Below are 52,550 nucleotides of genomic sequence, written 5' to 3' on the forward strand. Positions count from 1 at the left end.
CGCGCGCGGGCGGGGGCGCGGGCGGGCTCGTGGGGGGCCGTCGGCCGTTGCCCAGCCGTCACCCGGGCCACCGCCCGGGCCCGTTCGTCCGCGTCGGCACCGCCCGTGCCGGCCCGCGGCAGCGGCAGCGGCAGCGGCAGCGGCAGCGGCAGCGGCAGCGGCAGCGGCAGCGGCAGCGGCGCATCGTGGCTGGTGAGGGTGGTGGGACAGGATCCCGCCGCCCTTCGGCGTTTCCCGCGCTCCTTACGATGCCGCTCATGACGACGTACGCGGGAAAGGACTGCTGGGAAGAGCGCACCCAGGTGCCGCTGCTGGTACTGGCCGTGGTCTTCGGCGTCGCCTACGCCGTGCCGATCGTGACGCCGGGCGCCGATGCGTGGGTGCACCGGCTGTGCTCCTACGCCGAGTGGACGGTGTGGGCGGCGTTCGCCCTCGACTACCTCGTACGGCTCGCGCTCGCCCCGGCCCGGTGGGCCTTCGTGCGCGGCCATCCGCTGGACCTGCTCGCGGTGGTCCTCCCGATGGTGCAGCCGCTGCGACTGCTCCGGGTCGTCTCCACTCTCCTCCTGGTGGGCCGGCGGGCCCGCATGGCCCCTCAGATCACCCTCACCACCTATGTGGCGGGCGCGGTGGTCGGACTGATGATGTTCGGCTCGCTGGCCGTGCTCCACGTGGAGCGGAACGCGCCGAACGGCAACATCAAGACGCTCGGCGACGCGGTCTGGTGGTCCTTCACCACGATGACCACCGTCGGCTACGGCGACCACGCCCCGACGACCGGTCTCGGGCGCTTCCTCGCGGTCGGGCTGATGCTGTCCGGGATCGCCCTGCTCGGTGTCGTGACGGCCAACATCGCCACCTGGTTCATCTCCCGCTTCGAGCGGGACGACGAGGTCGAACGCCGGCAGACCGAACTCCTCGAGGAACTGACCCTCGAGGTCCGCGCACTCCGGGCCGAGGTCGCGCGTCTCTCGGCCCCGGCGGAGGACACCCCCGGCGGCCCCGCCGCGCCCGCCATCCCCGATGTGACGGACGCGACGGAGACGGCCGGCCTGACGGACCCGACAGGACCGCCGCCCGGGGCCCCGGGCGCCGAGGGCGGCGCCGGCGCCCCGGCCGTACCCTCCGTCATCTCTCCCAGATCTTGAACGCCCGCACCTGGTACGGCGTCTGGGGCGCCCAGACGCCCTTCCCCGGATACGTCTCGAACTCGCCGGTCTCGGCGCACTCCGCCGACTGGTAGAAGGTCACCGGCCGGCCGGTCCGGTTGGCCAGGGACTGGGCGCTCGTGCCGCCCGGCAGGGCCGTACAGCTGTCGATGTCGACCGCCGACAGCTCGTACGTCTGGGCGCGGCCCTTGAAGTCCGCCTTGGGCCAGAGGCAGAGCTGGCCGGGTCCGCAGGCACCGAGCACGCCGCCCGCCCGCACTCCCGCCGCCGGGCCCGAGGCCGCACCCGAGGCCGAGGCCAAGCTCGCGGCCGGCGCCGCCGCCGAGGGAGCCGCCGAGGGAGCGGCCGAGGCTCCGGTCGACGGGATCGTGAGCAGACAGCACGCGGCCAGTGCGCCGGCGGCGGCCTGGATCGTCTTCTTCTTGTGCGCATACATGCAGGTGAACCCCCGTATCGTTACTCTCTGTAATCAGAGAATGCCGGATGGATCCCGGCAGGGGAAGAGGGGCCGCCCCCGTTCACGCGAACGGGTGACAACCCCTCAAGAAGGACCCTGCGGGCCGGGAGTGCTAGATGTGGGCCGCGCCCGCGCCCGCCTCCGCGTTCTCGCCGCGCTTGGTGAGCGTGGCGACCAGCGCCGCGACGACGGCCACGCCGCCCGCGACGGTGAAGGCGAGCCCCATGCCGTCCATGAAGGTCTCGTGGATGACCTTGCCGATGGCGCCGAACAGGTCGGGCGTCATGCCGGGCGCCTTGGCGAGCTCCGGCGGCACCATGCCGAACTCGGCGGCCTGCTCCAGGCGCGGGTCCGGCGGCACCGGGATGCCGGCGGCCTTCCAGTTCGCGGTGAAGGAGTCGGCCACCTTGGACGACATGACCGCGCCGAGGACGGCGGTGCCGAGCGCGCCGCCGACCTGCATCGCGGCCTGCTGCAGACCGCCGGCCACGCCGGACAGCTCCAGCGGCGCGTTGCCGACGATGACCTCGGTGGCGCCGACCATGACCGGGGCGAGGCCCAGGCCGAGCAGGCCGAACCAGAGGGACATCGGCAGCGTCTCGGTGCCGGGGGTGAGCGACAGCATGCCGAACATCGCGGCGGCCGTGCACACCATGCCGCCGACCAGCGGCACCCGCGGGCCGAACTTGGTGATCAGCGCGCCCGCCAGCGGCGAGGAGACGATCATCATGCCGGTCAGCGGCAGCAGGCGCAGACCGGCGTCGACCGGGCCGAGCCCCTTCACGCCCTGGAGGTAGAAGGTCACGAAGAACAGGCCGCCCATGAAGGCGAAGGCCATGAGGAGCATCAGCACGACACCGGCCGACAGCGGCACGGAGCGGAACATCTGCAGGGGGATGAGCGGTTCCTTGACCTTGGTCTCCCAGACCGCGAAGACCACGAAGAGCAGGATCGCGCCGACGAGGCAGATCCAGGTCTTGCCACCGCCCCAGCCCCACGAGTCGCCGGCCTTGATGAGGCTCCAGACGAGCAGGCCCATCGCGGCGGAGAGCAGCAGGATGCCGGGGATGTCGAAGGAGCGCGGGGCGTTCTCGGCGCGGTGGTCCTTGAGGATCAGCAGGCCGAGGACGAGCGCGACGACGCCGACCGGCACGTTGATGAAGAAGACCGACTGCCAGCTGACGTTCTCGACGAGCAGGCCGCCGACGATCGGGCCGCCGGCGGTGGAGGCGCCGATGACCATGCCCCAGATGCCGATGGCCATGTTCAGCTTCTCGGCGGGGAAGGTGGCGCGCAGCAGGCCGAGCGCGGCCGGCATGAGCAGGGCGCCGAAGATGCCCTGGAGGACACGGAAGGCGACCACGAGCCCGATCGAGCTGGAGAAGCCGATGGCGGCGGAGGCGGCGGCGAAGCCCGCGATGCCTATGAGGAACGTCTGGCGGTGGCCGAAGCGGTCGCCGAGCTTGCCGGCGGTGACGAGGGCGACGGCGAGGGCCAGCAGGTAGCCGTTGGTGATCCACTGGACGTCGGAGAGCGTGGCTCCGAGGTCCTTCTGGATGGCGGGGTTGGCGATGGCCACGATGGTGCCGTCGAGGGCGACCATCATCACGCCGACGGCGACGGAGAACAGGGTCAGCCACGGGTGGCCGCGCAGTCCCTTCCCCGGCGCCGAGGCGGCCGCCGGGTCACCCCCCTGGCCCTGCGGGACCTTGTCCATGGTGATCTGACTAGTCATACGATGAGGCTAGTGTCAGCCGCTGACAATTGACAAAGCATTTCATGCGCCGGTAACTGTCATGTAGCTCACAGCGGTCCCGGCCTGGAACGGCGCGACGAGTCCGTACCGTGGAGATCTTGTCGGCGACCGCACCGGCGACCGGCGGCACTTCACGGACGATTCACCGACGATTCGTCAGCGCCGCCACCGACGGTCTCCCCGCCGACCCCCTCGAAGACCTGACGGATGAAGGGCCCCCGTACGTGACACTCCCGGTTCCCGGCCTGCGCGAGCGCAAGAAGCAACGCACCCGCGACGCGCTGGTGCGCGTGGCACTGGAACTGTTCGCCACCCAGGGGTACGAGCGGACCACGGTCGACGAGATCGCCGACGCCGTCGACGTCTCCCAGCGGACCTTCTTCCGCTACTTCGCCACCAAGGAGGACGTCGCCTTCGCCGTCCAGCAGATGGTCGAGGACTGCTTCGTCCGCGCCCTGGCCGAACGCCCCGCCGAGGAAGGCCCGTTCGACGCCATGCGGCATGCCGCCCTCGAAGTCTGGCAGACGGTCGGCGAGGCCATCCAGGAGATCGTGCCCGTCGACCTCTACCTGCGCAACTTCCAGCTCGTCGAGTCGACTCCGTCCCTCCTCGCCGCCCATCTGCGCCGCTCCACGGAGATGGAGGAGAGCGTCGCCCGGCTGATCGCCGAGCGCGAGGGCCTGGACGTGGACGCGGACCCGCGCCCCCGGATCGCCGTCGCCGCGTTCAGCTCGGTGCTGCGGGTGACCACCCGGCTCTGGGGCCGCGAGGGGGACCCCTCGTTCCAGTCGATCTGCGGGATCACCGAGCGGTATCTGGACCATCTCGGACCGGCGCTCGCCCCGCGCTGGCGTACGTGACCGACGCCACACCGGCACCGGGGTCCGCCCCCTCCTCCCCGCCCCCTCCGCACCCGGCCGATCCGCCCCGCCGCGCGCGACACCTCCGCGACACCCCCGTGCCGGCGCCCGTGACCGGCCGGTCACGGCCCGCACGCGACGCCGTCCGAAAACGGCCGGACACCCCCGTCCGCGCGTACGTGATCTCACCCACCGTCACCCTCGCCTCCCCCGCCCGGTGATACGGGTCACCTGGCGCACGGGCACTCAGGGAAGCCCCCTAGGGTGACCCCCAATGCCTTCCTTCGACTCCTCGCCCACCCTCTCCGTCTGGCGGATGCTGCTCGCGCTCGCCGTGGTGTTCGTCCTCCTCGCAACCACCGGGTGGACCACGATCCGGCCCCAGCCGACGGCCAAGGACGCCCGCTCCCAGGACCTCGTCGCCTGGGCGCACGACCGGATCGGGCGGCGCGCGCTGCCCGACCCGTCGGCCCCGGCCCGTACGGTGGCGGCGTTCTTCGCCTCCCTGCGGCCCGCCCAGCGCCTCCGGCTCGCCGAAGCCCACCCCCTCGTCGTGGGCAACCTCGACGGCGTCCCCGTCTCCCTGCGGTACCGCGCCAACCGGATCTCCCTGGCCCGCGCGCTCGCCGCCGAACGCCCGCGCCTCGACGATCCGCGGCTCACCCCGGACGGCCATCAGGAGGCCCGGCGGCGGGTCGACCGCTTCGCGTCCCTGCTGCGCCCCGGCCGCCAGATCCTCGCCTTCGACCCGGGCGGCGCGGGGCGTACGGCGGAGGTGCTGGGCGACCTGGAGCGGGCCCGGCGGGTGTCGGTGATCGTGCCCGGCGTCGACACCAATCTGCTCACCTTCCAGAAGACCGCGCGCCGTTACTCGGCTCCCGCCGGGATGGCGGACTCGCTGTACGCCGCCGAGCGTGCCGCCGACCCCCGGTCCCGTACCGCCGTCATCGCCTGGGCCGACTACACGGCGCCGGTCGGGGTCGGCATCGACGCGGCCATGGGGCGGCTCGCCGAGAACGGCGCGGTGCGGCTCGTCGGCCTCACCACCGCGCTGCCCGGGGACGCGCGCGTGGTGCTCTTCTGCCACAGTTACGGCTCCGTGCTGTGCGGGGTCGCCGCGCCGCGGCTGCCCGATCGGGTCACCGATGTCGTGGTGGCCGGCAGTCCGGGGATGCGGGCCGACCGGGCCGCCGATCTGGACACCCGGGCCCGGGTGTGGGCGATGCGGGACGCCGACGACTGGATCGCGGACGTGCCGCACCTGGAGCTGGGCGGGGTCGGGCACGGCACCGATCCGGTGGCGCCGGAGTTCGGGGCGCGGCTGCTGTCGGCGGCGGGCGCGAACGGGCACGCCGGGTACTTCGAGCCGGGGACCCGGAGCCTCGCGAACTTCGCGGCGCTCGGAGTCGGCTCGTTTCGTTCGTTGAGCTGCGCGAGCGCCGACAGCGCTTGTCTCCGCGGAATCTTCGGCGCGACAGCGGGCTGACGCGCGTAGATCACGCCATTTTTACGGTACTTACGGAGGGGCGACGTCCGGGCATACGCCGCATACGATGAGGCGCATGGGTGATGAGCTGGCCGGAATTCATGCCACCTGGGAGTTCGAGAGCGACGCCGTCGTCATCCGCTTCGAACGGGGGATTCGTATACCGAAGCTCTTCCAGGCACTGCGCGAGCGGCGCATCCCGCACGAGGCACTGGCGTCGGTGACGCTCGCGCCGGGCGCGCGGGGGACCGTCGTGCTGCACGCCGTGCCGAGAGCGGGGGCCGATCCGCTGATCGAGGCGGCGGCGGGGCAGCTGAAGTGCGGGAACGACCCGTACCGCCTCGTGCTGCCCGCCGACCGGGAGACGCTCGCCGAGTACTACCGCGACGAACTGCTCGCCGCGCTCGCGCCGCTGGACACCGAACGGCCCGCGGACGGCTTCCTGGTGGAGGCGCCGCGCGGGCCGCAGTCCTTCAAGGCGTACGACGGGAAGGCCTACTTCGACGGGGCGTCCGAGGTGGCGTTCCGCTGGTCGTGGTCGGGGGCGTCCTCGGAGAAGTGGAAGGCGGGCGACCAGACCTTCCAGGCGCGTGAGCTGAGCGGCGTCGAGTGGCGTTCGCCGGAGCTGTTCGAGGGCTATCTGCGGCTGCTGCCCCGGGACCGGGAGGCCGTGCCGGACGGTGGGCAGGGGGGGCGGCCGGCGATGCCGCCGGACCACGACCCGGCCGCGCTCGTGTTCGGCGGCGGGCGGGGGCCGGTGCACCAGTCGCTGCCGTTCGCGGCGGCCGTCCTCGCGGCGGTACGGGGCGGTGGCGCGGGCGCGCGGGTGCCGGTCGCGGTGCCGGCGGCGACGCGGCCGAGGGATCCCGCGGGAGTTGCTGAAAGGATTCGGCACTTGAGCGAACTGCATCAGGCGGGGCTCGTCACGGACGAGGAGTTCAGCGTGAAGAAGGCGGAACTGCTCGCCGAGCTGTAGCGCCCGGTATCAGGGGTGCCCCGCGCGGACCGCGGGCCGGCGGCCGGATCTCGTACCCGGGTATGACCTCGCGGTCCGTCCCCGGGTATGACGTCCCGCTCTCCGGCCGCTGCCTACCCTGGGCGGGCCATGAAGGATGACACGGAAGTCCCCGAAGCCCCCGGCGCCGTCCGGGAAGACCCCGATCCCCCGGGCATACGGTCCGCCGGACGCGCGGCGCGCGCCCGGGCCGCCGCCGTACGCGGGGCCGCGGCCGTACGCACCGGTGCCCGCGCGACCGCCCGCGGCGCCTCGGCCGTGAACGCCCTCGCCGGCCGGGCCGGCACCGCGCTCGCGTCCCCGTCCTGGCGCGAGGAGGCGCTGCTCGCCCGCGCCGCGTCGCCGTGGGTGCGCGGGCTGCCGTACGCGGTCGCCTTCGTGCTCGTCGTCGTGCTGCTGCCCGTCACCATCACGCTCCTGATCAACGAGTACGGGGTGAACGGCGCCCTCGCCGGTCTCGTCGGCACCGCCCAGACCGCCCCGCTGCTGCTCGCGGTGACCCGGCCGCGCCAGGCCTGGTGGGTGATCTTCGTGGCGGACCTGGCCGGCGCCGTCTTCATGCGCCTGGCCGGCCCGCCGCTCGACCTGCCCTGGCCGTGGACGCCGACCGTGGTGATCGGCTACCTGGCGCTGATGGTGGCGCTCGGGGCGCGCGAGACGCGGCGCACGCTGCTCGGGGTGTGGCTGATGACCGGGGCGGCCGGGGCGCTGTTCGCGCTCGTCTCGCCCAGCCGGGTGGACGGCATCCCGATCGTCCTGTTCGTGCTCAGCGGTGTGCTGCTGCTGCTCACCATGACCCTGCGCTGGCGCGGCGAGGCGGAGCGGCGGCTGATGGAGCAGGAGACCATCAGCGAGGCGGAGCGGGCCCGTCGCACGCTCCTCGAGGAACGCGCCCGGATCGCCCGCGAGTTGCACGACGTGGTCGCCCACCACATGTCGGTGATCACGGTGCAGGCGGACTCCGCGCCGTACCGCATCCCCGATCTTCCGGAGCAGGCCCGTGAGGAGTTCGCGTCGATCGCGGCCGGGGCGCGCGAGTCGCTGGCGGAGATGCGGCGGCTGCTGGCGCTGCTGCGCAGCGAGGGCGCGGAGGGCGAACGGGCCCCGCAGCCGGGCCTGGACCGGGTGCCGCAGCTGGTGGAGGCGACGGTACGGGCCGGGGTGCCGGCCGCGTTGTCGCTCGCGGCGGCCGGGCTCGACGGGCTGCCGCAGGCGGTGGAGCTGTCGGCGTACCGGATCGTGCAGGAGGCGCTGGCCAATGTGGTCCGGCACGCGCCGGGCGCCACCACGCGGGTGTCGGTACGGGTCGACGACGAGGGGCTGCTGAACGTCCTGGTCGTCAACGGGCCGCCGACCCACACCGGTTCGCCGGTCGAGGGCGGCGACGGGACCGGGCACGGGCTCGTCGGGATGCGGGAGCGCGTACGGTTGACGGGTGGCTCGCTCGACACCGGGCCGCTGCCGGACGGCGGTTTCCGGGTCGCCGCCCGGCTGCCGACCGGTGCCGCCGGGCCGGCCCCTGGACCGGACCCCGCCGATGCGGCCGGGGCGGCCCGTACGGCCGGTGCGCGCCGTACGACCGACACGGCCCGGACAGCCGGCACCGCGACCGCGGACGGCGGCCCGGCCGACGACAGCTGAGGATGCCCGTGCCCGAGACCATTCGCGTGATCATCGTCGACGACCAGGCCATGGTGCGGGCCGGGTTCGCCGCCCTGCTCGCCGCGCAGCCCGACATCGACGTGGTGGGCGAGGCGCCGGACGGCCGGCAGGGCGTGGAGGTGGCGCGCGCCGCGCACCCGGACGTCGTGCTCATGGACGTACGGATGCCGGAGCTCGACGGCCTTTCGGCGGCGCGCGAGATCCTGAACCCGCCCCCCGGGGTGACGCACCGCCCCAAGGTGCTCATGCTGACCACCTTCGACGTGGACGACTACGTGTACGAGGCGCTGCGCGCCGGGGCGTCCGGCTTCCTCCTCAAGGACGCGCCGCCGGCCGATCTCATCGCGGCCGTACGGATCGTGGCGGCCGGCGAGGCGCTGCTGGCGCCGTCCGTGACCCGGCGGCTGATCGCCGATTTCGCCGCGTCCCGGCCCGCGCCGCGCTCCGACCGGGTGGCGCTGCGGCTCAACGGGCTCACGCCGCGCGAGACCGAGGTCCTCGAACTGATCGCGCGGGGCCTGTCGAACCAGGAGATCGCCGGAAAGCTCGTGCTGGCCGAGCAGACGGTGAAGACGCACATCGGACGGGTACTGGCCAAGCTGGACCTGCGCGACCGGGCGCAGGCGGTGATCTTCGCGTACGAGTCGGGGCTCGTGACGCCCGGCACCAGGTAGGCGGGCCGGGGCGGGGTGTTCCCCCGGGGGATATCCCCACCCCCGGTCTGCGGGCCGCCGCTCCTCCACCCCCACCCCCGGTATCGCTTCGCGGTTGGCGCCCCGGTGTGACGTGCCGCCACCCCTCCGCTTCCTACCTTCCTCTCGCCACACCGAGGACGTCAGGAACGGAAAGGGGAGGCCCCCATGCGCCGCTTCACCAGGACTTTGGCCGCCGCCGTGCTCACCGCCACCATGGTGGCCGGGACCGCGGGCTGGGCGTCGGGGAACCCCCAGCGGCCGGTGACCGGTTCGCCGGCCGGGACGGCGGCCTGGGTCGCCGACGGGCTGCCCGATCCGGGCTCCCTGACGCCTGATCAGGTCGCCGCGTACTTCCAGGGGTTGGGCGAGGCCGGGCGCCAACGCCTGCTGCGCGAGCACCCCGACGTCGTCGGCAACCTCGACGGCGCCCCGCTCGCGCTGCGGTACGCCGCCAACGCCCGTACGTCGCGGGGGCGGTTCGCGGGGCAGCAGGTGCTGGCGTACGACCCGCGGGGGCGCGGGCAGGCCGTGCTCGTCCTGGGCGACCTGGCGACGGCCGCGCACGTGGCGGTGATCGTGCCCGGGTCCGACACCGACGCGGACCATCTGACGAAGCTGCGGGACAAGGCCATCGCGCTGTACGAGGCGGCCGGCGGCCGGACGGCTGTCGTCGCCTGGGCCGGTTACACGACCCCGGTCGGCGTCGGCCTGGACGCGGCCACCGGGACACTGGCGGAGGCGGGCGCGGCGCGGCTCGTCCGCTTCACGCGGGGGCTGCGGGCCGTGGGCGCCGCCGAACCGGCGCTGTTCTGCCACAGTTACGGGTCGGTGGTGTGCGGGCTCGCCGCGGGCGGGGTCCGGGCCACGGACCTGGTCGCGATCGCCTCCCCCGGCATGCGCGCCGACGACGTGGCCGGGCTCGGCACCGGTGCGCGGGTGTGGGCGGCGAAGGATCCGGACGACTGGATCGACCGGGTGCCGAACGTCGAGTTCGCGGGGCTCGGGCACGGCACCGACCCGACCGACCCCGCGTTCGGGGCCCGCCGCGTGCCGGCCGCCGACGCCCACGGCCACGACGGCTACTTCACGCCCGGTACGTCCTCGCTGCGCGCGTTCGCCGCGATCGCCGAGGGGGCGGCCCGATGAAGACGCCGCGCGTGCTGACGACGCTCTCCCGCACCGCCTCCACGATCGAGGCCCGCACCCCCGTCCACCGCGACCGGGCGATCGACGGCCTGCGCGCGCTCGCGCTGCTCGCCGTCCCCACCGGGCACTGGCTGCTCGGCGGCTTCACCCTGTCCCCCGCCGACGGCGCGATCCACAACGCGAGCCCGCTGAGCACGTTCGGGGGTCTCGCGCCGGTCAGCTGGGTGCTGCAGATGCTGGGGATCTTCTTCCTGGTCGGCGGCTACGCCTCGGCCCTCTCCTACCGCCGCCACCGGGACCGCCAGGGCACCACCCGCGCCTGGCTGACGGGCCGGATCGCCCGCCTGGGCCGGCCGGTGCTCGGCGTGACCGCCGTGTGGGCGGCGCTCCTCCCGGCGCTGCGATACGGCTTCGACGTGCCCGTCGCCACCCTGCGTACCGCGTCGACGCTCGTCATCCAGCCCCTGTGGTTCGTGGGCGTGTACGTGGTGGTCACCGCGCTCACCCCGTACTGCGTCCGCGCCGCCCGCCGGCTCGGGGCGTGGGCGGCGGCGCCGCTGCTCGGCTCGGTCGCCGTCGTCGACTTCCTGCGTTACGGGCCGTACGCGGACGCCATGCCGTCCTGGCTCGGCGCGCTCACCATCCTGCCGGGCTGGCTGTTCGCCTATCAGCTGGGCGTGTCCTGGGGCGAGGGGCGGCTGACCCGCCGGCACGCGTGGGGGCTGCTCGCGGGCGGGGCCGTGCTGTTCGCCGCGCTGCTGCTGTGGTGCGGCTACCCGGCCTCGATGGTGGGTGTGCCGGGCGCGGACCGCACCAACTCGCATCCGCCGTCGCTGCTCGTCCTCGCCCTCGCGGCCACGCAGAGCGGTGCGGCGATCCTGCTGCGCGGACGGCTGGCGGCGCTGCTGCGGCGGCCGGCGCTGTGGGCGCCGGTCGTCGTGATCAACCTGTCGGCGATGACTATCCTGTGCTGGCACCAGACGGCGATGCTGGCGGCCGCGATCCCGGCCTCGTACGGGGGCGAGCTCACCGGGCTGGTCGGCGCGCCCGACTCGGCGGGCTGGATCCTGGCGCGGCTGGCGTGGATGCCGGTGTTCGCGCTGCTGCTCGTCCTGATCGGCCGGTACGCCCGGACCTTCGAGTCCCCGTGGACCCGGACCGGGCCGGCGCGGCGGGCTCTCGCGGGCGCGCTGGCGGCGGGGTTCGCGGTGTTCGCGCTGGGTCTGGCGTGAGGACGCGGCCGGGCGCGGCGGGCCTTCGCGGCCCTTCGCGGCTCAGCCGTCGGTGGCGGCGGGCCGCTGCCGGCCGGCCCCGTTCAGTACGGAGTCGAGCAGGCCGGGGAACAGGGTGTCCAGGTCGTCGCGGCGCAGCCGGATCAGCCGGGAGCGGCCCTGGACGGTCGTCCAGGTGATCCCCGCTTCGCGCAGGACCCGGTAGTGGTGGGACAGCGTCGTCTGGTGGACGTCGAGGTCGCCGCCGATGGCGGTGCAGTTCTCCTCGCCGGTGACGGCGAGCCGCTGGATGATCTCCAGGCGTACGGGGTCGCCGAGCGCGCGCAGCACCTCCACCATCCGGATCGCCTCGGTCGCCGGCTGGGACACCTCGCGCATCGCTCCCTCTCCCTCCCGCTCTCCTCCGTCGGCAGGTGCCGGGGCCCACGAGCCTAGCCACACATTTATACATGGACAAGCATCCATGTATTTGCCTACAGTGCCGCCCGTCCGCTTCCGCCACGCGCCGGAAGACCGGAAGCCGGAAAGCCGGAGGACCGGAAGACCGGAAGACCGGAAGAACGGCAGTCCACCCGACCGAAAGGGCGGCACGACCGATGCTGAAACGACTCCTCCCCTTAGCCCTGGCGACCTTCGCCGTCGGCACCGACGGCTTCGTCATCGCGGGCCTGCTCCCCTCCATCGGCGCCGACCTGGGCGCCTCCACCCCGGCGGCCGGGCAGCTGGTGACCGTCTTCGCGCTGACCATGGCCGTGTCCGCACCGGTGACCGGGGCCCTCACCAGCGGCCTGGACCGGCGGTCCGCGCTGCTGATCGCCCTCGGTGTGTTCGTGCTCGGCAACGCTGGCACCGCGCTGGGCACCACCTACGAAACCGTCATGGCCGCCCGGATCGTCACCGCCGTGGGCGCCGGCGTCATCACCTCCGCCGCCTCCGGCACCGCGGCGGCCCTCGCGCCCCCGGAACGCCGGGGCCGGGCCCTGGCCTTCGTCATGGGCGGACTGACCTCGGCGACCGCGCTGGGACTGCCGCTCGGCACCCTGATCGGCCACGCCGACTGGCACGTCACCCTGTGGGCCGTCGCCGGAATCGGGCTGCTCGCGGCCGCCGGCATCGCCGTCGGCCTCCCCCGGGTGACGCTGCCCGCCGCGTCCCTGTCCGACCGGCTGCGCCCCCTCGCGCAGGGCCGCGTCCTGGCGCTGCTGGCCGTGACGACGCTCGCGTTCCTCGGCACGTACACGCTCTACACGTACATCGCGCCGGCCCTGCGGAACACGACCGGCGGCGCCGCGACCCCGCTGACGCTCGCCTTGCTGGCCTGGGGCGTCGGCACGCTGGCGGGGAACATCGCCGCCGGCCGGCTGGTCGACCGGTTCGCCGCCGGCCACGTCCTCACCGGCGCCCTCGGCCTCGCGACCCTCACCCTGGCCGTGACCCCGCTCGCGACCCGTACCCTCGCCTCCGCCCTGGTCTGGGCGGTGTTCTGGGGCGTCAGCACCGGGGTCGTCGTCCCGCAGCAGCACCGGCTCGTCGCGTTCAGCCCCGCCGCCGCGCCCGTCCTGCTCGGCCTCAACTCCTCGGCGCTGTACGTCGGTGTCGCGCTCGGCGGCGGCCTCGGCGGGCTGGCGCAGCAGTGGTTCACGGTGACGCCGGCCGGGCTGGGGCCGGTGGCCGCCGGCGTCACCGCGCTCGCGCTCCTCTGGCACCTGGGAACCGCGCGCCGCACCGGTGCCACCGTACGGGCGGACGCGGCGGACGCTGTGGAGAGGGCCGACGCGCCGGCGACGGCGGTCCCGGCGGTTCCTGCGGCCGGACCGGAGAAGTCCCGCACGTGATCGGGCCCGGCGGCGCCCCCTCAGGCCTCGTGCCCGTCAGCCCTCGCGGGCCACGGACGTGAAGCTCATGTCCGGGTAGCGGTCGCCCGCCACCTGGCCGGCGATCGGCTCCAGGGCGGCCAGCTCGTCGGCCGTGAGCGTGATGCGGGTGGCCGCCGCGTTCTCCAGGAGGCGGGCGCGCTTGCGGGTGCCCGGGATCGGGACGACGGTCAGGCCGTGGACGGCGGACCGCTGCTGGACCCAGGCGAGGGCGATCTGCGCGGGGGTCACGCCGTGCGCGGCGGCGATCTTCCGGACGGGCTCCAGGAGGGCCGCGTTCCGCTCCGCGTTCTCGCCGCTGAAGCGCGGCTGGTGGCGCCGGAAGTCGCTCGTCGACAGGTCCTTCGTCGCGTCGGCGAAGGCGCCGGTGAGGAAGCCGCGGCCGAGCGGCGAGTACGGCACGAAGGTCACGCCCAGGTCGGCCGCGGCACCGACCGCGCTGCGCTCCACGTCCCGGGAGAACAGCGACCACTCCGACTGCAGGGCGGTGATCGGGTGCACGGCGTACGCCTCGCGCAGCTCGGCGCCGGTCACCTCGCTCAGTCCGAGGTGGCGGACCTTGCCCGCCCGCACCAGCTCCGCCATCGCGCCGACGGAGTCCGCCAGCGGGATGTCCGGGTCGCGGCGGTGCATGTAGTAGAGGTCGATGGTCTCGACGCCGAGTCGGCGCAGACTGTTCTCGACGGCCTCGCGGATGTACGCGGGGTCGTTGCGGATGCCCCGGTGGTGCGGGTCGTCGGCGCGCCGCTCGATGGCGAACTTGGTGGCGAGGACGATCTCGTCGCGGTGCGCCGCGACGAACGGGGCGAGGAACTCCTCGTTGGCGCCCGAACCGTAGATGTCCGCGGTGTCGATGAGGGTGACACCGGCCTCCACGGTCGCTTCGAGGGTGTCGCGGGCGGCGGCCTCGTCGGTGTCGCCGTAGAACTCGCTGATGCCCATCGCGCCGAAGCCCTGGGCGCCCACCTCGGGTCCGTCGGGGCCGCCGAGGCGCACGGTGTCGATCCTGCCGGTGAAGTCGGTCGTGCTCATGAAGCCGTGCCTCCGAAGATGCTCTGGTAGTGATCGATCTTGAGGTCGAGCATGGAGAGGGCGTCCTGGAGCTCGGCGATCCGTTCCACGACGTGGTTCCGGGTGCCCTCCAGGAGCGCCCGGCGCTCCGCGTGGGTGTGGTCGCCCTCCCGGATCAGTTCCGCGTAACGCACCATGTCGGACACCGCCATTCCGGTCGTCCGCAGCTTGCCCACGAAGGTGAGCCAGTCCAGGTCGCGCGGGGTGAACCGGCGCTGGCCGGTGTGCGAGCGGTCCACGTGCGGCATCAGGCCGATCCGCTCGTACCAGCGCAGGGTGTGCGCGGACAGCCCGGTGAGGGCCGCCACCTCGCTGATGGTGTACCGCGCCGACGGATCGGTGCGCTGCGGCACCGGCTTCGCCGCCGGTGCCGGTGCCGCCGCCGGCACTGTCGCCGTCCGGCGCGTGCCGGTGCCCGTCAGGGTGTCCACGCTCGTGCTCTCGACCACGCTCATGTCCTCCACGCTAGATACTTAGAGCCCACTCCAAGCAAGTAGGCTCGGCCGCATGCAGAGCCTGGCGCAGATCGAGAACTGGCCCGTCCCCACCGCGGCCACCGCCGTCGTCCGCGCGGACGGCACCCTCGCCGGATCCCACGGCCCCACCGGACAGCGGTTCCCGCTCGCCTCGGTGACGAAGCCGCTGGCGGCGTACGCGGTGCTCGTCGCGTACGAGGAGGGGGCGATCGACCTGGACGAGCCGGCCGGGCCCGAGGGCGCGACCGTACGGCATCTGCTGGCCCACTCCTCGGGGCTCGCCTTCGACGAGAACCGTGTCATGGCCGCGCCCGGCACCCGCCGGATCTACTCGAACGCCGGTTTCGAGGTGCTCGGCGACCATGTCGCCAAGGCCACCGACATCCCCTTCGCCGAGTACCTGCGCCAGGCGGTCCTGGAACCGCTCGGCATGACGGCCACCACCCTGGAGGGCTCGCCCGCGAAGGACGGCGTCTCGACCGTCGACGACCTGGTGCGCTTCGCCGCCGAGGTGCAGGCGCCGCGACTGCTGGACGCGCGGACCGTGCTGGACGCGATGACCGTCGCGTTCCCCGGCCTCACCGGCATCCTGCCCGGGTACGGTCACCAGCGGCCCAACGACTGGGGCCTCGGCTTCGAGATCCGCGGCGCCAAGACGCCGCACTGGACCGGCGCCGGGTCCTCGCCCCGTACCTTCGGGCACTTCGGCCAGTCGGGCACCTTCCTGTGGATCGACCCGGACGCGCGGGCCGCGTGCGTGGCGCTGGCCGACCGGGCCTTCGGGCCGTGGGCGATCGAGGCCTGGCCGCCGTTCACGGACGCGGTCCTGGCCGAACTGCGCGCGTAGGCCGGTCCGGCGGCGCCCACGAGCAGCACGGGCCACCGGAGCGGCCATCCGCCGCGTACGGCCGGACGAGCCGTCCGGTTCCCGCGCGCCCGCGCTTTCCTTCTCTCCTACCGCGTCATTTCTTGCTCTTGCCGCGGGATGCGACGACCTGTTGGGCATCCACCCGTCCGCCGCCGCTCACCAATTTCTGAATTCTGCCTTCCTTGATCTTCGTCTTGAGAACCGTCTGTCCCTCCCCGGCCATCTTCACGGCCTTCGCGCCCTTGGACACTCTCCCTATGGAAGTGATCCGGCCCGTCGTCACGTCATGAACGACGTGTGCGCGCACCTTCGCCATCTCGTCTCACATCCTCACCGCATGGCTCGCGGCCTCATGATGACGGCCTGACGGCCGCTCACAAGGACTCGACTATCGCGAGCACATGAACGTCACAGGAATTGAAGGGGGCATTGTTCTGGATGTAGATCTTGTAGGCTTGCGTGCCATCCACGTGCTGGAACGACTCACCCTGAGTGAGGGTCGCGTGCGCCTCGGGATACGGCACGCCTTCGCCCGTTCCAGGGAATACCACGATGCTGAAAACCACGGCTTCGGTGTCCGAGTAACCGTGGATGAACCAGTCGGACGAAGAATTCGCCGCAATGGTGTCCCACACAACGTCTTGAACCGGCATTGCTCCTCCAGCCCTTCGGGAGCAGCCCTCGGCCGGCCTCGGGTCCTTCTCGTCCGGAGCGAGGCCGCGGCGTTTCTCCCGCCGGTGATCGTCCGTGTCCGGAGCGCGATCTCGACAGCGCCGGTGACTGAAGCGGACCGCCGCTGGAGCGTCGCGTATCTCTTCCTCATCATCGCCCCGTTCGGCGCGACCGGCAACGCGGCGCCCAAGAAGCCAATTCACACCGTGAGTTCGGTCGCACCTCCCCCCACCCCTAGTCCGGCTCGCAGCGGGTCGCGGGCAGGAGGCCGTCGGTGCCGACGAGGGTGACCGAGACGGCGGCGCCCGGATCCACGCTGTACGCCATGGTGCAGACCACCTGCCGTACCGCCAGGGGGTCGAGGTCGCGGACCGTGGAGTCGAACCGGATGCTGACGACCGGGGAACCGTCCGGCCCCGGCAAGGGCCCGGCGAAGAAGAGGGGCTTGGCGCCCATATCGAGGCGTGTGGTGAGTCCGGCGGCACGCTCCTGCTCGTTCGGGCCCGACATCAGGACGGAGAGCAGTTTGTCGAGGGCGATCGGGAAGCCCCCGGAGGTGCCCGCGGGCGGGGAGGTGTGGGGCGTGGCCATGCCCGCGGTGGCGCCGGGGCCGGTGCCGTCGACGACCTCCCCGGGCAGGCCGCGGGCCACCGGCAGGAGTCGGCCGTCGCGGCCGACGAAGAACAACAGCAGCCGGGTACCGGCCGCCGGCTGGACGGTGACGGTCGCCGCGCCGCCCGCCTCCACGACGTCGCTCTGCTGGATGCCGCAGGCGGCGGCGAGCGGGACGAGGGCCAGGGTCAGCGCGGCGGCGCGCGCCCGCCGCGCGAGGGAAGGGGACCGGGTCACAGCGGGATCCTGATGGTGAAGACGGCGCCGCCGTCGGGCCGGTTGGCGGCGACGGCGGTGCCGCCGTGCAGCCAGACGTTCTCCAGGGTGATCGCGAGGCCGAGGCCGCTGCCCGCCGACCGGGTGCGGGCCGGGTCGCCCTTGTAGAAGCGGTCGAAGACGTGCGGCAGGACGTCGTCCGGGATGCCCGGGCCCCGGTCGGCGACCTCGGTGACGAGCGCGCCGGCCTCCTCGTACACGCGGACCGTGACCGGTGCGGCGCCGTGCCGCAGGGCGTTGCCGACGAGGTTGGCGACGACGACATCGAAGCGGCGCGGGTCGAGCCGGGCGCGGATGCCGTCGGTGAGCTCGGTGACGACGGCCCCGCTCGCGGCGACGGGCCCCGTCCCGAGCCCGGTGCCGGCCCCGGGGCCCACCCAGTGGCGGTTCTGGAGGGTCTTGCGGACGAGTTCGGCGGCGTCGACCTCGTCGGCATGGAGTTCGGCGGCCCGGGCGTCGAAGCGGGAGATCTCCATCAAGTCCTCTACGAGTACGGCGAGTTTGCCGGTCTCGGCGCTGACCAGGCGGACGGCGCGGGCGGTGTCGGAGTCGAGGGTGTCGGCGTCCTCGTCGAGGACCTCGGTGACGGCGAGCATGCCGGCGAGCGGGGTGCGCAGTTCGTGTGAGACGTCGGAGGCGAAGCGGCGGGCCCGCGCCTCGGCGTTGCGCAACTCGGCGACGGACCGTTCGAGTTCGGCGGCGGACTGGTTGAAGGTCCGGGCGAGTTCGGCGAGTTCGTCGCTGCCCTTGGCGTGGATACGGGCGTCGAGGCGGCCCCGCCCCATGTCGTGGGCGGCGCGTCGCAGTTCCCGTACGGGGCGCAGGACGCCGCGGGCCGCGATGAGCGCGGGCACGAGGGCGATGAGCAGCGCGGGCAGGGCGCCGTCGCGGGCCGCGGTGACCATGGCCTCGATGTTGGCGTCCTCGACGTTCAGGTCCATCACCGCGTACAGGACGAGCCCGGTGGGGCGGCCGCTCGGATAGCGCTGGCCGGCGGGGAAGACGGCGGGGACGGCGATGGTCAGGTACGGGGTGCTGCCCCGGACGACGCGCTGGAAGCTGCCGTGCCGGGCGCCCAACGCGCGGGCACGGGTACGCAGTTCGCTGGTGAGGACGCTGGACTCGGGACGGTCGGTGGAGGAGACGCGCAGGACGCCGTCGTACTCCGCGTACACCCGCCAGGGGTGCGGCCGGCCCTCGGCGGCGATCCGCAGCAGCTCCTCGCGCATGACGCCCTCGTCGACGGGGAGCGAGGTGGACAGCGAGGCGACCTGGCGGCGGAAGGAGCCCACGGCGGTGTCCTGGGTCTGTTCCAGGATGGCGTTGCGGGCGGCGCGGTAGGTGAGGGCGGCGGTGGTGCCGCAGCCGACGGCGGCGACGAGGAGGAAGGCGAGGACGAGCCGGGTGCGCAGGCCGAAGGGGCGCGGGCGGCGCCGGCGGGCGCGCGGCTTGTCGGCGGCGGCCGCGTGGATCCGTGCCGTCCGGCGCCGGCCGCCCGGCACGGCACGCTCCGAGCGGCGGCGGGAGCGGGGTCCGAGTCTCACTGGAGGGGTCCGAAGCGGTAGCCGAAGCCGCGCAGGGTCTGGATGTAACGGGGGTCGCCGGGCACGTCCTCGATCTTGTTGCGGAGCCGGCGGACGCAGGCGTCGACGAGGCGCGCGTCGCCGTGGAAGCTGTGCTCCCAGACGTGTTCGAGGAGCTGCTGGCGGCTGAAGACCTGCTCGGGCGCGGCGGTGAGGTGGAGCAGCAGTTTGAGTTCGGAGGGGGCGAGGGCGACGCGTTCGCCGTTCTTGGCGACGGTGAGTCCGGCGCGGTCGACGGCCAGCTCGCCGTGGAACTCGATGCCGGGGCGCCCTCCGCCCGGTTCCTCGATGCGGCGCAGGACGGCGCGGATGCGGGCCTCGATGACCTGGGTGCGCGCGGGCTTGACGATGTAGTCGTCGGCGCCCGCCTCCAGGCCGACGACCACGTCGAAGTCGTCGCCGCGGGCGGTGAGCATGATGATGGGGAGCTGGCTGGTCTCGCGGACCTTGCGGCAGACCTGGACGCCGTTCATGCCGGGCAACATGAGGTCGAGCAGCAGCAGGTCGGGCCGGAACTCGCCGAGCGCGGCGAGGCCGGCCTCGCCGGTCGCGGCGGTGCGCACCTCGTGGCCGCGGCGACGCAGCCCCAGTTCGACGCCCTCGCGGACGGAGGGGTCGTCTTCGATCAGCAGCACGCGTGGCATCGGTGGCGGTTCCCAGGTGGTCGGAGGTACGACGTCGACGGTACGGGCCGCCTGCCCGGCCGTACCGGGGAGGGTCCGGTACGGGCGGGCAGGCGGCCGGTGGAGCGGGGCCGGGGTCGACTCCGGTGGGGCCGGGGCCGGTTCCGGCGGGGCCGGAGTCAGTTCCGGTGGGCCCGGCGGCGTTTGCGCCCCGGCCCGGGTACGCGGGCGGTGAGGCCCGTCATGAGCCGCCGTACCTCCGTGAGTCCCAGCGGCCGGGCCAGGAGCGCGAAGACGGCGACGATGACCGCCATGCCCGCGAGGCCCGCGACGACCCGGCCCGCCGGGGCGGTCAGCTCGGCGGTGACCAGGGCGAGTCCGCCGGCGGGCAGCGCGGCGACCAGCATCCGGACGAGCGCGGCGAACGCGCCCGTGCCCTCGGCCGCGCCGTCCGTGCCGCGCAGCCGGCGGGCGAGGACGTACGCGGTCAGCCCCCACCCGGCCCACAGGGCGAGGGTGTAGCCGGCGGCCATGCCCGCGACCGTCCACCGGGCGGGCAAGCAGGCGTGGGCGGCGACGGCGAGGGCCGCGTTGAGGCCGGCGATGACCAGGTTGAGGAGGAAGGGCGTGCGGGTGTCGCGCAGGGCGTAGAAGGCGCGGGTGCACACGTACTGTCCGGACAGCGCGACGAGTCCGGGCGCGAGCGCCATCAGGATCCAGGCCATGGAGCGGACCGCGTCGGCGTCCGTGCGGCCGTACTGGTAGACGACGCCCATGATCGGCACGGCGAGTCCGAACAGGGCACAGGCGGCCGGGACGACGGCGGCGGCGCTGGTGCGCTGCGCGCCCGCGACGTCGCCGCGTACGGCGGCGAGGTCGCCGTCGGCCGCCGCGCCGCTCATCCGGGGCATCAGGGCGGTGACGAGGGCGACGGTGATGATGCCGTGCGGGACCATCCACAGCTGGTAGGCGTTGTTGTACGCGCTGAGGCCGGCGCCCTCGGCGCGCTGGCCGGCCGCCGTGGCGACCTTGGTCGTCACCCAGTAGGCGCCCTGGTTGGTGAGGACGAGCAGGACGAGCCAGCCGGCCGCGCGCAGGGGCGCGGTCAGGCCGCTGCCGCGCCAGTCGAAGCGGGGCCGCCAGCGGAAGCGGGCGGCGCGCAGGGACGGGGCGAGGGCGACGGCCTGGAGGGCGATGCCGGCGGTGGTGCCCCAGCCGAGCAGCGCGGTCTGTCCGGCGGTGAGGGTGCCGTCGCCGGACACCCGGGCGGTCCCGTAGAGGCCGAGGAACAGGCCGAAGACGGCGACCACGACGACGTTGTTGAGGACCGGGGTCCACATCATGGCGCCGAACCGGCCGCGCGCGTTGAGGACTTGGCCGAGCAGCGTGAACATGCCGAGGAAGAAGATCTGCGGCAGGCAGGAGCGGGTGAACGCGATCGTCATGTCCCGCTGCGCGCCCGTGTAGTCGGTGTACGCGTCGACGATCGCGGGCGCGGCGAGCACGGCGGCGGCCGTGAGGGCGGCGAGCGCGATCAGGCAGACGGTGAGCAGCCGGTCGGTGTAGGCGACGCCGCCGTCCTCGTGTTCCTTGGCGGCCTTCACGAGTTCGGGGACGAAGACCGCGTTGAGGGCGCCGCCGAGGAGCAGCATGTAGACGATGGTGGGGACGGAGTTGCCGACGGCGTATCCGTCGGCGACGAAGCCGGTGCCGATGGCGGCGGCGACGATCGCGGAGCGGATGAATCCGGTGGCGCGCGAGACGAGCGAGCCGGCCGCCATGAGCGCGCCGCTGCGCAGCACGGACGGCGCCCGGCCCGCGGTCTCGTCCGACGCCGTGCCCCCGTGCGGCGTCGGAGTCCGGTCCGGCGCCGGAGTCCGTTCCGGTGCCGGGGTCGTGTCCGGAGCCGGGCCGGCCGCACCGGTACGGCCCGCCTCCGGGTGTTCCGTGACAGCCCCCGTCATCGGCGGGCCATATACGCCTGAAAGGCGCGGAACAGCGTGTGATTGGTCGTACCGGACAACGGAATCTCCCACTCCCCCAGGGTTTCGACGACCTGCCCGCCCGTGCCGAGCTTCCAGCGCAGCAAGCCGTGGGCACGGTCGTTCGGGTCGAGGGTGGAGGGTACCCCGCGCAGGTCGTAGACGTCCGCGCCGAGGGCGTGCGCGTCGAGGAGCATGCGCCATTGCAGGGCGTTGGAGGGACGGACCTCACGGCGGTGGTCGGCGGACGCGCCGGTCTGGTACCAGACCCGCCGGCCGACGGTGATCATGGTGTGGGCGGCCAGGATCTCGCCCTCGTGGCGGGCGATGTAGAGCTTCATCCGGCCGGGGCACTCGGCGTTGAGGACCGCGTACTGGCGCTCGTAGTACGCGAGGGAGCGGCCGAGCCGGAAGCCGTCGCGCTCCTCGGTGACGCACAGCAGGCGGTGGAACGCGGGCAGGTCGGCGGCCGAGCCCACGACGACCTCGACGCCGCTCTTGCGGGCCTTGCGGATGTTGCGCCGCCACTCCTGGTTGAGCCCGGACCACAGGTCGTCGGTGCTGCGGCCGGTGAGCGGGACCTGGAAGACGAGCCGGGGCTGGGCGTCGGCGCCGTCCTCGGTGCGGTCGGTGTCGCCGCCGCAGCGGCGCCAGCCGCGGGCCCGCAGCCGGTCGGCGACGGCCGTGCCGAGCGGGTCGACCTCGCTGGCGAGGACGTCGGCGAGGCGCCGCCCGGGGCCGGTGTGCGCCTTGACCGTGGCGGCGTCCCAGCGCCGGTACGCGGGCCCGGGGCCCATCCGTACGGCGAAGGCGCCGGCCGCGCGCAGGTGCGCGAGCAACGGGTCGAGCCAGCCGTCGAGTTCGGGGTCGGCCCAGTCGGCGACGGGACCTTCGGGGAGGTACGCGAAGGACTTGCGGGTCCCGGGCAGCGTCCGCAGCAGCACCAGCGCGACGCCGTCGATCCGGGCCGACTCACGGCCCCAGCCGATCAGTTGGTGGCGCCAGCCGTCCTTGACGGCGGCCCAGGCGGGCAGTTGGAGAAAGCTCGGCCCGTCGGGGCCGGTGGAGCGGGCGTCGAGGAAGGCGCGGTACGTCTCGGGGGTGACGGGCCCAAGCCACCGCCCGGCGGGGGCGGGCGCGGAGCCGGAGACCGGGGCGGCCCCGGGCCCGGGGGATCCGAACGCGGAGAACGCGGCCCCGGAGGGCGTACCCCCGGAAGACGAGGCCTCGGGGGCCCCGGACGCGGAGGGGCCAAGGGACGCGGGCGTCACAAGCAGCGCGGACACGACGGGGGGCCTCCTTCTTCCGCCCCGTCCGACGGCCGTCGGTGGCCGTCCGGGGGTGGGGCACTCCGGCAGGTTCACAGCCGGTCGTGACTGCTCCGGGCGGGGAATGTGACCGGACGATGACCGTTCCTCCGCAGTCGCCGTCACATGGGGCGAGGGCCGGGCGGCGGGCCGCCCGGGCGGCCTACAATCCGAGACATACCGACTTTTCCACCCTTCTCGCGGAGGTCTGTCCCGTGCTGCCGACTCGCACGCGTCGCATACGCGTCCACCTTCCCCTGCTGGCCCTCACGGCGGCGGCGCTCACCGCCTGTTCGGCCGCGACGGCGACCGATACACCGGGCAAGGGCGGGGCCGCCGCGTCCGCCGCGCAGGGCGCCCCGGCGAAGGTGACCGTGGCGCCCCCGACGGCCGGCCGTCCGGTGACCGTCACGGCGAGCGGCGGCACGCTCGCCCAGGTCAAGGTCGTCGACACGAAGGGCGGTGTCCTCGCGGGCCGTTCGAGCGCGGACGCCGTCTCGTGGGCGTCGGACCGGAAGGCCGCGCCGGGCACCTCGTACACGATCGAGGTCGTCGCCCGGGGCAGCGGCGGCAAGGAGTCGACGTCCCGTTCGTCCTTCACCACGCCGAAGGCGAACCTGGTCAACAAGCTGACGCTGGCGCCCGGCAAGAACACCACCGTGGGTGTCGGCCAGCCGCTGTCGATCGTCTTCGACCGGCCGGTCGGCGACAAGGCGGCCGTGGAGCGGCAGTTGAAGGTCACCACGTCCAACGGCACGGAGGGGTCGTGGGGCTGGATGACCGACTATTCCGGCAAGGACCGGGTGGACTGGCGCCCCCGTGCGTACTGGAAGCCGGGCACCAAGGTCACCCTGGACGCGACCCTGAACGGGACGGACTCGGGCCGTGACGGCGGGTGGTTCGTGCGCGACTACAAGACCGGCTTCACCGTCGACTCCACGGCCCGCGTCGTCCGGGTCGACCTCGACCGGAAGCAGCTGCGGCTGGAGCAGGACGGCCGTACGGTCCGGACGGTCCCGGTCTCCGGCGGCACCCCCGGCGGCGACAAGCGGTCCTGGCGGGGCACGGCGGTCCTGATGGCGAAGGAGGGCACGATCCGGATGAACTCCGAGACGGTCGGCCTCGGCAACGCCTACGACAAGATGGTCAAGTCGTCGATGCGGCTGACCTGGTCGGGGATGTACGCGCACGCGGCGCCGTGGAACGCGCAGTACTTCGGGAACGCGAACAAGAGCTCCGGCTGCATCGGCATGAGCTCCGAGCAGGCCGCCGACCTCTTCTCCACGCTCCGCCCCGGCGACCCCTTCGAGATCAAGGGCGCGGACACCAAGGGCGTGGTCGCGGAGGGCAACGGCTACGGGGAGTGGAACCTCTCCTGGGAGCAGTGGCGGGCGAAGAGCGCCCTGCGCTGAAGGGCGGAGCACCGGTCGGTCGGGCGGCCCGGCCATCCCGACCGGCCGCCTCGCACCAAGGCACACCCGCCGTCGGCACCCCGCTAGATCGCGGCGGCGAGGTCGTCGGGCAGCCGCGGCGGGGTGCCTTGGGTCCACACCACCCGCAGGGCCGTGGCGGCGATCCGCCAGCCGTCCGGCGTCCTGACCAGGTCGGCCTCGGTGTGACCGGCGGAGACGAAGACGTTCTCCGAGCCGTCGGCCAGGACGTGGGTGCTGAGCTGGGCGCCGCGGGCGGTGGCCCGGTCGCCGTCGACCTCGATGATCGCGTTGGTGCCCAGGTGCACGGTCCGGTCGAACAGGGCCATGCCGCGCCGGACATGGGCCAGCACGGCGTCACGGCCATGGACCGTGCCGATGGGCATCTCGGCGGTGACGTCCTCGGTGTGGAAGGCGCGGGCCCACTCCTCGTCGAGGACCCCGTCGTCCAGGGACCGCAGATAGCGGTCCATCAGGTCGGTGATCTCGGCACGGTCGGTCAGAATCCGCAGCCGGCGTCGCATCGCTTCGTCGTCCATGCCCAAACCCTCTTCCCTCAAGCGGACTTGAGGTCAAGGGATCCTCGCCACGGCTTTCCCGCGGGCCCGCCGCCCTACGGAGCGAGGGTGTGTCCGCCCTACGGAGCGAGGACGTCCCGCATCGCCCACACCAGCACCTCGGCGTCGACCACCGCCCGCAGACCGAGGTCCCGTTCCGCCGTCACCCGGGCCGCGTCGCCCGGCGCCAGGTCGTGCGCGTTGAGGCGGACCGCGCCCCGCACCACGTGGACGTAGACGCTGTCCGCGTCCGGCAGGACGGCCCGGTCACCCGCCGCGAGCCGGTGGACGCGGAGAGTCGACGCGGCGGCCGGGACGGCGTACGGGGTGTCCGGGGACAGCGCGCGGACGACCTCGTACGACGGCTCGCCGCCCGGCTCCACCGGCGCCAGCCACATCTGCACGAAGGTGAGCGGGACGGCGCCGTCGTTGCGTTCGGCGTGCCGGACACCGGAGGCCGCGCTCAGGTACTGGAGGTCGCCGGGCCCGAGGACCGTCGCGTGGCCGGCCGAGTCGCGGTGGGTGAGCTCGCCCTCGACGACCCAGGTCACGATCTCGGTGTGACGGTGCGGATGCTCGTCGAACCCGGCACCCGGCGCGAGGCGTTCCTCGTTGCAGGCGAGCAGCGCGCCGAAGCGGAGATTGCCCGGATCGTAGAACCGGCCGAAGGAGAAGGCGTGCCGGGTGTCGATCCCCTCACCGGGTTCGCCGCCGGGGTACCGCTCGTCTGCGCGCTGGATGCGTATCACAGGACCTACGGTAGTCACAGGGCCTCCCCCGCCGCCCCGCCACCGCACGCGGCCCTTCCGATAAGGCAGTCTTGTCCCCGTGTCTGATCCCGTGAACGCCCCTCACCCGCATGCCGCGACCCTGAAGCGCCTCGAACAGTCCTCCGGGCGGCTCGCCGCCAGTGCCATCGCCCGCATGGACGAGACGCTGCCGTGGTACCGGGCGATGCCGCCGGAGAACCGGTCGTGGATCGGTCTGGTCGCCCAGGCCGGCATCGCCGCGTTCACCGAGTGGTTCCGGCACCCGGAGACCCCGCAGGCGATCCCGACGGACGTGTTCGGCACCGCGCCGCGCGAACTGACCCGGGCGATCACGCTGCGCCAGACCGTGGAGATGGTGCGCACCACCATCGAGGTCATGGAGTCGGCGATCGACGACGTGGCGGCGCCCGGCGAGGCGCCGGTGCTGCGCGAGGCGCTGCTGGTCTACGCCCGGGAGATCGCGTTCGCGACCGCCCAGGTGTACGCGCAGGCCGCCGAGGCCCGCGGCGCCTGGGACGCCCGCCTCGAATCGCTCGTGGTGAACGCGGTGCTGTCGGGCGAGGCCGACGAGGGCGCCGTCTCGCGGGCCGCCGCGCTCGGCTGGAACTCGCCGGACAACGTGTGCGTGGTCCTCGGCACCGCCCCGGACGGCGACAGCGAACTGACCGTGGAGGCCATCCGGCGCGCCGCCCGGCACGCCAAGCTGCAGGTGCTCACCGGCGTGCTCGGCAACCGGCTCGTGGTGATCGCCGGCGGCAACGACAACCCGCTCGCGGTGGCGAAGGCCCTGATCGGCCCGTACGCGCAGGGGCCGGTCGTGGCCGGCCCGGTGGTCCCGGACCTGCTGGCCGCGACCCGGTCCGCGCAGGCCGCGGCGGCCGGTCTCAAGGCGTGCACGGCCTGGCAGGACGCCCCGCGCCCGGTGCTCGCGGACGATCTGCTTCCGGAGCGGGCGATCGCCTCCGACCCCGCCGCGCGGGACCAGCTGGTGGAGGAGATCTACAGACCGCTGGAGGAAGCGGGCTCGGCGCTCCTGGAGACGCTGAGTGTCTATCTGGAGCAGGCGAGCAGCCTGGAGGGCGCCGCGCGGATGCTGTTCGTTCACCCCAACACCGTGCGCTACCGGCTCCGACGTGTGACCGACGTCACCGGGTGGTCACCCTCCGATGTCCGGTCGGCCTTCACTCTGCGGATCGCGCTGATCCTGGGACGGTTGGCCGACACGGAGACACAGCCCTAGGCGGAGCCCTAGACTTTTGTGGGATATCGACAATTCCCCCGACGGTTCTTCGTCCTTGTCCCCACCGGCGTCGAGGACCGTCTCCAAGAGAGAGTGTGAAGGTGTTCGTACTCGTCGCTCCCGGCCAAGGCGCTCAGACGCCCGGCTTCCTGAACCCCTGGCTCGAGCTCCCCGGAGCCGCCGACCGCGTCGCCGCCTGGTCCGAGGCCATCGGACTCGATCTCGCGCACTACGGCACGAAGGCCGACGCGGACGAGATCCGCGACACGGCGGTGGCCCAGCCGCTGCTGGTCGCGGCCGCCCTGCTGTCCGCCGCCGCCCTCGGTGACGCGACCGCCGACGGCCCGGTCCTCGGTGGCCTCGCGCCCGGCGCGGTCGCCGGTCACAGCGTCGGCGAGTTCGCGGCCGCCGCGTTCGCGGGCGTCCTCGACGACACCACGGCGCTGCGTCTGGTCCGTACCCGCGGCCTGGCCATGGCCGAGGCCGCGGCGATCACCGAGACCGGCATGTCGGCGCTGCTCGGCGGCGACCCCGAGGTGACCGTCCCGCACCTGGAGAAGCTGGGCCTGACCCCGGCGAACGTGAACGGCGCCGGCCAGATCGTGGCCGCGGGCACCCTGGAGCAGCTGGCCGCGCTGAACGAGGACAAGCCCGAGGGCGTCCGCCGCGTGGTGCCGCTCAAGGTCGCGGGCGCGTTCCACACCCACCACATGGCCCCGGCCGTGGCGAAGCTGGACGAGGCGGCGAAGGCGCTGTCCCCGGCCGACGCGGTCACCCGCTACGTCTCCAACAAGGACGGCGAGGTCGTGACCGCGGGCGCGGACGTCATCGCCCGTCTGGTCGGCCAGGTCGCCAACCCCGTCCGCTGGGACCTGTGCATGGAGACCTTCAAGGAGCTCGGCGTCACCGGCCTCGTCGAGGTGTGCCCCGGCGGCACCCTGACCGGCCTCGCCAAGCGCGCCCTGCCCGGTGTCCCCACCGTGGCCCTGAAGACCCCCGACGATCTCGACGCGGCCCGTGCGCTCATCGCCGAGACCACGGCCACAGCCTGAAGCCTGACAAGGAGTGTCGAGAAGCATGGCGAAGATCAAGGCCAGTAAGGGTGCCCCGTACGCGCGCATCCTCGGCGTCGGCGGCTACCGCCCCACCCGGGTCGTGCCCAACGAGGTGATCCTGGAGAAGATCGACTCGTCCGACGAGTGGATCCGCTCGCGCTCCGGCATCGCGACCCGGCACTGGGCTTCCCCGGAGGAGACCGTCACCGCGATGTCGGTGGAGGCGGCCGGCAAGGCGATCGCCGACGCCGGGATCGACCCGGAGCAGATCGGCGCGGTCGTCGTCTCCACGGTGTCGCACTTCAAGCAGACCCCGGCCGTGGCCACCGAGATCGCCGACAAGGTCGGCGCCGGCAAGCCCGCCGCGTTCGACATCTCCGCCGGCTGCGCGGGCTTCGGCTACGGCCTCACTCTCGCCAAGGGCATGATCGTCGAGGGTTCGGCGGAGTACGTCCTGGTGATCGGCGTGGAGCGGCTGAGCGACCTGACCGACCTGGAGGACCGCGCGACGGCCTTCCTGTTCGGCGACGGCGCCGGTGCCGTGATCGTCGGCCCCTCGGACGAGCCGCGCATCGGCCCCACCGTGTGGGGTTCGGAGGGCGACAAGTCCGAGACCATCAAGCAGACGGTCCCGTGGAACGACTACCACGTCGGCGACGTGTCGCGGCTTCCGCTGGACAGCGAAGGCAAGATCAAGTTCCCGGCCATCACGCAGGAGGGCCAGGCGGTCTTCCGCTGGGCCGTCTTCGAGATGGCGAAGGTCGCCCAGCGCGCGCTGGACGCCGCCGGCATCAGCGCCGAGGACCTGGACGTCTTCATCCCGCACCAGGCCAACATGCGGATCATCGACTCGATGGTGAAGACGCTGAAGCTGCCGGAGCACGTCACGGTCGCCCGTGACATCGAGACCACCGGCAACACCTCGGCCGCCTCGATCCCGCTCGCGATGGAGCGGCTCCTGGCGACCGGACAGGCGAAGAGCGGCGATACGGCGCTCATCATCGGCTTCGGGGCGGGTCTCGTGTTCGCCGCGACGGTCGTTACTCTCCCCTAGGCACCGGATCCCGGGATGCTCGCGTCCCGGACCTTCCGGACGTCTTCCGTACCGCACCACCGCACCCGTCCACCCACGTCGTCTCGCAACAGCAACGTCGTACAACAACAAGGAGCGCCACCCATGGCCCACACCCAGGAGCAGATCGTCGAGGGTCTCGCCGAGATCGTCAACGAGATCGCGGGCATCCCGGTCGAGGACGTCCAGCTGGACAAGTCCTTCACCGACGACCTGGACGTCGACTCGCTGTCCATGGTCGAGGTCGTCGTGGCCGCCGAAGAGCGCTTCGACGTCAAGATCCCCGACGAGGACGTCAAGAACCTCAAGACGGTCGGCGACGCGACCTCCTACATCCTGAAGCACCAGGCCTGATCCGGCCTCTGGTGACCCGGTCCGCCACCCAGCGGTGGCGCCGTCTTCCGACCATCACACACATGGAGAAAGATTTCCTGTGAGCTCGACCAATCGCACCGTGGTCGTCACCGGTATCGGCGCAACCACTCCGCTGGGTGGCGATTCCGCCTCCACCTGGGAGGGGCTGCTCGCCGGACGTTCCGGCATCTCGCCCTTGACGGACGAGCGCTTCGCGGAGCTGCCCGTCCGGATCGCGGCCCAGGCCGCGGTGGACCCCTCCGAGGTACTGCCCCGCCCGCTGGCCCGCAAGCTCGACCGCTCGGCGCAGTTCGCGCTGATCGCGGCCCGCGAGGCCTGGGCCGACGCCGGCTACACCGGCCCGGCCGGTGACGACGAGAAGATCCAGCCCGAGCGGCTCGGCTCCGTCATCGCCTCCGGCATCGGCGGCGTCACCACCCTGCTCGACCAGTACGACGTACTGAAGGAGTCCGGCGCGCGCCGGGTCTCCCCGCACACCGTGCCGATGCTGATGCCCAACAGCCCCTCCGCGAACGTGGGCCTGGAGGTGAACGCCCGGGCGGGCGTCCACACCCCGGTCTCGGCGTGCGCGTCGGGTGCCGAGGCGATCGGCTACGCCATCGAGATGATCCGCACCGGCCGGGCCGACGTGGTCGTGGCCGGCGGCACCGAGGCCGCGATCCACCCGCTGCCCGTGGTGGCCTTCGCCAACATGATGGCGATGTCCAAGAAGAACGACGAGCCCCTCAAGGCCTCGCGTCCCTACGACAAGGGCCGGGACGGCTTCGTCCTCGGCGAGGGCGCGGGCGTCATCGTGCTCGAGTCCGAGGAGCACGCGAAGGCGCGCGGCGCGAAGATCTACTGCGAGGCGCTGGGGCAGGGCCTGTCGGCCGACAGCCACCACATCGCGCAGCCCGAGCCGACCGGCCGGGGCATCGCCGCCGCGCTGCGCAACCTGCTCGACTCGACGGACCTGAAGCCGTCCGAGGTCGTCCACCTCAACGCGCACGCCACGTCGACGCCGCTGGGCGACGTCGCCGAGATCAAGGCGCTGCGCCAGGTCCTGGGCGACGACCTGGACCACGTCGCGGTCTCCGCGACCAAGTCGATGACCGGCCACCTGCTGGGTGGCGCGGGCGGTGTCGAGACGGTCGCGACCGTGCTCGCGCTGACGAACCGGATGGCCCCGCCGACGGTCAACGTCGACGACCTGGACCCGGAGGTCGACGCCGACATCGTGCGCGACGAGCCGCGCGCGCTGCCCGAGGGCACGATCGCCGCGATCAACAACTCGTTCGGCTTCGGCGGCCACAACGTGGTCCTCGCCTTCCGTTCGGTCTGATCACCCGCCTCGCGCGACGCTCGGCCGAAGGCCCCGCCGGATCTTTCCGGCGGGGCCTTCGGCCGTGTACGGGGCGGGGACGGGCCTGTACGGGGCGGGGGCGGGCGGTGCCGGGGCGCTCGGGTGCCGGTCGGTCCCCCCGAGCGGGCCCGGCCCGCGGGCGGTCCGGATGATCCGGGCGATCCCGCCGGTGGCCCGAACGGCCCTCGGAGCGGGCACCCCGGTCGCGTAGGGTCCGGGACATGACCGTGTTACGTGGTGCTCTCGTGACCCTGCGCCCCACCGTCCCCGCCGACGTGCCCGCCCTGGCCGCGATCCGGGCGACTCCCGAGGTACGCGCGCGCTGGCAGGGCGGCGACAATCTCGCGGCGGAGGTCGCGGCCGATCTCGACGACCCGGGGACCCACTGCCTGACCGTCGAGTACGAGGACCGGACCATCGGCATGATCCAGTGGCACGCCGAGGAGTCGCCGGAGTACCGGCACGCCGGGATGGACCTCTTCCTCGACCCGGCGGTGCACGGCAAGGGCCTGGGCACCGACACCGTACGGACCCTGGCCCGCCATCTCGTCGACGACCACGGCCATCACCGGCTGACCATCGACCCGGCGGCCGACAACGCGGCGGCGATCCGCTGCTACACGAAGGCCGGTTTCCGGCCGGTCGGCGTCATGCGGCAGTACGAGCGCGGCGCGGACGGCACCTGGCACGACGGGCTGCTGATGGACCTGCTGGCCGACGAGCTGACGGCGTGACGCGCTGACGCCCTGTCGACGGAGCGGCGGGGCGGCGAGCCGGTGAACCTTTCCGGTCGCAGCACTAGACCACCTGGTGCAGCCAGCGGACGGGGGCGCCTTCGCCGGCGTAGCGGAAGGGCTCCAGTTCGTCGTCCCAGGGCTTGCCGAGCAGCAGGGCGATCTCGGTCTCCAGGACCGTTTCGCCTTGGGCGGCGCGGCCGAGGGCGGCGCGCAGCCGGTCCTCGGGGATCAGGATGTCGCCGTGGGGGCCGGTGACGGCGTGGAAGATGCCGAGTTCGGGGGTGGCGCTGTAGCGCTCGCCCTCGGCGGCGGCGCAGGGTTCCGCGGTGACCTCGAAGCGGAGCATCTGCCAGCCGCGCAGGGCGGACGCGAGCCGGGAGGCGGTGCCGGTCTCGCCCTGCCAGGAGAATTCGGCTCTCCACATCCCGGGCGACGCCGGCTGGCGGATCCAGTCCAGCTGGACCCTCGCACCGAGGACGCCCGCGACCGCCCATTCGACGTGCGGGCAGAGCGCGCGCGGTGCGGAGTGAACGTACAGGACTCCACGTGTCGTCACCGGGACCTCCATGTGGGGACATAGGGCGGCCGTTCCCGAGCGGCCTCCGTACACATCAACACATCATCACGAGAACGGGCATCCGCAAACCCCCAAAAAGGGGACAGCATGTGACGTGATGTAATTTACCGGAACCGATCGGTGGGGTCTCCCCTGGTTCGACGGGGCCAAGCTACCGTGCCGGGCCCGTCCCGGGAGGGCGTACGGTCGGGCGAGGACGGGTGGACACGAAGCTTTCACTCGCCGGGACGCGGCCGGACCGCGAAGGAGGGGATCGCGGATGCCCATGCGAAAACGTTTCCGCATGGCTGTCGCCGGAACGGCGGCGGTCCTGCTGTGCACCGGGGCCGTGGCCGGCTGCTCGGCCGACGGGTCCGGCACCGGGTCCCGGTCCGGCTCCGGGGCGGGCCGGCCCGCCGTACCGGCGAAGCCCGTCTGGGACACCTCCCCCGGCTCGGTCGCCGCCGTCGGCGACTCCGTCACCCGCGCCTTCGACGCCTGTACGGTCCTGGCGGACTGCCCCGAGGTGTCGTGGGCGACCGGCACCGACACGGACGTGAACTCGCTCGCGCTGCGACTGCTCGGCCCCGGGAAGGTCGCCACGCACAGCTGGAACCTGGCCCGCACCGGGGCGCGGATGGCCGAGCTGCCGGAGCAGATGACCGCGGCGGCGGCCGAACGGCCCGAGCTGGTGACGGTCATGATGGGCGCGAACGACGCCTGCCGGGACCGGCCGGACGAGATGACCCCGGTCGACGACTTCCGTACCTCCTTCACCACCTCCCTCGCCGCGCTGCGGAAGGGGGCGCCGAAGGCACAGGTGTACGTGTCGAGCCTGCCGGACCTCAAGCGGCTGTGGTCGACCGGACGGGTGAGCCCGATGGGCCGTCAGGTGTGGCAGCTGGGCATCTGCGGCGCGATGCTGAAGGACCCGCAGGACCTGAGCGCGGCCGCCGAGCAGCGCCGGGCGGCGGTACGGGAGCGCGTGGTGGCGTACAACCGGGTACTGAAGGAGGTGTGCGCGAAGGACGACCGCTGCCGGTACGACGACGGAGCGGTCTTCGGCTTCGCCTTCGAGCAGCCCCAGCTGAGCCCGTGGGACTTCTTCCACCCGAGCCGGGACGGCCAGGCACGGCTCGCCGGCCTCGCGTACCAGCGGATCACCAAGCCGTGAACCGTCCCCGACTCCTTGAGACCGGCGGTCAGAGGTCGAGGGTCACGCCGAGGCGGGTGTCGTCGAGGGAGTGGGCGGCCACCACCCGGTACGTACCGTCGACGCGGGTCCAGCCGCCCGCCTTCTCGTCCCACACCTCGAACGCGCGGCGCGGCAGCTCGACGGTGACCTCGACGGTCTCGCCCGGGCCGGCCGCCACGCTCGCGAAACCGGCGAGCCAGCGTGCCGGGCGCTCGACGGGGTCGTGGGCGGGCACGAGGTAGATCTGGACGACCTCGCGGCCGGGGCGGGTGCCGGTGTTGGTGAGGCGGACGACGGCCGAGTCCGGGGTGGCGACGAGGGAGTCGTACGACCAGGTGGTGTAGCCGAGGCCGTGGCCGAAGGGGTACGCGGGGACGGCGCCGGCCCGGTCCCAGGCGCGGTATCCGATGAACACGCCCTCCCTGTAGTCGAGCACGCCGTCCACCGGGGTGACCTCGGTGACGGGGGCGTCGGCGAGGGCGGCGGGCCAGGTGGTGGGGAGGCGGCCGCCGGGTTCGGCGGCGCCGGTGAGGACGTCGGCGAGGGCCGCGCCGCCCTCCTGGCCGGGGAACCAGGCGAGGAGGATCGCGGCGACCTCGTCGCGCCAGGGCATCTCGACCGGGGAGCCGGCGTTGACGACGACCACGGTGCGCGGGTTGGCGGCGGCGACGGCGCGGACGAGGTCGTCCTGGCGGCCGGGCAGGGCCAGGCCGGTGCGGTCGAAGCCCTCGGACTCGACGCGCTCGGTGGTGGCGACGACCACGACGGCGGTGTCCGCGCGGCGGGCGGCCTCGGCGGCCTCGGCGATCAGTTCGTCGGGGTCGCGGCGCGGCGGGAGATGGACGAGGGAGAAGGCGACGGCGGGCAGCGGGGTCGCGAGCTCCGGATCGAGGGTGTGGCGGAGTGAGACGCCGACGGTCCGTCCGGCGGTCAGCTCGGCCGTGCCGCGGGCGGTGGGCGCGCCGAAGAACGCCTCGAAGGGGTCGGTCTCGGGGCCGAGCCCCTGGGCGCCGTCGAAGAGGATGTGACCGTCGACGGTGAGGACGAAGCCGCCGAGGCCGCGGGTGCCGAAGGAGTGGGCGCCGCTCTCGCGCGGGGTGAAGGTGCCGGTGATCTCGACGGAGGCGAGGGTGTCGTGGGTGACGCCGGCGGGGAGGTCGTCGCCGATCCACTGGACCTGGCCGGTGGGCAGGCCGGCCTCGCCGAGGACGGCGCCGGAGGCGTCGCGGCAGACGGTACGGAGGGTGAACCCCCGGTCGGCGGCGGCGAGTTCGTCGTTGGGGTCGGCGCCGAGGGAGAAGGTGAGCGCACCGTCGGGGAGGGCGGCGGCGAGGCCGTCGAGCGGGGAGACGACGTGGTCGGGGAAGACCTGGGCGGAGCCGCCGCCGAGGACGCGGGCGTCACGAGCGGCGGCGCCGGAGAGCGCGACGGTGGCGGGGGCGGGAGTGCCGCCGGGGCGGTCCGGGGCCAGGGGCAGCAGGCCGCCCTCGTTGCGGACGAGGACGACGCCGCGGTGAGCGATCTCGCGGGCGAGCGCGGCGCCGTCGACGGGGGCGGGCGGGGTGGTGACGACGGGCGGGGCGCCGTCGAGGGCGCCGACGCGGGCGGCGAGCCGCAGGACGTTGCGTACGGCGGTGTCGACGGCGGCCTCGTCGACCTCACCGGCCCGGACGGCGGCGGCGAGCGCCGGCCCGTACACGGTCTGGGGGCCGGGCATGGCGAGGTCGAGGCCGGCGTCGATGGCGGCCCGGGTGGAGCGGGCGGCCATCCAGTCGGAGACGTTGACGCCGTCGAAGCCCCACTCGCCGCGCAGGACGTCGTGGACGAGATGGCGGTGCTCGGTCATCGTGGTGCCGTTGACCTGGTTGTAGGCCGTCATGATGCCCCAGGGGTGGGCGTTCGCGACGACGGCCTCGAAGGGGGCGAGGTAGAGCTCGCGGAGCGGGCGGTCGGCGACGCGGTTGTCGACGGTGAAGCGGTCGGTCTCGGCGTCGTTGGCGACGAAGTGCTTGACGGTGGTACCGACGCCGCCGTCCTGGACGCCCTGTACGTAGCCGGTGGCGAGGGCGCCGGTGAGGTACGGGTCCTCGCTGTAGGCCTCGAAGTGGCGGCCGCCGAGCGGGGAGCGGTGGAGGTTGACGGTGGGGGCGAGGAGGACGTGGACGCCCTTGCGGCGGGCTTCCTGAGCGAGCAGCCGGCCGGCCCGGCGGGCGAGGCCGGGGTCCCAGGAGGCGGCGAGGGCGGTGGGGGACGGCAGGGCGACGGAGGGATCGTCGGCGCTCCAGCGGACGCCGCGGACGCCGACGGGGCCATCGGACAGGACGAGCGAGGCGAGGCCGATCGCGGGCAGGGCGGGCAGCGACCACATGTCGCGGCCGGCGAGCAGCCGGGCCTTGGTGTCCAGGTCGAGGGCGGCGAGGGCGGCCTCGACGACGCGCTCGCGTGTCGTGTCGGGGTCGGCCGCCGTTTCCACCGTGCCCGCAGCGTCCGCCGTGCCCGCCGTGTCCCGCATGCCGTACCTCCGCGTCGAAGTGCTGGTGCGGCCCATCGTGGACCATCTCCCTGTAAGCCGGTAGGTGACGTTACTTCTTCGTGACTTTGCGGATGACGTACGGTCCTGTCCGACAGGGCGCGAGACGGGAGGCGGGACGATGGCCCGAGCCAGGAACGAGGAGCGGCGGACGGAGATCGTCCGGGCGGCTCTCGAAGTGATCGCCGAACGCGGCTACCGGGGCGCGTCGCTGAGCGCGGTGGCCGAACGGGTCGGCCTCACCCAGCAGGGCCTGCTGCACTACTTCCCGACCAAGGAGGCGCTGCTCGTCGCGGTCCTGGAGGAGCGCGACCGCTGGGACACGGGCGGGGGGCGGGGGAGGGAACACTGGCGGCTCGATCTCCTGGAGTCGCTGGTCGAGTACAACGCGATGCGCCCGGGGATCGTGCAGACGTTCTCGGCGCTGCTCGGCGAGAGCGTCACGGAGGACCACCCGGCCCGCGCCTTCTTCACGGAGCGCTACGCGCAGACGCGCGCGCACCTGGCGGCGGTGCTGCGCGCCGAGTTCGGCGACGAACTGCCGGGCGGCCTCACGCCGGAGCGGGCGGCGCCGCTGCTGACGGCGGTGATGGACGGCCTGCAGTACCAGTGGCTGCTCGACCCGGAGGCGGTGGACATGCCGGCGGCGTTCCGGGACTTCCTGGCGCTGTTGAGGGAGGGGCGGGTGGGGGTGGGGTAGGGCGGCTGTCTCGGTGGGGGTGCTGGTGGTGCGGGTGCGGAGGCACCGACGGCCGAGGTTTCGCGGGCTTCTGGTGTGGCCGCCCTCTTTCCGGGAGTCGCGCCTTCCCCCGCCGGTGCGAGGATGGCCGTCATGATCGTCGCCGCCACTCAATTCACCCCGGTCGCCGGGGACATCGCCGCCAACGTCCGCGCCGTCTCCGACCTGATCCGCTCCGCGGGCGCCGACGGCGCCCGCGTCGTCGTCTTCGCCGAACTCTGCCTCACCGGCTACGAGCCCCGCCTCATCCGGGACACCCCCGCCCTCGCCCTCACCGAGGACGACCCGCGGCTCGACCCCGTACGCGAGGCCTGCCGCGCCGTGTCCGCCACCGCCCTCGTCGGCGGGCCGGTCCTGACCGACGACGGCCGCCTCGCCGTCACCACCCTGGTCATCGGGCCGGACGGCGGGCTCCTCACCCGCTACGACAAGCAGCATCTGTACGGGATCGAAGCCGAGGTCTTCACCCCGGGCACCGCCGACGGACGGTTCGAGCTCGACGGCATCCGGTACGCCACCGCCACCTGCTACGACAACCGCTTCCCCGGCCTCGCCGAACGCGCCGCCGCCGACGGCTGCCACGCCTACCTGTCGAGCGCCGTGCTGGAGATCGGCAACGACCAGTTCGAGACGGTCTACCCCGCTCGCTCCCGTGACTTCGGCCTCCACGTCGTCCTCGGCAACGCCCTCGGCTCCAGCGAGGCCGGCCAGGGCGCCGGCCGCGCCGGCGGCTGGGGCCCGGACGGCGTACGGCTCGCGGACGCGGGGCCCGACGCCCCCGGCTACGTCCTCGTCGACGTTCCGGCGGACCGGAAGGCCCCGGCCGGCCGGTAGCGGGCCGCCCGCCGCCACTCCCCCGTACCCCTCCGGGATGTGGACCGCCCGCCCCCCGGCGCACCCTGATACCGGGGGACGGACGGAGTCAGGCGACCGGCGGCGGGCGGAGCAGGGACGGATGACCGACAGGCCGATCGACTACGCGGGCGTCTTCCGGGCGCTGCCCGGCATGGTCGCCGTGCTCACCCCGGACCTGGTGTTCGTCGACGCCAACGAGGAATTCCTGCGGATGTCCGGCCGCGACCGCGAGCGGACCATCGGCCGGAGTCTGTACGACACCTTCCCCGTCAGCCCGAACGATCCCCAGCAGAACGGTGTACGGACCCTCGCCGCCTCGCTCCGCCGGGTCCTGGAGACCGGCGAGCGGGACACCATGGCCCCACAGCGCTACGACGTCGAGTCGGCCGAGCGGTCCGGCGAGTGGGAGGAGCACTACTGGAGCCCTGTCAACGCCCCGGTGTTCGGCCCCGACGGCACCGTCGAGCTCCTCGTGCTGCGCGCGGAGGAGATCACCGAGCTGATCCGGGCCCGCGGCGGGCCGGTCCGCGGCCGCACCCGCGTCCTGGAGGCCGAGCTGTACGCCAGGGCGCGCGAGCTCCAGCAGGTCAACGAGCAGCTGCGCGCGGCGCACGCCCGCGAGCGGGAGGTGGCGCTGGCCCTCCAGGAGGCGATGCTGCCGGCCCCCGGGCCGATCGGGCCGCACCGCTCGGCGGTGCGCTACCGGCCGGCGATCGGCGCGCTGAACGTGTGCGGCGACTGGTACGACCTGGTCACCCTGGACGGCGACGGATACGGCGGGGTGACCGGCGCGGCCGCCGACCGGATCGGGGTCGCGGTCGGCGACGTCGTCGGGCACGGGCTCGCGGCGGCCGGGGTGATGGGCCAGCTGCGCAGCGCCCTCAGCGCCGCCTCCCGGGTGGCGGACGGCCCCGCGCAGGCCCTCGACGTGCTCGATCTGTACGCCCGGTCCGTCGAGGGCGCCGAGAACTCCACCGCCGTCGAGACCTGGATCGACTTCGGGCGCGGGGTCATCACGTACAGCAGCGCCGGGCATCCGCCGCCGGTCCTGGTGCACACGGACGGGACGGTGGAGTTCCTGGACCGGGCCACCGACCCGCCGCTCGGCGCGTATCTGGCGCACGGCACCCGGCCGCAGGCGGAGGCCGCGTTCACGCCGGGCGGGACCCTGGTGCTCTACACGGACGGGCTGATCGAGCGGCGCCACGAGGACATCGACGCGGGCCTCGACCGGCTCGCCGAGGCCGTCCGCCGGAACCACACCTCCCCGCCCGAGACGCTGGCGGACGCGCTGCTGCTCGACATGCTGCCGGTGGGCGGGGCGACCGACGACACCGCGCTGATCGTCCTCGGCCTGTAGGGACGGGACGGAGCGGAGCGGGATCAGGAGGAGTACGGGCCGAGCTGCCGGTACGGCTGCTGGTGCTGGTACGGGTTCGCCTGCTGGTACGGGTTGGGCTGCGGCTGTACGGGGTGGCCTCCGGCACCCGTGCCGGGCCGGGACTCACCCGAGCCCCCGTTCCCGTCCTCGTCCTCGTCCGCCGAGGTCTCGCCGACGAGGTCCCGGGCCATCAGCGTCGCCCCCGCCACCGCGCCCGGCATCAGCAGGACGGCGATGAAGGGGACGAGGAAGAACAGCGTGAGGGGGACGCCGAAACCGAGGGCGAGCGTCCGGCGGCCGCGCAGCAGGCCGAGGCGTTCCTTGAAGTCGACGTCCCGGCGCTGGAGCGCCACCGCCGTCAGCTCCTCGGTGAGGAAGAAGCCGGAGACGCAGAAGCCGAGCGCGGGCACCACGGTCTGCCCGACGACCGGGATGAATCCGGCGGCGAAGAGCAGGACGCCGTAGAGCGCGACACGGACGAGGACGCGCAGGCTGTCCCGGGCCGAGACCCACAGCTCCTGCCACAGCGGCCGGCCGGACTCGGGCGCCTCGCCGCCCTCGGCGCGGTCGACCGCCTCGGACAGCGACTCGTAGAAGGGCTGCCCGATCAGCAGCGTCACGGCGGTGAAGGTGATCACGGCGAGGAACAGGCCGAGTCCGAACACCAGGAAGGTGAGCGTGCCGCGCAGCAGCCCCTGCCAGGGCGAGCCCCAGTCGTCGGCGAACGGGGTGGCCCAGGCCGTCAGATCGTCCGCGCCGTAGAAGAGGCCCACGAACGCGCCCGCGTACAGGACGAAGGTGACGAGCCCGGGCAGCAGCCCGAAGCCGAACCACCGTCCGTGGCCGAAGACCCATTTCTGGCCCTGAAGGAGATAACCGAAACCCGCCCCGATGTCACGCATGCCGCTCACCCTAGGGGGTCTCGCGGGTGCTGCCGGGCGGAGGGGACCTGTGGAAAGAGGAGGTCCGGGGGAACGCGAAGAGAGGCCGCACCCTGGTCGGTCAGAGTGCGGCCCTCCCCCAGTGTGCGGGCTACCGGCCCAGATAGCGAACTCGGCCCCCTCCTCACCGTCGGTCACGGCCTCCCGAACCTCTGCCCTGAGCCTGACGAAACGTCAGCGGCAACGCACCCCCGGGCGGCCCAGCCCGGCGCGCGCGGGGCCCGGGGCGGCAGGACGATGCCAGGAGAGGGCGCGCCTCGCAGGCCCGCAATCCCCGCCCCGTACCCACCCTCACCCACCCTCCGGAGGACCGCCGTGACCGTCAGCCTCGAGCAACTGCGCCGCTGCCATGTCGCGGTCGATCTGGGCGCCGCCCGGACCCGGGTCTTCGTGAAGGGCGCCGGGCTCGTCGTCGACGAACCGTCGGTGGCCGCCGTGAACACCCGCTCCGGCGCGCTGATCGCGGTCGGCGCGCTGGCCGAGAAGATGACCGGCCGCACCCCGGACTACATCCGGGTGGTCCGTCCGGTCTCCGGCGGCACGGTCGTCGACATCGAGATGGCCCAGCGGATGCTCCGGCACCTCCTCGGCGACAAGCTGCGCCGCCAGCTGCGCCGCAAGCCCCGGCTGCGGGCGGCCGCGTGCACCCCGCACGACAGCGACCCGCTCGCCCAGCGCGCGGCCGTGGAGACCCTGGTCGGCCTGGGCGCCCGCCGGGTGGAACTGGTCGACACGCTGATCGCGGCGGCCGTGGGCTGCGGCCTCCCGGTCGAGCAGCCGACGGCGACCATGATCCTGGTGTGCGGGGCGGCCACCACGCAGGTCGCGGTGCTCTCGCTGGGTTCGATCGTGACCGCCGAGCGGATGCCGGTCGGCGGCGACGCCATCGACCACGCCGTCATCCAGCACCTGCGCCACCAGCACGAGCTGATGCTGCCGAGCCAGTCGGTCCGCCCGCTGCAGGTGGCCCTGCACGGCAACGGCCTGACCGTCCAGGGCCCGACGTACACCGAGATCCACGGCCGGGACGTGGCGACCGGCCTGGCCCGTTCGGTGACCATCGACACCGCCGCCGTACGCCAGGCCATCCAGACCCCGCTCACGGCCGTCCTCGACGGCATCGGCAAGGTGCTGCGCGACTGCCCGCCCGATCTGGTCGCCGACCTCGCCGACCGGGGCATCATGATGGTCGGCGGCAGCGCCCTGCTGCCGGGCCTCGACCAGATGCTGCGCGAGGCGACCGGGATGCCCGTGCAGATCGCGGAGCGGCCCGACGTGTGCGCCGTGCTCGGGCTCGGCGCGATGCTGGAGGGGCGGGTCCAGCCGCTGGCCCTCGGCCCGATCTCGGTGGACGGCCGCATCTCCGTGGACGGCCCGGTGGACGACCGTCCGCTGAGCGAGCGTCCGCTGAGCGCCCGGTCCGCGGCGGACGACCTGGCGGCCGACCTCGCGGGCGACGACCCGCCGGCGGGCGAGCGGCCCACCGCGGCGGAGTGATCCGCCTGACGCGCGTCCCCTGCCCAGCTGTCCGTATTTTGTACGACAATGACACCATGTCGATCACGGACGAGGGCGAGGAAGCGGGCGACGGCGGCGGCTCCGCCGGAGACACCGAGGCCGGTACCGACATCGACACCGAGGCCGGTACCGACACCGGTACCGGCGGCGACACCCGTACCGGCGCCGAGGTCCCCCGACTGCCGATGCCGCTCGAAGCCGTCCTCGGCGTCGGCGGCGACCTCGGACCGCCCGCCACCCTCCAGTACCTCGTGGACACCGCGGCCAGGCTGACCGGCGCCCGCTACGGGGCCCTGGGCGTCCTCGGGGACGGGGACGGGGACGCGGACGCGCGCGAACACCGGGGCATCACCGGCCTGTTCACCTGTGGTCTCACCGAGGAGCAGCGCCGGCGCGCCGGCCGGCTCCCCGCCGGCCGCACCGGGCTGCTCGGCGTGCTTCTCGGCGCCCCGGGCCCGATCCTCGATATTCCCGTCCGCGTTCCCGTCCGCGGCGGCACCGAGGTGGTCGGCACCCTGTGCCTCGCCGGCGAGCGCACCGGCCCGTTCACCGGGCAGGACCGGGCCCTGCTGCGGGTCCTCGCCGCCCAGGCCGGCACCGCCGTCGCGCACGCCCGCCGCCACGAGACCGCCCGGCGGCGCGAGCGCTGGATCGAGGGCACCGCGGCCGTGACGAACGCGCTGCTCTCCGGCCGGCCCGCCGGGGACGCCCTGGGCGCCGTCGCCGAACAGGCCCGGCTGCTCGCCGACGCCTCCGCCGGCGTGGTGCTCCAGCCCACCGCGGCGGGCGGCATGGAGATCGTCGCCGCCTCCACCGCCGGCGACCCCGCCGACCTGGTCGGTGTCACGATCGCGCCCGGCTCCCCCGTACTCGTCCAACTCCTCGGCGGTGAGCCGGTGTTCATCGAGGACTCGGCCACCGATCCGCGGATGACGACCGTCGTACGGAGCCGGTTCGGGCCGTCGATGATGCTGCCGCTGCGCAGCGGCGGGCGGCTCATCGGCACCCTCGCGCTGCCTCGGCGGCGCGGCGGCCTCCCGTACACCGCGGTGGACCGGCTGCTCGCCACGCAGTTCGCCTCGCAGGCCGCGCTCGCCCTGGTGCTCGCCGACGCGGCCGCCGACCGCGAACGGCTCGCCGTCTACGAGGACCGCGACCGGATCGCCCGCGATCTGCACGACCTGGTCGTCCAGCGGCTGTTCGCCACCGAGATGATGCTGGAGTCCACCCGGCGGCGGTCGGCCCCGGCCTCCGGCGAGCACGCGTTGATCGGGCGGGCCGTCGACGAGCTGGACTCGACGATCCAGGAGGTCCGCACCACGATCTTCGCGCTCCAGCAGCCGCCGGCGGATGTCCCGGCCTCGTTCCGCGGCCGGGTGCTGCGCGAGACGGGCGGCGCGGCGGCGCTGCTCGGTTTCCAGCCGTCCGTGCACTTCTCCGGCGCCGTCGACACCCTCACCGACACCATGGATGACACCACCGGCACCGCCACCGCCGCCACCCACGCCGCTGCGCGCACCGCCACCGCCGCCGACCGGCTGCTCGCCACGCTCCGGGGCGCGCTCGCCGCGGCGCACCGGCGGCCGGGCGTCGGGGCGGTGTCGGTCGAGGTGAGCGCGGGCCCGGACGGCCTGCGGCTGCGGGTGGCGGACGACGGGGCGCCGCCGGCCGTGGTGACGTGGCCGCCGGAGGCGTGACGGGACGCCCGCGTTTCCTCCGTGCATACGGACAGGCCCCGTACGGAGCAGTCCCGCGCGCCGCGGCCGGACGTCCCGCCTTGACTGGTGACGTGGACACCGCAGCGAAGTCCGGCGCCGCGCCGCACATCCCGGCGGCCGCCTACCGCAACCTCGCCATGGCCACGGTCGGCTTCGGGCTCACCTTCTGGGCCTGGTCACTGATCGCCCCGCTCGGACCCCACTTCGGCGAGACGCTGTCGCTCAGCTCCTTCCGGCAGTCGCTGCTCGTCGCGATCCCGGTCCTGGTCGGCTCGCTCGGCCGGATCCCGGTCGGGGCGCTCACCGACCGGTACGGCGCGAAGCTGATGTTCCCGCTGGTGTCGGCGCTGACGATCGTGCCCGTACTGCTGCTGATCGTGGTCAAGGACAGCTACGGCCTGATGCTGGTCGTGGCGTTCCTGCTGGGCCTCGGCGGCACCACGTTCGCCATCGGCATCCCGCTCGTCAACTCCTGGTTCCCGCCCGCGAAACGCGGTCTCGCGCTCGGCGTCTTCGGCATGGGCATGGGCGGCGTGGCGCTGTCCGGGTACTTCACGCCGCGGATGGCCGAGCACCACGAGAACCTGCCGTTCATCGTGGTGGCCTGCGCGCTCGCCGCGTACGCGCTGCTCGCCGTCCTGCTCGTCAGCGACCGCCCCGACCGGCCGGTCCCGGCCGCGTCCCTGGGCACACGGCTCGGGCGGGCCGGGCGGCTGCGGGTGACCTGGGAGCTGTCGGCGCTGTACGCGATCGGGTTCGGCGGCATCGTCGCGTTCGGTGTGTACCTGCCGACGTATCTGAAGACCTGGTACGACCTGGACCAGACCGACGCGGGCACCAAGGCCGCCGGGTTCGCCCTGGTCACGGTGATCTTCCGGCCGCTGGGCGGCTGGTTCTCGGACCGGGTCCACCCGGCGGTGGTGACGGCCGTCGCGCTCGGCACGGTCGCCCTCCTCGCCATCGTCCAGGCCTTCGACCCGCCGCTGAACCCGGGCGGCACGATCGCCCTGCTCATCATGGCCGCCGGCCTCGGCACCACCAGCGGCTCGGTCTTCGCGCTGGTCTCCCAGGTCACCCCACAGGCCCAGGTCGGCAGCGTGACCGGCATCGTCGGCGCGATGGGCGGCCTCGGCGGCTTCGTGCCCCCGCTGGTGATGGGCGCGATCTACAGCGCGAAGGGCTCGTACTCGATCGGCTTCATGCTCCTGTCCGACCTGACGCTCGCCGGCTGTGTGTACGCGTACGGGCGGATGCGCACGCTGCGGCCGGAGGGTGAACCGGCCGGCTCCTGAGGGTTGCCCCGGGGTCCCCGGAGGGGGTCTGCCGTGGGCCTCGCCGACCAGGCAGAATGCGGCCATGAGCGCCCTCTTCCCGGCCCTGGCGGCCGCGGCCGACCGGCCCGCCCTGCGTTTCGGCGCGGGCCCGACGACGACGTACGCGGAACTGGCCCGGGCGGCCGGCGCCCTGACGGCCCGGCTGGCGGGCACCGGACGGGTCGCCGTCTGGGCCACGCCGACCACGGAGACGGCGGTCGCGGTGGTGGCCGCGCTGCTCGCCGGGGTGCCGGTGGTGCCGCTCAACCCGCGCACCGGCGCGCGGGAGCTGGCCCACATCGTCGGCGACAGCGCGCCGGGCGCGGTGCTCGCGGGGCCGGGGGACGCGCTGCCGGACGGGCTCGCGGAGGTGCCGCGCATCGATGTCGAGTCATCCGTGGCGGAGACGGACGGGCCACGGGTCGAGGAGCCGACGGAGCCTTCGGACCCCGAGGCCCCCGCCCTGATCGTCTACACCTCCGGCACCACCGGCCCGCCCAAGGGCGTCGTCCTCTCCCGCCGGGCCGTCGCCGCCTCCCTCGACGCGCTCGCCGAGGCGTGGGCGTGGACCGGCGACGACGTCCTGGTGCACGGGCTGCCGCTGTTCCATGTACACGGTCTGGTCCTCGGCGTCCTCGGCCCGCTGCGGCGCGGCGGCGAGCTGCGGCATCTGGGCGGCTTCTCCGTCGAGGGCGTCGCGAAGGAGCTGGGCGACGGCGGCGGGACGATGCTGTTCGGCGTGCCGACCATGTACCACCGGATCGCCGAGGCCCTCCCCCACGACCCGGCGCTGGTCCGGGCGCTGGCCGGGGCGCGGCTGCTGGTGTCCGGCTCGGCCGCGCTGCCCGTACCCGACCACGAGCGGATCACGGCGGCGACGGGGCGGACGGTGATCGAGCGGTACGGCATGAGCGAGACCCTCATGAACACCTCCGTCCCCGTCGGCTCGGGCCCGCGCCCCGGGTCCGTCGGGCTGCCGCTGCGCGGCGTGGAACTGCGACTGGTGTACGAAGACGACGAGGACGGCGGCGGGGTCGTGGACGCGCGCGACGGGGAGACGATCGGCGAGGTGCAGGTCCGGGGGCCGAACCTGTTCAGCGCGTATCTGAACCGGCCGGAGGCGACGGCGGCGGCGTTCACCGGCGACGGCTGGTTCCGCACCGGGGACATGGCGGTACGGGAGGCCGACGGGTTCGTGCGCCTGGTGGGCCGCCGGGCCACCGACCTCATCAAGAGCGGCGGCTACAAGATCGGCGCGGGCGAGATCGAGAACGCGCTGCTCGACCACCCGGAGGTCCGCGAGGCCGCCGTGACCGGCGCGCCGGACCCGGACCTGGGCGAGCGGATCGTGGCGTGGGTGGTGCCGGCCGACCCCGACCGGCCGCCGGCCCCGGACGCGCTCGCCGCGCACGTCGCCGGGCTGCTCGCCCCGCACAAGCGACCGCGCGAGGTCCGCTTCCTGGCGGCGCTGCCGCGCAACGACATGGGCAAGATCCTGAAGAAGGCCCTCGCTGAGAACGCCGAGGACTCGGAGGCACGTCGTGGCTGAACGGATGACGGCCCGCGAGGTCATCGCCCTGGTCGCGGACGGTTTCACGCCCCTTCCGCCGCCCTCGGACGCGTCCAGGACGGACGGCACAGCGGTCGACGGGCCGCTCGGCTGGACCGGATACGACGACTCCCGCGCCCGCGCGTCCGCGCGGACCGGCGAGGACGAGTCGATCCTGTGCGGGACGGCGGAGGTCGGCGGCCGGGCCTGTGTCCTGGCGGTCTTCGAGTTCGGTTTCCTCGGCGGCTCGCTCGGCCGCGCGACGGGCGACCGGATCGTGGCCGCGTACGCCGCCGCGGCCGAACTCCGGGTCCCGCTGGTGTCGTTGGTCGCCACCGGCGGCAGCCGGATGCAGGAGGGCATGATCGCGCTCGGCCAGCTGCAGCGGGTCGCCGCGGCGTCCGTACGGCTGCGCGCCGCCGGCGTCCCGCAGATCGCCGTGCTGCGCGACCCGACCACCGGCGGCGGCTGGGCCACCGTCGGCGCGGGCGCGGACGTCACCCTGGCGCTGCCCGGCGCGCAGGTCGCGTTCGCCGGGTCCCGGGTCCGCCCGCCGGACGCCGACCCCGCCGCGTACACGGCCGAGGACCAGTACGCGCACGGGCACGTGGACGCGCTCGTCGCCCCGGCCCGGCTGCGGGACACCCTGGCGTCGTGGCTGCGCCTGCTGGCCCCGGACACCGGTGTGGCCGGCCACGACGGGACGCCCGCTCCCCCGCCGGACGCGCTGCGCGACCTCCCGCTGCCCGCCACCGGCTGGGAGGCCGTGCTGCGGGCGCGGGCGGCGGACCGGCCGCGGGCCGGGGCGTACCTCGACGCCTACTTCGAGGTGCGGGCGGCGATCCGCGGGGACCGGGAGGGCGGCGCCGACGACCGGGTGGAGTGCGGTCTCGGGCTGCGCGAGGGCCGGGTGGTGGCGTACGCGGCACAGGACGGCGGCGCGACCAGGCCCGCCGGATTCCGCACGGTGGTACGGCTGTTGGGGCTCGCGGAACGGCTCGGGATCCCGGTCCTCACCCTGATCGACACGCCCGGCGCGGCCAATGACGCCGCGGCCGAACGGGCGGGCGCGGGCCCGGCCATCGCGCAGGCGTTCGCGGCGATCGCGGGGGCCCGGGTGCCGGTCACGTCGCTGGTGATCGGGGAGGGCGGTTCGGGCGGGGCGCTCGCGCTGGCCGCGCCCGGCGCCACGTGGGTGACGCCGGACGGCTACTTCTCCGTCATCGCACCGGAGTTGGCGGCGCGGATCCTCAAACGGGCGGACGACCAGGTCCCGGAGACGGCCGGACAGCTCCGGCTGTGCCCCCAGGACCTGGTCGAACTCGGCGCGGCACGCGGGGTGGTGGGGGTGGCCGGGCCGTCCGGCCACCCCGCCGAGCCCGCTTAGCGGCCGGCGGCTAGCGGCGGACGCCGACCGCGCGGATCAGCTCCTGCTTCACGGAGCCGCCCCGGTCGTCGTTCGCGCCCGCCCGCAGCGAGACGGAGGCGGCGTCACGGGGGACGGCCAGTTCGCCGCGGCCGTCCGCGTTCAGCGCGACCTTCGTCCAGGTCGCGCCCTCGTCGTAGGAGGCCTCCAGCCACCGGCCGCCGAGCGTGCCGGTGCCGGCCGCGTCCTTCACGTACTCGGCGTAGACACGGACCGGCAGCCGCTTCCCGGCCGGGACGTCGCCGACGAGGTCGGTGTCCAGGTCGAAGCCGAGATTGATCATCGGCAGGTAGGTGATCCGGTCGGCCGGGGTGTGGGCGGAGCGCACGGTCCACTCGGCGTGCCCCTTGGTGCCGAGGCGCCAGCGGTCCCGGTCCAGGGTGGTGTCCGTGACGACCCTGAGCTCGGCCTCCTCGGCCGGTGCGTCCCAGACGTAGGCGCCGGAGCTGGTCTTGCGGTCGACGCGCGTGCCGTTGACGTACGCCTCGGTGACCTGGGTCATCGTCGGGTCGCCCCACACGTCGCCGAAGCCGGTGTGGTCGGGGCCGGAGTCGCCCCAGCCGGGGGTGTTGAAGCGGACGGTGTCGCCGCTGCGCTCCTGGCCCCAGCCGAGACCGGTGCCGAGCCACGGGTGCCAGACCGGCTTGAACCAGTCCTTGCGGACCTCGGTGCCGCCCCGGTAGACGGACTGGCCGCCGCGCTGTTCGAGCGAGGTGCCGGTCTCGCCGAGGTCGACGGACTCGTGCCAGCGCTGGCCGGTGCCGGTGGAGACGTACTCGGTGCGCTCGACCGGGAAGCCGATCCACTCCTTGAAGCCGATACCGATTCTGAAGGTGTCGGTGATCGAGTAGCGGAACTCGCCGCCGAGCTCCTTCTTGCCGGTCGGCATGTGGTACGCGGCGCGGAGCGTGGCGAGTTCGCCGCGGCCGGGCCGGTAGACGAGGTCGGTGCCGACGGCGCCGGGGTGCCCCTGGGAGAGGTCGTAGGTGTACGGGGTGAAGCGGGTGCCGGTCAGGTCGACGCGCTGCCCGCGGGCCGCGAGCGCGGCGAGCCGGGCGGCGTCGGCCTGGTTCACGGTGGCGACGGCGAGCGGCCGGTCCTGGTAGTCGGCGGTGCCGAACCAGGACATCAGACGGCCCGGACGGTCGTCGGTGACGAACAGGGCCTTGGCGCCCGCGTCCTGGGCCCGCTGGGCGGTCTCGACCGGGTCGGCGCCGTCGGCGAGGCGGACCAGGACGGCCTTGCCGGTGACGTCCTTGCCGGCGTATTCGGCGGCGGTGCCGGTGCCCGCGTCGACGACCGCGAGGCGCTGCCGGCCTTCGAGGAGCGCGCCGCCGGGCTGCACCGTGAGGTCGGTGAGCGCGGCACTGGCGGCGGTGCCCTCCAGGAGCGGCTTGCCGAGCCGCCAGACGGTGCGGTACTCGAAGGTGCCGGTGGCGGGCTTGGCGGTGGGCGCGGTGAAGATCGAGTCGTACATCAGGGGCACCTGGACGGCGCCGCTGTGCGAGGCCCCGCCGCCCTTGCGGTCGAACTCCATGAGGAGCTGCCGGGTCTCGGTGCGCCGGTCGACCTCGGCGCGGACCTCCCTCAGCTTGGTGCCGTCGAGGGTGATCTCGCGGTCGCGGTCGAGCACGATCTCCGGGTCGATGAGGAGACCGAGGCCGAGGGAGTCCTTGCCGTGCGAGCCGCGGACGTCGAGGACGCCGTCGACGCTGTACGTGCCGGGCTTGAGGCGCAGCCGAAGCGTGCCGGATTCGCCGACGGTGACGGGGAACGGGTCCACTCCGGCGGCCAGTTGGCGTACGGCGAGGGAGGCTTCGGAGGGGGCGCCGTCGCGGTCCTTGACGTGGACGGTGAGGGTGTAGCGCTCCTCCTCCTTCACCAGGCCGAGCGCGGTGTGGGCGACGACGGTGCCGCCGCTCGTCGCGGTGACGCGGCCGGAGCTGGTGCCGACCGGGGCCTTGGCGCCGTCGCCGGTGACGGTGGTGCTCGCGGTGCCGTGCGCCGGGACGGTGAGGTTGCTGTCGGCGAGGGCGGCGGTGCCGGCCGGCAGGCCCTCGACGGCGAGGTTCAGCTCGACGGGCTCGTCGGAGGAGTTGGTGTACGTGACGGTCTTGGCGACCGGCTTGTTGTCCTCGTACGGCCAGGCGTAGTAGCCGAGGTCGGCCGAACCGGTCGCGGACACGGTCGAGTTGACGGCGGCGGCCACGTCGACGCGGCCCGCGCCGAGGTCGTAGGCGGACGCGTCCAGCGTCTTGGAGCTGGACATGAGGGCGTCCTTGAGCCGGGCGCCGGTCCAGTCGGGGTGCCGCTGGGCGAGCAGCGCGGCGACGCCGGCGACGTGCGGGGTCGCCATCGACGTCCCGCTCATGGAGGTGTACAGGCCGCCGCCGGGCAGGAGTTGGGAGCGGGCGGCGAGGATGTCGACGCCGGGCGCGGACAGGTCGGGCTTGAGGGCCTGGTCGAGGTAGCGGGGGCCCTTGGAGGTGAAGTACGCGGCCTGGTCGGCGGAGTCGACGGCGCCGATGGTGAGCGCGGAGTCGGCGGCGCCGGGCGAGCCGATGGAGCCGGGGGCGCCGGTGTTGCCGGCGGCGATGACGAACAGCGCGCCGGTCTCGGCGGAGAGGCTGTTCACGGCCTGGGCCATCGGGTCGGTGCCGTCGCTGGGCTCCTGGGAGCCGAGGCTCATCGACACGATCCTCGCGTCGATGTCGCGGGCGGCCCACTCCATGCCGGCGATGATCTCGGACTCGGTGCCGTAGCCCTCGTCGCTGAGGACCTTGCCGACGGCGAGGGTGGCGCCGGGGGCGACGCCCTTCTCCTTGCCGTCGGAGCCCGCGCCGCTGCCGCCGACGGTGGAGGTGACGTGGGTGCCGTGGCCGTTGCGGTCGGCGACCTGCTGACCGGCGATGAAGGACTTGGACTCGGCGACGCGGCCGGCCAGGTCGGGGTGGGTGGCGTCCACGCCGGTGTCGAGGACGGCGACCTTGACGCCCTTGCCGGTGAGTCCGGCCTCCCAGGCCTTCGGGGTGCCGATCTGGGCGTTGGAGTCGGCCATGGCGGCCTTCACACGGGCGTCGAGCCAGACCTTGGCCGTCCCCGCGCCCGCCGCCCGCTTGGCCGGGGTGGCGGTGAACTCACGCCAGAACGCGGCGGGTTCGGTGACGGTGACGGCGCTGCCGCCGACGCTGGGCAGCGCGCGGACCCGCTTGGTACCGCGCGGCGCGGGGGCGGCCTTCCGGGCGCCGGCGCCGCCGCCGTGGGTGACGATCAGCGGCAGGTCGCCGGTGAGGCCCTGCTCGACGAGGCCGGTGACGTCGAAGAGCCGGCGGTCGAGGGCGCCGGACTCCAGATAGGGCCGGGCCTCGTCGGGTATGACGCTGACCCTGCCGTTCACGGTCTCGGTGCGGACGATCCCGGTGGCGCCCTTGGCCCGCTCGACGGTGACCGTCTGCGCGCCGCCGGCCAGGCCGGTGAGGGTGACCCGGTCGCCGGTCACCAGGGTGACGGTGGCGGACGCGGGGGCGGCGGCGCCGTTCCGGAACGTGTCCGGCACGGCGGGCGCCGCCGCTCCAGCGGGCACCTGCCCCGCCGTGAGCAGCGCCAGGGAAAGCCCGGCGGCGAGCAGACCGGCCCTTCCCGCTGCGGAAGGTCTGATCACGACTGACTCCTCGGCGCCCGGGGGACGGGGGTGTCCGGGCGTCGCGATGAGTCTCGGCTGTGGGGCGGGAGTTGACTCGTGCCACGGCTGGCGGCAATGTGCCGTGGCGGCCAACCGCCAGATCGGACACGGGGGTTGCGGGGAGCGGGGTACGGAGGGCAGGCGCGGGCGGGCCGGGGGGGCTCGGGTCGGGAGGCGCGCGGCCGGGCGCCCGGGTCCGCGTGAGCGTGAGCGCCCGGAACCACATGGGCCCGGGCGCCCGGAACCGCGTCGCGGGTTCAGGCGACCGGGGCGCGCCCGTCGTAGCGCCGGAACCCCTTCCCGTACAGGCCGAGCAGCCCGATGGCGAGGACACAGGCGAGACCGCCGCCCGTGATGGCCACGGCCGGACTGGCGAGGTCGGCCACGGATCCGGCGAGGAAGTCGCCGAGCCGGGGCCCGCCCGCGACGACCACGATGAACACGCCCTGGAGCCGTCCCCGCATCTCGTCCGGGGCCGCGACCTGCAGCATCGTGTTCCGGAAGATCATCGAGACGGTGTCGGAGTAGCCCGCGACGACGAGCAGGCACAGCCCGAGCCACAGGTTCCGGGTGAGGCCGAAGGCGGCGATCGCGGTGCCCCAGGCGGCGACGGACAGCAGGATCGCCTGCCCGTGGTGGTGGATCCGGCCCTGCCAGCCGGACAGCACGCCGCCGAGGAGCGCGCCGAACGCCGGTGCGGCAACGAGGAGTCCGGTGGTCCGGGCGTCCCCGCCGTACCAGAGCACGGCGATCGCCGGGAACAGCGCGCGGGGGTGGGCGAGGATCATCGCGCAGAAGTCCGAGAAGAACGTCATGCGCAGATTGGGGCGGGTGCCGAGGAAACGCAGCCCGTCGAGGACGGAGGCGCGCTTGTCGCCGTCGGCGCCGGCGGCGCGCTCGGGCGGCATCGCGGGCAGCCGCCACATCGCGTAGAGGGAGGCGGAGAAGGCGATGGCGTCGATGAGGTACGCGCTCTGGTAGCCGGACAGACCGACGACGAGGCCGCCGAGGCTGGGCCCGACGAGGGTGCCGAAGGTCGTGGTCATCGAGTTGAGCGCGTTGGCGGCGCGCAGCTGCTCGGCGGGCATCAGCCGGGGGATCATCGAGCTGCGGGCGGGCGAGCTGAGCGCCACGCACACGGCCTGCAGGGCCACGATCGCGTAGAGGAACCAGACCTGGTCGAAGCCGGCGAACGCGGCGACGGCCAGGACCGCGGAGAGCACGGCGAGGCCGGTGGAGCTGACGAGGCCGAGCTTGCGGCGGTCGACGGTGTCGGCGATCGCGCCGCCGTACAGGCCGAAGACGACGAGCGGGACGAGCGAGCAGAGTCCGACGAGGCCGACGGAGAACGACGACCGGGTGATGTCGTACACCTGGAGCGAGATGGCCAGGGCGGTCATGCCCTGGCCGACCCAGGTGACGCTGGTGCCGAACCAGAGCCGGCGGAAGTCGGGCGAGGTGCGCAGCGGGGTGAGGTCGGCGAACAGCCGCCGCTCCCCGCTCGCGGGCTTGCCCGCCGGCTTGCCCGCCGGCTTGCCCGCCGGTTCGTCCTCGGCCTTCTCCCCCGTCTCCTGCCGGGTGGCGCTCACGCGGCGTCGGCCGTGAGGTCGAAGCGGAGCTCGGGGCGGGCCCAGTGGGTGTGCCCGGCGGGTGGGACGGTGCCGGTGCGGCGGGCGCCGGTGCGCAGGTAGAACTCCTCGGCGGGCGGATGGGCCACGACCCGTATGGAATCGAGCCCGGCGGCCCG

Annotated in this window: 45 protein-coding genes and 1 pseudogene; 26 read left to right on the forward strand and 20 right to left on the reverse strand. The window is 73.9% G+C overall.

What is annotated here, in order from left to right; translation table 11 throughout:
* Positions 1 to 248: 248 nt before the first annotated feature.
* A complete protein-coding gene (locus ABZ693_RS27790; RefSeq protein WP_435842563.1) occupies positions 249 to 1,148 on the forward strand; it encodes a potassium channel family protein in 900 nt (299 codons plus the stop codon).
* Here the strand turns inward: ABZ693_RS27790 and ABZ693_RS27795 are convergent.
* On the reverse strand, positions 1,129 to 1,605 hold the full coding sequence (locus tag ABZ693_RS27795; RefSeq protein ID WP_359882616.1) for a peptidase inhibitor family I36 protein: 477 nt from the start codon (positions 1,603 to 1,605) through the stop codon (positions 1,129 to 1,131). The two genes, ABZ693_RS27790 and ABZ693_RS27795, sit on opposite strands and share 20 nt — an antisense overlap.
* 133 nt (positions 1,606 to 1,738) lie before the next feature.
* Complete coding sequence (locus ABZ693_RS27800; RefSeq protein ID WP_359882619.1) at positions 1,739 to 3,361, reverse strand: MFS transporter; 1,623 nt, start codon at positions 3,359 to 3,361, stop codon at positions 1,739 to 1,741.
* Between the two features lie 245 nt (positions 3,362 to 3,606).
* Here ABZ693_RS27800 and ABZ693_RS27805 point away from each other — a divergent pair, with 245 nt between their 5' ends.
* The 7 genes from ABZ693_RS27805 to ABZ693_RS27835 all read left to right on the forward strand — a co-directional run bounded on the left by ABZ693_RS27805 (position 3,607) and on the right by ABZ693_RS27835 (position 11,478).
* The gene (locus ABZ693_RS27805; protein WP_359882621.1) at positions 3,607 to 4,242 is read left to right on the forward strand and encodes a TetR/AcrR family transcriptional regulator; all 636 of its coding nucleotides are present in this window, start codon (positions 3,607 to 3,609) and stop codon (positions 4,240 to 4,242) included.
* Between the two features lie 274 nt (positions 4,243 to 4,516).
* A complete protein-coding gene (locus ABZ693_RS27810) occupies positions 4,517 to 5,728 on the forward strand; it encodes an alpha/beta hydrolase (RefSeq protein WP_359882624.1) in 1,212 nt (403 codons plus the stop codon).
* 76 nt (positions 5,729 to 5,804) lie between these two features.
* On the forward strand, positions 5,805 to 6,704 hold the full coding sequence (locus ABZ693_RS27815) for a DUF4429 domain-containing protein (protein ID WP_359882627.1): 900 nt from the start codon (positions 5,805 to 5,807) through the stop codon (positions 6,702 to 6,704).
* Positions 6,705 to 6,833: 129 nt separating this feature from the next.
* Positions 6,834 to 8,384: a sensor histidine kinase gene (locus tag ABZ693_RS27820; RefSeq protein ID WP_359882629.1), complete on the forward strand. Its 1,551-nt coding sequence runs from the start codon at positions 6,834 to 6,836 to the stop codon at positions 8,382 to 8,384.
* 50 nt (positions 8,385 to 8,434) lie between these two features.
* The gene (locus ABZ693_RS27825; RefSeq protein ID WP_381698146.1) at positions 8,435 to 9,079 is read left to right on the forward strand and encodes a response regulator; all 645 of its coding nucleotides are present in this window, start codon (positions 8,435 to 8,437) and stop codon (positions 9,077 to 9,079) included.
* Between the two features lie 186 nt (positions 9,080 to 9,265).
* Positions 9,266 to 10,246, forward strand: coding sequence for an alpha/beta hydrolase (locus tag ABZ693_RS27830; protein WP_359882635.1), 981 nt, complete (start codon positions 9,266 to 9,268; stop codon positions 10,244 to 10,246).
* Positions 10,243 to 11,478, forward strand: coding sequence for an acyltransferase family protein (locus ABZ693_RS27835; RefSeq protein WP_359882638.1), 1,236 nt, complete (start codon positions 10,243 to 10,245; stop codon positions 11,476 to 11,478). The genes ABZ693_RS27830 and ABZ693_RS27835 overlap by 4 nt, the downstream gene beginning before the upstream one ends.
* A gap of 42 nt (positions 11,479 to 11,520) precedes the next feature.
* Here ABZ693_RS27835 and ABZ693_RS27840 read toward each other — a convergent pair whose 3' ends face one another.
* Positions 11,521 to 11,856 (reverse strand): ArsR/SmtB family transcription factor, encoded by a 336-nt coding sequence (locus ABZ693_RS27840; protein WP_359882641.1) that lies wholly within the window; start codon positions 11,854 to 11,856, stop codon positions 11,521 to 11,523.
* A 218-nt stretch (positions 11,857 to 12,074) separates the two neighbouring features.
* Here ABZ693_RS27840 and ABZ693_RS27845 point away from each other — a divergent pair, with 218 nt between their 5' ends.
* Positions 12,075 to 13,313 (forward strand): MFS transporter, encoded by a 1,239-nt coding sequence (locus tag ABZ693_RS27845; protein ID WP_359882643.1) that lies wholly within the window; start codon positions 12,075 to 12,077, stop codon positions 13,311 to 13,313.
* A 36-nt stretch (positions 13,314 to 13,349) separates the two neighbouring features.
* Here the strand turns inward: ABZ693_RS27845 and ABZ693_RS27850 are convergent, their stop codons facing one another.
* Positions 13,350 to 14,384, reverse strand: coding sequence for an aldo/keto reductase (locus tag ABZ693_RS27850; protein ID WP_359882646.1), 1,035 nt, complete (start codon positions 14,382 to 14,384; stop codon positions 13,350 to 13,352).
* On the reverse strand, positions 14,381 to 14,878 hold the full coding sequence (locus ABZ693_RS27855; RefSeq protein WP_359882649.1) for a MerR family transcriptional regulator: 498 nt from the start codon (positions 14,876 to 14,878) through the stop codon (positions 14,381 to 14,383). The genes ABZ693_RS27850 and ABZ693_RS27855 overlap by 4 nt, the downstream gene beginning before the upstream one ends.
* A gap of 52 nt (positions 14,879 to 14,930) precedes the next feature.
* Between ABZ693_RS27855 and ABZ693_RS27860 the strand changes: the two genes are divergently transcribed.
* Positions 14,931 to 15,746, forward strand: coding sequence for a serine hydrolase domain-containing protein (locus tag ABZ693_RS27860; RefSeq protein WP_359882652.1), 816 nt, complete (start codon positions 14,931 to 14,933; stop codon positions 15,744 to 15,746).
* A gap of 115 nt (positions 15,747 to 15,861) precedes the next feature.
* Here the strand turns inward: ABZ693_RS27860 and ABZ693_RS27865 are convergent, their stop codons facing one another.
* From ABZ693_RS27865 to ABZ693_RS27895, 7 genes are all read right to left on the reverse strand, one after another.
* Positions 15,862 to 16,083 (reverse strand): hypothetical protein, encoded by a 222-nt coding sequence (locus ABZ693_RS27865; RefSeq protein WP_359882655.1) that lies wholly within the window; start codon positions 16,081 to 16,083, stop codon positions 15,862 to 15,864.
* Positions 16,084 to 16,141: 58 nt separating this feature from the next.
* Positions 16,142 to 16,420, reverse strand: coding sequence for a hypothetical protein (locus ABZ693_RS27870; protein ID WP_359882657.1), 279 nt, complete (start codon positions 16,418 to 16,420; stop codon positions 16,142 to 16,144).
* A gap of 253 nt (positions 16,421 to 16,673) precedes the next feature.
* Positions 16,674 to 17,288 (reverse strand): hypothetical protein, encoded by a 615-nt coding sequence (locus ABZ693_RS27875; protein ID WP_359882660.1) that lies wholly within the window; start codon positions 17,286 to 17,288, stop codon positions 16,674 to 16,676.
* Positions 17,285 to 18,871 (reverse strand): ATP-binding protein, encoded by a 1,587-nt coding sequence (locus tag ABZ693_RS27880; protein ID WP_435842564.1) that lies wholly within the window; start codon positions 18,869 to 18,871, stop codon positions 17,285 to 17,287. The genes ABZ693_RS27875 and ABZ693_RS27880 overlap by 4 nt, the downstream gene beginning before the upstream one ends.
* On the reverse strand, positions 18,868 to 19,554 hold the full coding sequence (locus ABZ693_RS27885; RefSeq protein ID WP_359882663.1) for a response regulator: 687 nt from the start codon (positions 19,552 to 19,554) through the stop codon (positions 18,868 to 18,870). Before ABZ693_RS27885 ends, ABZ693_RS27880 begins: the two co-directional genes overlap by 4 nt.
* A 158-nt stretch (positions 19,555 to 19,712) precedes the next feature.
* Complete coding sequence (gene murJ, locus ABZ693_RS27890; protein ID WP_435842566.1) at positions 19,713 to 21,314, reverse strand: murein biosynthesis integral membrane protein MurJ; 1,602 nt, start codon at positions 21,312 to 21,314, stop codon at positions 19,713 to 19,715.
* Positions 21,315 to 21,493: 179 nt separating this feature from the next.
* A complete protein-coding gene (locus ABZ693_RS27895) occupies positions 21,494 to 22,801 on the reverse strand; it encodes a lipid II:glycine glycyltransferase FemX (protein WP_359882669.1) in 1,308 nt (435 codons plus the stop codon).
* 236 nt (positions 22,802 to 23,037) lie between these two features.
* On the opposite strand from ABZ693_RS27895, the gene ABZ693_RS27900 reads away from it, so the two are divergent.
* Positions 23,038 to 24,234 carry a L,D-transpeptidase gene (locus ABZ693_RS27900; RefSeq protein WP_359882672.1) on the forward strand — a complete coding sequence of 399 codons (1,197 nt, stop codon included), beginning with the start codon at positions 23,038 to 23,040 and terminating at the stop codon, positions 24,232 to 24,234.
* Between the two features lie 83 nt (positions 24,235 to 24,317).
* Here the strand turns inward: ABZ693_RS27900 and ABZ693_RS27905 are convergent, their stop codons facing one another.
* Positions 24,318 to 24,791 carry a nuclear transport factor 2 family protein gene (locus ABZ693_RS27905; protein ID WP_359882675.1) on the reverse strand — a complete coding sequence of 158 codons (474 nt, stop codon included), beginning with the start codon at positions 24,789 to 24,791 and terminating at the stop codon, positions 24,318 to 24,320.
* 98 nt (positions 24,792 to 24,889) lie between these two features.
* Positions 24,890 to 25,558, reverse strand: a complete 669-nt coding sequence (locus tag ABZ693_RS27910) for a pirin family protein (RefSeq protein ID WP_359882678.1) — start codon at positions 25,556 to 25,558, stop codon at positions 24,890 to 24,892.
* Between the two features lie 79 nt (positions 25,559 to 25,637).
* Here ABZ693_RS27910 and ABZ693_RS27915 point away from each other — a divergent pair, with 79 nt between their 5' ends.
* From ABZ693_RS27915 to ABZ693_RS27940, 6 genes are all read left to right on the forward strand, one after another.
* Positions 25,638 to 26,819 (forward strand): PucR family transcriptional regulator, encoded by a 1,182-nt coding sequence (locus ABZ693_RS27915; protein WP_359882681.1) that lies wholly within the window; start codon positions 25,638 to 25,640, stop codon positions 26,817 to 26,819.
* A gap of 101 nt (positions 26,820 to 26,920) precedes the next feature.
* A complete protein-coding gene (locus ABZ693_RS27920; RefSeq protein WP_359882684.1) occupies positions 26,921 to 27,871 on the forward strand; it encodes an ACP S-malonyltransferase in 951 nt (316 codons plus the stop codon).
* Between the two features lie 25 nt (positions 27,872 to 27,896).
* Entirely contained in the window at positions 27,897 to 28,928 is a 1,032-nt protein-coding gene (locus ABZ693_RS27925; RefSeq protein WP_359882687.1) for a ketoacyl-ACP synthase III, read from the forward strand.
* 123 nt (positions 28,929 to 29,051) lie between these two features.
* Positions 29,052 to 29,300 (forward strand): acyl carrier protein, encoded by a 249-nt coding sequence (locus tag ABZ693_RS27930; protein WP_359882690.1) that lies wholly within the window; start codon positions 29,052 to 29,054, stop codon positions 29,298 to 29,300.
* A gap of 79 nt (positions 29,301 to 29,379) precedes the next feature.
* Positions 29,380 to 30,642: a beta-ketoacyl-ACP synthase II gene (gene fabF / locus ABZ693_RS27935; protein WP_359882692.1), complete on the forward strand. Its 1,263-nt coding sequence runs from the start codon at positions 29,380 to 29,382 to the stop codon at positions 30,640 to 30,642.
* 242 nt (positions 30,643 to 30,884) lie between these two features.
* Positions 30,885 to 31,397, forward strand: coding sequence for a GNAT family N-acetyltransferase (locus tag ABZ693_RS27940; RefSeq protein WP_359882695.1), 513 nt, complete (start codon positions 30,885 to 30,887; stop codon positions 31,395 to 31,397).
* A gap of 64 nt (positions 31,398 to 31,461) precedes the next feature.
* Here ABZ693_RS27940 and ABZ693_RS27945 read toward each other — a convergent pair whose 3' ends face one another.
* A complete protein-coding gene (locus ABZ693_RS27945) occupies positions 31,462 to 31,956 on the reverse strand; it encodes a DUF3145 domain-containing protein (RefSeq protein ID WP_359882697.1) in 495 nt (164 codons plus the stop codon).
* Positions 31,957 to 32,260: 304 nt separating this feature from the next.
* Between ABZ693_RS27945 and ABZ693_RS27950 the strand changes: the two genes are divergently transcribed.
* On the forward strand, positions 32,261 to 33,130 hold the full coding sequence (locus ABZ693_RS27950) for an SGNH/GDSL hydrolase family protein (RefSeq protein ID WP_359882700.1): 870 nt from the start codon (positions 32,261 to 32,263) through the stop codon (positions 33,128 to 33,130).
* 28 nt (positions 33,131 to 33,158) lie between these two features.
* Here the strand turns inward: ABZ693_RS27950 and ABZ693_RS27955 are convergent, their stop codons facing one another.
* Positions 33,159 to 35,663, reverse strand: coding sequence for a glycoside hydrolase family 3 protein (locus tag ABZ693_RS27955; protein WP_359882703.1), 2,505 nt, complete (start codon positions 35,661 to 35,663; stop codon positions 33,159 to 33,161).
* 139 nt (positions 35,664 to 35,802) lie between these two features.
* Here ABZ693_RS27955 and ABZ693_RS27960 point away from each other — a divergent pair, with 139 nt between their 5' ends.
* From ABZ693_RS27960 to ABZ693_RS27970, 3 genes are all read left to right on the forward strand, one after another.
* Positions 35,803 to 36,381, forward strand: a complete 579-nt coding sequence (locus ABZ693_RS27960) for a TetR/AcrR family transcriptional regulator (protein WP_359882706.1) — start codon at positions 35,803 to 35,805, stop codon at positions 36,379 to 36,381.
* Between the two features lie 132 nt (positions 36,382 to 36,513).
* Positions 36,514 to 37,254 (forward strand): carbon-nitrogen hydrolase family protein, encoded by a 741-nt coding sequence (locus ABZ693_RS27965; protein ID WP_359882708.1) that lies wholly within the window; start codon positions 36,514 to 36,516, stop codon positions 37,252 to 37,254.
* 121 nt (positions 37,255 to 37,375) lie between these two features.
* Positions 37,376 to 38,635 (forward strand): PP2C family protein-serine/threonine phosphatase, encoded by a 1,260-nt coding sequence (locus ABZ693_RS27970; protein ID WP_359882711.1) that lies wholly within the window; start codon positions 37,376 to 37,378, stop codon positions 38,633 to 38,635.
* Between the two features lie 23 nt (positions 38,636 to 38,658).
* Here ABZ693_RS27970 and ABZ693_RS27975 read toward each other — a convergent pair whose 3' ends face one another.
* On the reverse strand, positions 38,659 to 39,558 hold the full coding sequence (locus ABZ693_RS27975; protein ID WP_359882714.1) for an EI24 domain-containing protein: 900 nt from the start codon (positions 39,556 to 39,558) through the stop codon (positions 38,659 to 38,661).
* Between the two features lie 354 nt (positions 39,559 to 39,912).
* On the opposite strand from ABZ693_RS27975, the gene ABZ693_RS27980 reads away from it, so the two are divergent.
* The 5 genes from ABZ693_RS27980 to ABZ693_RS28000 all read left to right on the forward strand — a co-directional run bounded on the left by ABZ693_RS27980 (position 39,913) and on the right by ABZ693_RS28000 (position 47,082).
* Positions 39,913 to 41,094 carry a rod shape-determining protein gene (locus ABZ693_RS27980; RefSeq protein ID WP_359882716.1) on the forward strand — a complete coding sequence of 394 codons (1,182 nt, stop codon included), beginning with the start codon at positions 39,913 to 39,915 and terminating at the stop codon, positions 41,092 to 41,094.
* Positions 41,095 to 41,300: 206 nt separating this feature from the next.
* Positions 41,301 to 42,812 (forward strand): sensor histidine kinase, encoded by a 1,512-nt coding sequence (locus tag ABZ693_RS27985; protein WP_359882729.1) that lies wholly within the window; start codon positions 41,301 to 41,303, stop codon positions 42,810 to 42,812.
* Positions 42,813 to 42,970: 158 nt separating this feature from the next.
* Entirely contained in the window at positions 42,971 to 44,125 is a 1,155-nt protein-coding gene (locus ABZ693_RS27990) for an MFS transporter (RefSeq protein WP_359882732.1), read from the forward strand.
* Positions 44,126 to 44,189: 64 nt separating this feature from the next.
* Entirely contained in the window at positions 44,190 to 45,695 is a 1,506-nt protein-coding gene (locus ABZ693_RS27995) for an acyl-CoA synthetase (protein ID WP_359882719.1), read from the forward strand.
* Positions 45,688 to 47,082, forward strand: coding sequence for a carboxyl transferase domain-containing protein (locus tag ABZ693_RS28000; protein ID WP_359882722.1), 1,395 nt, complete (start codon positions 45,688 to 45,690; stop codon positions 47,080 to 47,082). The genes ABZ693_RS27995 and ABZ693_RS28000 overlap by 8 nt, the downstream gene beginning before the upstream one ends.
* A 10-nt stretch (positions 47,083 to 47,092) precedes the next feature.
* On the opposite strand, the gene ABZ693_RS28005 is transcribed toward ABZ693_RS28000, so the two are convergent.
* The 3 genes and pseudogenes from ABZ693_RS28005 to ABZ693_RS28015 form a co-directional block, all read right to left on the reverse strand.
* Positions 47,093 to 50,782, reverse strand: coding sequence for a S8 family serine peptidase (locus ABZ693_RS28005; protein WP_359882725.1), 3,690 nt, complete (start codon positions 50,780 to 50,782; stop codon positions 47,093 to 47,095).
* 278 nt (positions 50,783 to 51,060) lie between these two features.
* Positions 51,061 to 52,290 carry an MFS transporter gene (locus ABZ693_RS28010; RefSeq protein WP_359882734.1) on the reverse strand — a complete coding sequence of 410 codons (1,230 nt, stop codon included), beginning with the start codon at positions 52,288 to 52,290 and terminating at the stop codon, positions 51,061 to 51,063.
* A 98-nt stretch (positions 52,291 to 52,388) separates the two neighbouring features.
* Positions 52,389 to 52,550: pseudogene (locus ABZ693_RS28015) on the reverse strand (GNAT family N-acetyltransferase); the annotation flags it as partial.

Source organism: Streptomyces laurentii, from assembly GCF_040635425.1.
Taxonomy (GTDB): Bacteria; Actinomycetota; Actinomycetes; order Streptomycetales; family Streptomycetaceae; genus Streptomyces; species Streptomyces laurentii.

Bases quoted from the DNA above. Each gene is read 5' to 3' on its own strand.
- ABZ693_RS27855 (WP_359882649.1), bottom strand. From the start codon at position 14,878: ATGAGCGTGGTCGAGAGCACGAGCGTGGACACCCTGACGGGCACCGGC.
- ABZ693_RS27830 (WP_359882635.1), top strand. From the start codon at position 9,266: ATGCGCCGCTTCACCAGGACTTTGGCCGCCGCCGTGCTCACCGCCACC.
- ABZ693_RS27995 (WP_359882719.1), top strand. From the start codon at position 44,190: ATGAGCGCCCTCTTCCCGGCCCTGGCGGCCGCGGCCGACCGGCCCGCC.
- ABZ693_RS27825 (WP_381698146.1), top strand. From the start codon at position 8,435: ATGGTGCGGGCCGGGTTCGCCGCCCTGCTCGCCGCGCAGCCCGACATC.
- ABZ693_RS27790 (WP_435842563.1), top strand. From the start codon at position 249: ATGCCGCTCATGACGACGTACGCGGGAAAGGACTGCTGGGAAGAGCGC.
- ABZ693_RS27795 (WP_359882616.1), bottom strand. From the start codon at position 1,605: ATGTATGCGCACAAGAAGAAGACGATCCAGGCCGCCGCCGGCGCACTG.
- ABZ693_RS27815 (WP_359882627.1), top strand. From the start codon at position 5,805: ATGGGTGATGAGCTGGCCGGAATTCATGCCACCTGGGAGTTCGAGAGC.
- ABZ693_RS27835 (WP_359882638.1), top strand. From the start codon at position 10,243: ATGAAGACGCCGCGCGTGCTGACGACGCTCTCCCGCACCGCCTCCACG.
- ABZ693_RS27885 (WP_359882663.1), bottom strand. From the start codon at position 19,554: ATGCCACGCGTGCTGCTGATCGAAGACGACCCCTCCGTCCGCGAGGGC.
- murJ (WP_435842566.1), bottom strand. From the start codon at position 21,314: ATGGCGGCCGGCTCGCTCGTCTCGCGCGCCACCGGATTCATCCGCTCC.
- ABZ693_RS27845 (WP_359882643.1), top strand. From the start codon at position 12,075: ATGCTGAAACGACTCCTCCCCTTAGCCCTGGCGACCTTCGCCGTCGGC.
- ABZ693_RS27940 (WP_359882695.1), top strand. From the start codon at position 30,885: ATGACCGTGTTACGTGGTGCTCTCGTGACCCTGCGCCCCACCGTCCCC.
- ABZ693_RS27850 (WP_359882646.1), bottom strand. From the start codon at position 14,384: ATGAGCACGACCGACTTCACCGGCAGGATCGACACCGTGCGCCTCGGC.
- ABZ693_RS27930 (WP_359882690.1), top strand. From the start codon at position 29,052: ATGGCCCACACCCAGGAGCAGATCGTCGAGGGTCTCGCCGAGATCGTC.
- ABZ693_RS27840 (WP_359882641.1), bottom strand. From the start codon at position 11,856: ATGCGCGAGGTGTCCCAGCCGGCGACCGAGGCGATCCGGATGGTGGAG.
- ABZ693_RS27985 (WP_359882729.1), top strand. From the start codon at position 41,301: ATGCCGCTCGAAGCCGTCCTCGGCGTCGGCGGCGACCTCGGACCGCCC.
- ABZ693_RS27870 (WP_359882657.1), bottom strand. From the start codon at position 16,420: ATGCCGGTTCAAGACGTTGTGTGGGACACCATTGCGGCGAATTCTTCG.
- ABZ693_RS27970 (WP_359882711.1), top strand. From the start codon at position 37,376: ATGACCGACAGGCCGATCGACTACGCGGGCGTCTTCCGGGCGCTGCCC.
- ABZ693_RS27810 (WP_359882624.1), top strand. From the start codon at position 4,517: ATGCCTTCCTTCGACTCCTCGCCCACCCTCTCCGTCTGGCGGATGCTG.
- ABZ693_RS27820 (WP_359882629.1), top strand. From the start codon at position 6,834: ATGAAGGATGACACGGAAGTCCCCGAAGCCCCCGGCGCCGTCCGGGAA.
- ABZ693_RS27960 (WP_359882706.1), top strand. From the start codon at position 35,803: ATGGCCCGAGCCAGGAACGAGGAGCGGCGGACGGAGATCGTCCGGGCG.
- ABZ693_RS27800 (WP_359882619.1), bottom strand. From the start codon at position 3,361: ATGACTAGTCAGATCACCATGGACAAGGTCCCGCAGGGCCAGGGGGGT.
- ABZ693_RS27905 (WP_359882675.1), bottom strand. From the start codon at position 24,791: ATGGACGACGAAGCGATGCGACGCCGGCTGCGGATTCTGACCGACCGT.
- ABZ693_RS27925 (WP_359882687.1), top strand. From the start codon at position 27,897: ATGGCGAAGATCAAGGCCAGTAAGGGTGCCCCGTACGCGCGCATCCTC.
- ABZ693_RS27990 (WP_359882732.1), top strand. From the start codon at position 42,971: ATGGCCACGGTCGGCTTCGGGCTCACCTTCTGGGCCTGGTCACTGATC.
- ABZ693_RS27865 (WP_359882655.1), bottom strand. From the start codon at position 16,083: ATGGCGAAGGTGCGCGCACACGTCGTTCATGACGTGACGACGGGCCGG.
- ABZ693_RS27965 (WP_359882708.1), top strand. From the start codon at position 36,514: ATGATCGTCGCCGCCACTCAATTCACCCCGGTCGCCGGGGACATCGCC.
- ABZ693_RS27860 (WP_359882652.1), top strand. From the start codon at position 14,931: ATGCAGAGCCTGGCGCAGATCGAGAACTGGCCCGTCCCCACCGCGGCC.
- ABZ693_RS27975 (WP_359882714.1), bottom strand. From the start codon at position 39,558: ATGCGTGACATCGGGGCGGGTTTCGGTTATCTCCTTCAGGGCCAGAAA.
- ABZ693_RS27955 (WP_359882703.1), bottom strand. From the start codon at position 35,663: ATGCGGGACACGGCGGGCACGGCGGACGCTGCGGGCACGGTGGAAACG.
- ABZ693_RS27950 (WP_359882700.1), top strand. From the start codon at position 32,261: ATGGCTGTCGCCGGAACGGCGGCGGTCCTGCTGTGCACCGGGGCCGTG.